This is a genomic window from Kitasatospora sp. NPDC048239, assembly GCF_043202015.1.
In the GTDB taxonomy this organism is placed as follows: domain Bacteria; phylum Actinomycetota; class Actinomycetes; order Streptomycetales; family Streptomycetaceae; genus Kitasatospora.
The window spans coordinates 280,252-329,005 of sequence record NZ_JBICZP010000003.1 but is presented as its reverse complement, the minus strand read 5'-3'; the positions used below and the strand labels follow the sequence as shown (position 1 = coordinate 329,005).

Sequence of the window (48,754 nt, the reverse complement as noted above, 5' to 3'; positions counted from 1 at the left end):
TTTTTTTTTTTGTGGCAGGTGGGGGGATTTTCAACTGATTAGCCGTGTTTTAGTTGACACATACCCACAATTTTTACCGGCCGCGCACGGGGCGGCGGCCCCCCCCCCCGGGCCCCCCGGCCGTTCTGCTGTCCGGGCTGTCCGGGCTGTCCGGATGGCCGGTCAGTGCGGTTTGCGGGGGTCGTGCGGCTTGGGGTGCTCGTCGTCGGAGCCGGGCGTGCCGGGTGCGGGGTCGGGCCCGGGGGCGCCGCCCTGGGCCGAGGCGGCGGCCGAGCCGTTCACCGGGGCGTCCGCGGGGGTGTCGGCGCTCGCGGCGTGCGCGCCGCCGGTCGGGGCCGCCGAAGGGCCGACCGAGCCGCTCGCAGGGGCGTTCTGCGAGCCGTTCTCCGGGTCGAGGGCGGACGACGGCTCGACCAGCCACTCGGGGTCGCCCTGGTGGCGCCACCACTGCCAGATCAGGATGCCGCCGCCGATCGCCAGGGCGCCCGCCACGGCGAGGCCGGTGGCCCAGCCGTTGCGCTGCTCCCTGCGGCGGTTCCTGGCGGCGAGGTCGCCGATCTCCGCGGAGGTGACGTGGCCGTGCAGGGCGGTCAGTGCGGCCGCGCCGCGGATCTGGGCCTCCTGGGCGGCGGGGACGACGGTCGCGCGGGCCCCGTCGACCACGTAGGTGACCCGCGGGCCGACGGTGGCCCGCGCCTGGTCGGCGGCGCGGGCCGCGGAGTGGCGGGCGGCCAGTGCGGCCTCCTGGGTGCGGTGCAGCGCCTTGAGGGCGTTCTCCTGGGCGTCGGGCGGCAGGCTGGCGAAGGCGTGACCGAGCTGCGGGGCGACGCGCCGGTCGTACTGGACGCGCACGCCGTGGGCGGCCTGGGCGGCCTTCGGGCCGATCGAGTCCAGGGCGGGGCCCAGTCGTTGCTTCGCGCCGTCCGCGAGGTGCACCGCGGTGTCCTTGGCGGTGGCGGCGTAGGGCGCGAGGGTGTCCCGGGTCTTTCCGGCCGTCTCACGAGCTGAGTCCAAACGGGTCACGAGTCTCTCCTCCTCGGTGGCGTCCTATATGCACATATCCACCTGAATGCTGATCATGCATCCTGATTCGCCCACCGGCACTCCGGAGTGGGCCACGCGCGGTAGCGGGGCAGGACGGCGGGGAGTCCGCAGGGGAGGACGGCGGCCGGGGTGGGCCACAGGGGGCGTGGGATGATTCCCGCTGTTACTGACGTAGACAGGAAGGCAGTCCAGTGGCCGAGGAACTGTTCGCCACCCTCAAGACCAACAAGGGCGACATCAAGATCAAGCTGTTCCCGAACCACGCCCCGAAGACGGTGGCCAACTTCGTGGAGCTCGCCGAGGGCAGCAAGGAGTGGACCCACCCGGGCACCGGCGCCGTCTCGAAGAGCCCGCTCTACGACGGCACGATCTTCCACCGCGTGATCTCCGGCTTCATGATCCAGGGCGGCGACCCGCTGGGCGTCGGTGTCGGCGGCCCGGGCTACAAGTTCGCCGACGAGTTCCACCCGGAGCTGTCCTTCAACCGCCCGTACCTGCTGGCGATGGCCAACTCGGGCCCGGGCACCAACGGCTCGCAGTTCTTCGTCACCGTGGTGCCGACCGACTGGCTGAACCGCAAGCACAGCATCTTCGGCGAGGTCGCCGACGAGGCCGGCCGCAAGGTCGTGGACGCCATAGCCTCGGCCCCGACCGGCGGCCAGGACCGCCCGCTGGACGAGATCCGGATCGAGTCGGTGGAGATCACCCGCGCCTGATCCGGCCGCAGTACGCTGACGATCCCGGTGGTACTCCGTTCGGCGGGGCGCCGCCGGGATCGCGTACGAGAAGGGGAACCCGCTGATGCTCCCGGACGAGCCCAGGCCTCCGGCCGACCGCCCTCCGCGGGCCGACGGCGGTTCAGGGCTGCCCGGCTGCTACCGGCACCCGGACCAGGAGACCGGCATCGGCTGCAGCCGGTGCGGACGGCCGATCTGCCCGCAGTGCATGGTGAGCGCCTCGGTGGGCTTCCACTGCCCGGAGTGCGTCGCCGGCGGCCACCGCGAGGTGCGGCGGGCGACCACCCGGTTCGGCGGGCAGCTCACCGCCGACGGCGGGCTGGTCACCAGGATCCTGGTCGGGATCAACCTGGTGGTCTTCGTCCTGGCCGCCTACGTGCTCACCCCGTGGCTGGCCGAGGACCTCTCGCTCTTCAGCGTCGGCCCGCAGATCACCGGCTTCCCGTACGGTGTCGCGGCCGGTCCCGACCAGTGGTACCGGCTGCTGACCGCGGCCTTCCTGCACACCGCGCCGTGGCACGTCGCCACCAACATGGTGGTGCTCTGGGTGATGGGCCCGCCGCTGGAGGCGGCCCTCGGGCGGCTGCGCTACCTCGCGCTCTACCTGCTCTCCGGCCTGGCCGGGAGCGCCTTCGCCTTCCTGGTGGCCGGCGGCTTCATGAACTCGCTGGGGGCCTCCGGGGCCGTGTTCGGGGTCTTCGGCGCCACCGCCGTGATGTACCGGCGGACCAGGACGCCACTGGGCCCGGTGGTCGCGCTGCTGGTGTTCAACCTGATCGTCACGTTCTCGGTGCCCGGGATCGACTGGCGTGCGCACATGGGCGGACTGGTCGCCGGGACGCTGACCGCGATCGGGCTGATGTACGCCCCGCGCGAGCACCGGAAGGCCGTCCAGGGGCTGACCCTGCTCGGGATGCTGGCCGTGGTGCTGGTGATGGTGCTGGTCGGAACGGCCCGCTACGGCGGGTGACGCGACCCGCGCGTTTGTCCACAGCGGGTGGGGAGTTGTGCACAGCCGGTGTGCCCGACCCGGTGTGGACGATTGTTCTACGCGTGTCCTGCTGTGCGTATTCGGCATTCGGGGGAGCGCGTGCGGGGATCTGGAAAGCGCGCCCACTCCAAGTTATCCACAGGCTGTGGGGACTTTTCCCCAGTGTGGATAACCATGTGGATAAACGCGATAACGAGATGGGCGGACGATCCGACCGCAGCCGGGTCCACACCCTCACCGCCGTGGAACCCGGGCCCGGACAGCATGGCGCACCGCCCCGGCGGTCGGGCCGGGGCGGTGCGGACGCGCTCGGATGTCCGGTGCGTTCAGGCGCTCGGCGTGCTCGGCGTACTCGACGGCACGGTGCGCTCCGGGGCTGCTGCGCCCGGAGCTACTTCCACTGGGTGGAGACGCCGAACCCCGCGGCGATGAAGCCGAAGCCCACCAGGATGTTCCAGTTCCGCCAGCTCTCGACCGGCCAGCTGCCACTGGTCACGTAATAGGTGACGATCCACACCAGGCCGACCAGGAACAGCGCCAGCATCAGGGGGGCCACCCAGCTGCGGCCCGAGCTGATCTTCACCACGGCCGTCGTCGGCGGGGTGTAGTCGGACTTCTTGCGGAGTCGAGACTTCGGCACGAGGAGCTCTCCTGTCGATGCGCTGTGAGACCGCGCAGGGTGCAGCGGGGGGTGAGGCGGCAGTATTGATGGCTGTGCCGGAAAGCAATGGGGACCGATCCCACACATGCCACCGGCGTCCGTTAGCGTAGTGGCTCGGCGGGTCTGAAGTAGATAAGGGTACGGTGCCTAATTTGTCGATTCCCCCTCAGCCCGCCCGCACCCGTGCCTCCGGCACCCGAATTGTCGGCCGTGCCCTGACCTGCGCCGTCTTCGCGCTGGCCGGACTGCTCTTCTACATCAGCGCGCAGACCGCCCGCGGCACCGACCTGCGCACCGACAACTCCCTGCTGAGCCTCGGCGACGTGATACGCCAGCGCAGCTCGCAGAACCAGCAGGCCCAGGCGCAGCTCGCCGACCTCCAGGCGCACTCCCAGCAGCTCACCGAGCAGCAGGGCCAGAGCCCGGCGGACGCCGCCCGGCTCGACGCCCTCCAGCAGGCCGCGGCGCTGGAGCCGCTGCAGGGACCCGGTCTGACCGTCACCCTGAACGACGCCCCGCCGAACGCGACCGCGCGCATCCCCGGGGTGCCCGAGCCGGGCGTGAACGACCTCGTCATCCACCAGCAGGACATCCAGGCGGTGGTCAACGCGCTCTGGCGGGGCGGCGCCGAGGGCGTCCAGGTGATGGACCAGCGGCTGATCTCCACCAGCGCCGTCCGCTGCGTCGGCAACACCCTGCTGCTGCAGGGCCGGGTCTACTCGCCGCCCTACGTGGTCAAGGCGGTGGGCCGCACGGACGCGCTGCGGGCGGCGGTGGACGGCGACCCGACGATCCGCACCTACCTCAAGTACGTGCAGGCCTACGGGCTGGGCTGGAAGGTCCAGGAGAGCGGCGAGCTGACGGTGCCCGGCTACTCCGGCACGGCGGACCTGCGCTCGGCCGGCGGGCAGTAGCGGCGGCCCGCCGCCCGGGCCCGGATCACGGGTCTACTCTTGACCCCAGTCCGTTACGTCGAGGGAGCACCATGTACGGCTGGATCTGGCGCCATCTTCCGGGGAACTCCCTGGTCCGGGCCGTCATCTCGCTGCTCCTCGTCCTGGGGGTGGTCTACCTCCTGTTCACCTACGTCTTCCCGTGGGCGGAACCGCTACTGCCCTTCGGCGACGTCACAGTGGACGGCGGTGACGGCGCCGCCGGCTGACCCGGCGGCCCTGCTCCTCCTCCCCGTCCCCGCATCCCACGGAGATAGCGTCCGAATGACCACCCAGCTGACCTCGCCGCCCCGCATCCTGGTCGTCGACAACTACGACAGCTTCGTCTTCAACCTGGTCCAGTACCTCTACCAGCTCGGCGCCACCTGCGAGGTGGTGCGCAACGACGAGGTGACGGTCGATCACGCGGTGCGCCGCGACGGCGGGGCCGGCTTCGACGGGGTGCTGCTGTCGCCCGGGCCGGGCGCGCCGGAGGAGGCCGGGGTCTGCATCGAGATGGTGCACCACTGCGCGCGGATCGGGCTGCCGGTGTTCGGCGTCTGCCTCGGCCTGCAGTCGATCGCGGTGGCGTACGGCGCGGTGGTCGGCCGTGCGCCGGAACTGCTGCACGGCAAGACCTCGCTGGTCGAGCACGAGGACGGCGGGGTGTTCGAGGGCCTGCCCTCGCCGCTCACCGCGACCAGGTACCACTCGCTGGCGGTCGAGCCGGCCACCGTGCCGCAGGAGCTGGTGGTCACCGCCCGCACCGAGAGCGGCGTGATCATGGGCCTGCGCCACCGGGAGCTGCTGGTGGAGGGCGTGCAGTTCCACCCGGAGTCGGTGCTCACCGAGGGCGGGCACCGGATGCTCGCCAACTGGCTGGCCGAGTGCGGCGATCCGCACGCGGTGGGCCGTTCGGCGGGGCTCGCCCCGGTGATCGGTCGGGGCTGAGCACGTGACCGCGGTGCGTCCGGAGGGGCGTTACCAGCCGGGGGCGGACCAGTACGGGGGCGATCCGTACGGACGGGGCGGGCAGCCCGCCGCGCCGTACGGCGGGCAGCACTACCAGCCGTACCCGGGGCAGCCGGGCCACTCCGCGGAGAGCGGCACGGCCGAGGACGGCTGGGGCGTCTACGACCCGGCCGCGCCGCCCGGGCCGGCCGACCCGCAGCCGCCCGAGTACCCCTGGCTGGCCGACCAGACGCTTCAGCTGCGCCTGCCGCAGCTGCGCGAGGACGCGCAGCCGACCGGCGGGCGGGCCGAGCGCCGCCGCGCCGCGCAGGGGCGGATGGCGGTGCGCTCCGGCAACGGGCGCCGGCGGGCGGGGGGCCGGGCCGCGGCCGGGGCCGCGGCACGCCCCAAGGAGTCGCTGTTCGTGGTGGCCGCCCGGATGGTCGGCGAGCTGTGCATAACGCTGGGCCTGGTGATGCTGCTCTTCGTCTCGTACCAGCTCTGGTGGACGAACGTGCAGGCCGACGCCGCCGCCGACGGCGCCCGCAACCAGCTTGAGCACCAGTTCGACGCGGCCCAGCCGGCGCCCGCCGCCGCGCCCGGCGCACCCGCTCCCGGCCCGCCCAAGCCGGAGGTGTTCGAGCCGGGCAAGGGCTTCGCGATCATCCATCTGCCGAAGCTCGGCCTGAAGTTCCCGATCGCCGAGGGCACCTCCAAGCCGGCGGTACTCGACAAGGGCCTGGTGGGCCACTACAGCGGCACCGGGATGCCGGCCGACAAGGCGGGCAACTTCGCGCTGGCCGCGCACCGCAACACCCACGGCGAGCCGTTCCGGCACATCAACCAGCTGACCAAGGGCGACAAGATCGTGGTGGAGACGGCGACCGCCTACTACACCTACGAGATCACCGGCGGGATCCCGGAGACCCCGCCGTCGAACGTCAGCGTGATCAAGCCCGTCCCCAGCGGCTCGGGGTACAACCAGGCCGGCCGGTACATCACCCTGACCACCTGCACTCCGGAGTTCAGCTCCAAGGCCCGGCTGATCCTCTTTGGCAAGATGACCGAGGAGCGGCCGCGCAGCCAGGGCAAGCCGCCCGGTCTCACGGTCGGCTAGAACCGGTCCGCGCCTCGGTGCGCGGACCGGGTCGTGGACCCGGCCCGGTCGATCCGTCAAGATCGACCGGACCGGTCCTGGCGACCGGGGACGCCCGCCGTCCGGTGGAGGCGTCCAGGCAGACGGGGAGAACAGGTGACCCAGGTGAGTGGTGCGCAGACCGGCGACCCGGCGGAGGAGGCCTTCCCGCCGCCCCCGCCCGCCCGCCGCCGGGGCCGGGGCCGGGCACTGGTCGCGCTCGGCCTCTTCGGCGAGCTGCTGATCACCCTCGGCCTGGTGCTCGGGCTGTTCGTCGCCTACTCGCTCTGGTGGACGGACGTCCTGGCGGACCGCTCCGCCGCCCAGGCCGCGGACCGCCTGCGCGACGCCTGGGCGGCCGGCCCCAACACCGCTCCGGTCGTTCCCGTCCCGACCCCGATCCCGATCCCGATCCCGGTACCCGCCCCCGCCGCCGGGTCGCCCGCGCCCGCCTCGCCCACCGCGGTGCCCCCGCCCCTCGCGACCGGTGAGGCCGTCGGCTTCCTGCACGTCCCGGCGATGGGCCGGGACTTCCAGGTGCTGATCCGGATGGGCACCGACACCGCCACCCTGGCCGAGGGCGTCGCCGGGGTGTACGAGCAGCCGTACCGTGCCGCGATGCCCTGGGACGCGAGCGGCAACTTCGCGCTGGCCGCCCACCGGGACGGCCACGGGGCGAAGTTCCACGACCTCGACGCCGTCCACAAGGGCGACGCGGTCGTGGTGGAGACCAAGGACACCTGGTACGTCTACCGGGTCGACAGCACCCTGCCGGAGACCTCCAAGTACGACACCGGCATCGTCGCGCCCGTCCCGAAGGGCTCCGGCTACCAGGCCCCCGGGCGGTACATCACCCTGACGACCTGTACGCCGGTCTACACCTCGCGCTACCGGATGGCGGTCTGGGGCAGCCTCGTCCGGGCCGACCCGGTGGACGCCCGGCGGACCCCGCCGTCCGAGCTGCGGCACGGCTGACCTCCCGGGCCCTCCGGGGCCGTCCCCGCCCGCGGGCCCGGGGGAGGGCCGGAAGGCGCCCTGAGCGGCCGTGGAGCGGCTACCGGGGCCCAGGGCCGGGGCGGGGCCGGGGAAAGCCGCGGAGAACGCCCGAGGGGCCCGTCGCAGGCCGGTGTGCACCGGTTGCGACGGGCCCTCGGGTTCACCTCAGAACCAGGGGAACCAGGGCTTAGGGGTGGTCCCCCCCTTTGGTGTTGGAGGGTGTGGGATTGGTGGGGGTATCGGGCCCTTTGGTCGGCTCGGCCGCCTTGGTGATCAGGCTGATCGAGGTGTTCGGGTCGACCTGGGTGCCGGCCCCCGGCATCGAGGACATCACGATGGCGTTCGGGTCCTGCGGGCCCACCATGACGGTGTAGCCCAGACCGAGCGCCTGCAGCTGCTTGATGGCGTCCTTCAGCGGGACGTTCTGCAGCGGCGGGACCTGGGCCTTGTCCGGCGCCTTGAAGATGGTCAGGACGACCTTCGAGTTGGTCGGGGCCTTGCTGTTCGCCGGGAGCGACTGCGAGGCGACGGTGTTGACCTTGGTCGGGTCGGTGGTCGGCGTGGTCTTCGAGGCGTCGACCTGGAAGCCGGCGCCCTCCAGCGCGGCCTGCGCGGCCTCCTTCTGCTGGCCGAGCACGTTGGGGACCGCGACCTTGGCCTTGCCCTGGGAGACGGTCAGCTTGACCGTGGCCGTCGGGTCGCCGGGGGCGCCGCCCGCCGGGTCCTGGGAGATGACCTGCTCCACCGGGACGTTGTCGTCGTCCTTGTACTCGGGGACGACGTTGGTGAAGCCCGCGTCGGCGAGCGCCTTCGTCGCCGCCTCCTTGGTCTTGCCCACCACGTTCGGCACGCTCGTCTTGGCCGGGCCGGAGGAGAGCTGCACCGTGATGGTGGCGGTCTCGGCGATCGGGCCGGCGGCCGCCGGGTTCTGGGTGCAGACCTGGTCCTTCTTGACGGCGGTGTCCGGGCAGGCGATCTTCTCGCCCTCGGTCACCACCAGCTTGGGACCGGCCGCGGCGGCCAGGCTCTTGGCCTCGGCGAGGGTCTTGCCGACCAGGTTGGGCGCGGTGACCTTGGCGGCCTCCTTCTTGCCCTGGTCCTTGCCGCCGAACATCGCCTGGGCCACGAAGAAGGTGCCGACCAGGACCAGCACGGCCGCGACGGCCAGCACGATCCAGGAGGTGTTGCTCTTCTTCGGCGGCTCCTCGCCGCGCCGGCCGCCGCCCCGGCCGTAGCCGTCGTCGTATCCGTCGTTGCCGCCGCCGCCCGGGGCACCCTGGTAGGTCTGGCCGTACCCGTTGTCCGGGTAGCCGGCCTGCTGGCCGTAGCCGGGCTGCGCGGAGGCCTGCGGCAGGACCGTGGTCGGCCCGCCGCCGGGCTGCTGCGGCAGCATGTTGGTCTGGCCGTACGGGTCGTGCTGCGGGTAGCCGTTCTGGTCGTAGCCGTACCCGGCGGCGGCGCCCATGCCGTACGCGGCGGCCTGCTGGGCGGCGGCCACCGGAAGGCCGTCGAGGAAGCGCTCGATGTCGTCGCGCATCTCGTCGGCGCTCTGGTAGCGGTAGTCGCGGTCCTTGGCGAGCGCCTTCAGCACGATCGCGTCGACCTCGGGCCGCACCTCGGGGTCGAAGACGGACGGCGGCTGCGCCTCCTCCCGGACGTGCTGGTAGGCCACCGCGACCGGGGAGTCGCCGACGAACGGCGGCCGGACGGTCAGCAGCTCGTACAGCAGGCAGCCGGTGGAGTAGAGGTCGGAGCGGGCGTCGACCTGCTCGCCCTTGGCCTGCTCCGGCGAGAGGTACTGGGCGGTGCCGATGACGGCGGAGGTCTGCGTCATGGTCATCCCGGCGTCGCCCATCGCGCGGGCGATGCCGAAGTCCATGACCTTGACGTTGCCCTGCCGGGTCAGCATCACGTTCGCGGGCTTGATGTCGCGGTGCACGATGCCGGCCCGGTGCGAGTACTCCAGGGCCTGGAGGATGCCGATGGTCATCTCCAGCGCGCGCTCCGGCAGCAGCCGGCGGCCGGAGTGCAGCAGCTCGCGCAGGGTGGACCCCTCGACGTACTCCATCACGATGTACGGGATGGAGATGCCGTCGATGTAGTCCTCGCCGGTGTCGTACACGGCGACGATGGCGGGGTGGTTCAGCGACGCCGCGGACTGTGCCTCACGGCGGAAGCGGGCCTGGAACGACGGATCCCGGGCCATGTCGGCCCGGAGCGTCTTCACTGCGACGGAACGGCCGAGCCGGGTGTCATGGGCGAGGTACACCTCGGCCATGCCGCCGCGTCCGAGGACGCCGCCGAGCTCGTACCTGCCGCCTAGGCGACGAGGCTCTTCCATAGTTCCGACCCTCTCCCTCACCCGCCGGTGAGGTTGTGACGTAGGTGTCCCCGCACGCTCTGAGTGACGCCGTCCGGGCCCCGGATGGTTCTGCGAACCGGGTCGTGAGGCGCCTCGCGGGCGGCAACGGGTACACCCGCTGCTGCGGATACGCTACCGGTCGCACCACGTCGGACCCGAGTCGACCGTAGGCCGATATCAGACCGGTATCCGGACGGGGGTGCCGATCGTGACATTCCACTCACTCGAGACGGCCGGGCTCCTACTTGCCGAGCGCGGCCTGCATCACCGCCTTGGCGATCGGAGCGGCCAGCCGGCCGCCGCTGATGCCGTCACGGTTGTTGGAGCCGTCCTCGACCACGACCGCCACCGCGACGGACTGGCCGTCGGCGGTCTTGGCCCAGGAGGTGAACCAGGCGAAGGGGAGCCCGGCGTTGTCCTCGCCGTGCTGTGCGGTACCGGTCTTGCCGCCGACCGTCAGGCCCGGGATCTTGGCGTTCTTGCCGGTGCCGTTCTCGACCACCGAGACCATCATCTCCTGCAGCTTCGCCGAGGTGGCCGGGCTCATCGGCTGGGAGAACTGCTTCTCGGTGTGCTTGGAGATGGTGGTCAGCGAGGCGGAGCGCTCCTGGTCGACCAGGTAGGGCTGCATCAGCGAGCCGTTGTTGGCGATGGCGGCGGAGACCATGGCCATCTGCAGCGGGGTGGCCCGGGTGTCGTGCTGGCCGATCGCGTCCATCGCGGTGCCGTCCGGGCTCGAGTTGCTCGGGTAGACGCTCTTCTCGGAGCGGACCGGGGTGTCCACGGCGCTGTTGAAGCCGAACTTCTCGGCCTGCGCCCGCAGCTTGTCCTTGCCCAGGTCGACGCCGATCTTGCCGTAGACCGTGTTGCAGGACTGGTCCATGCCGGACTTGAGCGTGGCGTTCTCGCAGCGCTCGTTGGGGCTCTCGTTCTTCAGCTGCGTCGTGGTGTTCGGCAGGATGTACGGCTCGGGGGTGGTGGTGGCGTCGTCGATGTTCTGGAACAGGCCGTTCTCGAACGCGGCGGTCGCGGTGACCAGCTTGAAGGTCGAGCCGGGCGGGTACGTCTCGCGCAGCGCGCGGTTGAGCATCGGCTTGTTCGGGTCCGCGTTGAGGTCCGTCCAGGCCTTGGAGTCGGCCGAGTCGCCGCCGGCGAAGGTGCCGGGGTCGTAGGACGGGGTGGAGACCAGCGCGAGGATCGCGCCGGTGCGCGGGTCGATCGCGACCGCCGCGCCCTTCTTGTTGCCGAGGCCGTCCCACGCGGCCTTCTGGGCCTTGGCGTTGATCGTGGTGACCACGTCGCCGCCCTTCTTCGGCTCCCCGGTCAGCATGTCCAGGGTGTTGCGGAAGAACAGCCGGTCGTCGCTGCCGGACAGGATGCCGTCCTCCAGCTGCTCCAGCTGGCTGCTGCCGAAGGACTGCGAGGAGTACCCGGTGACCGGCGCGTACATCGGGCCGTCGACCCAGGAGCGCTTGTACTTGTAGCGCAGGCCGTTCACGAAGTCGGACTGGGTGACCGGCTGGCCGCCGACGATGATGTTGCCGCGCGGGTGGGCGTACCGGTCGTACACCTGGCGCTTGTTGTTCTTGTTGTTGGCCCAGGCCTCGCCCTGGACGCCCTGCACCCAGTTGGTGCGCACCATCAGGGCCAGGATCAGGACGAGGCAGAAGATCGAGACCCGGCGGATCGGCTTGTTCACGAGGCTTGTCCCCCCTGGTTCTCGGCGGCGGGAGCGGGTTCCGCCCCCGGGCGGCGGGCACTGTCGCTGATCTTCAGCAGGATCGCGACCAGGGCCCAGTTGGCGACCACCGAGGACCCGCCCTGGGCGAGGAACGGCATGGTCATACCGGTCAGCGGGATCAGGCCGGTGACGCCGCCGGCCACCACGAAGACCTGCAGCGCCATCGCCGAGGAGAGGCCGACGGCGAAGAGCTTGCCGAACGGGTCGCGGGCGGCGACGGCGGTGCGCAGGCCGCGCTGGATCAGCAGGGCGTAGAGCATGAAGATCGCCATCAGGCCGGTGAGGCCCAGCTCCTCGCCGAAGGAGCCGAGGATGAAGTCGCTCTTGGCGGCGAAGTCGATCAGCCAGGAGCGCCCCTGGCCGAGGCCGGAGCCGGTCACCCCGCCGGAGCCCAGCGCCATCAGCGACTGGCCGATCTGCTCGGTCGAGCCCAGCGGTGGCTTGGGCGCGAACGCGGCCATCGGGTCGAGCCAGGCGTTGATCCGGACCTTGACGTGGCTGGCGGTGGAGGCGACCGCGACGGCGCCGCCCACCGACATCAGCAGGCCGAAGACGATCCAGCTGGTGCGCTCGGTGGCGACGTACAGCATCACCACGAAGAGGCCGAAGTACAGGAAGGACGAGCCGAGGTCGTTCTCGAAGATCAGGATCAGCAGGCTGAGCAGCCAGATCACGATGATCGGACCGAGGTCGCGGCCGCGCGGCAGGTACAGGCCCATGAAGCGGCGGCTGGCCAGGGCCAGGGCGTCGCGCTTCACCATCAGGTAGCCGGCGAAGAAGACGGTCAGGATGATCTTGGCGAACTCGCCGGGCTGGATCGAGAAGGCGCCCATCCGGATCCAGATCTTGGCGCCGAGGTCCTCCTTGCGCTCCGGGAAGAAGGCCGGCGCGGCGAGCAGCACCAGGGCCGCCGCCATCGAGATGTACGTGTAGCGCTGGAGGACCCGGTGGTCCTTCAGGAAGACCATCACCACGATGAAGAACGCGACCCCGAGGGCCGACCACATCAACTGGTTGGCGGCCGCCGGGTAGTTGCTGTGCAGGAGCTTCCCGGCCTTGTCGAGCCGCCAGATCATCACCACGCCGAGCCCGTTGAGCAGGGTGGCGATCGGCAGCATCAGCGGGTCCGCGTACGGCGCGAAGCGGCGCATCAGCAGGTGGGCGACCAGGGCGAGCGCCCCCATGCCGAGGCCGTAGCCGAGCATGCCGGCCGGCAGCGTGCCGTCCATGGCGAGGCCCACGTTGGCGTACGCGAGGACCGGCAGCACCACCGCGAAGGCCAGCATGGCCAGCTCGGTGTTGCGCCGGTTCGGCGTGCCCTGCGGGGAGATGGTGGTGTTGCCCCGGCGCCGGGAGGAGGCGCGGTCGGCGGGTACACCGGTGGGCGGTTGGTCGCCGGACCGGCTGTTCGGGCCGCTGCTCAGGTCGAAGGTGCTCACGTGGAGGCCGCTCCCTGACGGCCGGCGGGCCCGCGACGGGCGGCCCTATGTCGGGTCGCGGCCGTCACGGCTTGGGGCAGGAGTCGGCCCGCTGCCGCTCCTCGTCGCTCAGGCCCGGCAGCTCGCCCGGCGAACCGGCGGCCGGGGCGGCGGCGCTCTGGCTGGGCGCGGCCGTGCTCGGCGAGGCGGTCGGGGTCGGAGTCGGGGTGGCCGTCGGCGCGGCCGCGGCCGGGCCCCGGAGGCTCGCGCCCGGGCTGGGCGTGGTGGCGGCGAGGAATCCGACGTGCGTCACCGCACCGGCGGGCGCGACGGTGGGCTGGGTCGCCGGCTGGCCACCCGGCGCCGCCGGGTTGGCCGCGGCCGTCCTGGCGTCGGAGACCTTGCGGCAGAACGTGACCTGCTCGCCGAGCTTCTTCACCTTGTCGTCGGCGTCGCCCAGGCTGCTGGCCGAGATGGTGTTGGTGACGTGGGTGCGCTGGTCCTGCGGCAGGAACTTGAGTTCGACGTCCTTGTACGAGGTGTGCACCGAGGACAGGCTCAGGCCGGCCAGGCTCTGGTTGATGCCCTGGTAGACCGCGACGTGGTCGCCGTCCACGCCCACGTAGTACTGGTCCTGGGTCCACTGGTAGCCGAAGAACCCGGCGCCGCCGAGCAGGCCCAGGGTGACCAGCGCCACCATCGAGAGCTTCAGCGCCTTGCCCTTGCGCTTCGGCCGGTCCTCGTCGTCGAACTCCTCGGTGCCGTACACCGACGGCTCGCCGGCGCCGTAGCCGTCGTAGCCCTCGGCCGGGCCGAAGCCGCCCGGCGCGCCTCCCGGGTAGCCGCCCTCGTAGCCCTCGGGGGGGCCGAAGGCGCCCTGCGGGGCACGTCCGAGGCCGGCCGCCCGGCCGGCCGGGGTGTCGCGGATCGACTGGTCGGCGGCGGCCGAGGACGGCGGGGTCTCGGCGACCGCGCCGACCACCACCGGGACGTCGTTGTACTGGCCGCTCAGGGTGTCCGTGGCACCGACGTCGATGACGTCCGCCACGATGCAGGTGATGTTGTCCGGACCGCCGCCGCGCAGCGCGAGCTGGATCAGCTCCTGCACGGTCTGCTCGGGGGAGTAGTAGCTCCCGAGGGTGTCCTGGAGGGTCTGGTGGCTGACCGGGCCGGAGAGGCCGTCGGAGCAGATCAGATAGCGGTCGCCGGCCCGGACCTCGCGGATCGACAGGTCGGGCTCGACCTGGCCGCGGCCGTCCAGCGCCCGCATCAGCAGCGAGCGCTGCGGGTGGGTCTCGGCCTCCTCGGGCGTGATCCGGCCCTCGTCGACCAGCCGCTGCACCCAGGTGTGGTCCTGGGTGATCTGCACCAGCGCGCCGTCGCGCAGCAGGTACGCACGGGAGTCGCCGACGTGCACCAGGCCCATCCGCTGCCCGGTCCAGAGCATCGCGGTGAGGGTGCAGCCCATGCCCTCCAGCTGCGGGTCCTCCTCGACCATCTGTCGCAGCCGGTCGTTGGCACCCTGGACGGCGTCACCGAGCAGGGTCAGCAGGTCGGCGCCCGGCACGTCCTCGTCCAGGCGGACGATCGAGCCGAGCACCTCGGAGGACGCGACCTCGCCGGCCGCGGCGCCGCCCATGCCGTCGGCCACGGCCAGCAGCCGCGGCCCGGCATAGCCGGAGTCCTCGTTCCCCTCCCGGATCAGTCCCTTGTGGGAGCCGGCGGCGAAGCGCAGCACCAGGGTCATGCGACCTGAGCCCCCCTCTGGGTCATGGACGGGATGCTGTCCCTCATGCGCTACTACTTCCGCAGTTCGATGACGGTCCTGCCGATACGGATCGGCATGCCCGGCTGGAGCGGGGTCGGCGCGGTAAGGCGCTGCCGGTCCAGATAGGTGCCGTTGGTGGAGCCTAGATCCTCGACCGTCCACTGCCCAGTCTGATCCGGATAGATCCTGGCATGCCGGGAGGACGCGTAGTCGTCGTCCAGCACGATGGTGGAGTCGTGCGCGCGGCCCAGGGTGATGGTCTGGCCCTGCAGCGCGACGGTGGTACCGGCCAGTGAACCCTGCACCACGACCAGCTGGGTGGGGGCGCCGCGGCGGCGCCCGCCGCCCTGGGTCTGGGTGGCCGGAGCGCCCTGCGGCTGCGGGGCGCGCCCGGCCGCGGGTGCGGGGGCGGCGGCGGCCGCGGCAGCGCCGCGGCGGGAGGACCGGGGGTTCACCCTGGTCCCGAACAGGTCGCTGCGGATCACCTGGACCGCGACGATGACGAACAGCCACAGCACGGCGAGGAAACCCAGCCGCATGACGGTCAGGGTCAGTTCTGACATGGCCGGCCCGCCCGTGAGTGAGCGAAGCGAGCGAACAAATCGGACACTACCCTTCGACCTGTCGGTAGACGATGGTGGTGGAGCCCACGACGATTCGCGAGCCGTCGCGGAGCGTAGCGCGCTGGGTGTGCTGTCCGTCCACCACGATGCCGTTGGTGGACCCCAGGTCGAGGACCATCGACGGGGTGCCGGGCCGGATCTCGGCGTGCTTGCGGGAGACCCCGGGGTCGTCGATCCGCACGTCCGCCTCGGTGGAGCGGCCGAGCACGCAGGCGTTCCCGGTGATCTGGTGGCGGGCGCCGTTCACCTCGATCCAGCGCCGCATGGAGGTGCCGTGGCCGGCGCCCGGGAAGGGGCGCACGTTGCCGCCGGCGGGGGCGGGCGGACCGGGGGGCACGGCGGGCGGCGCGGCCGGCGGCGGGGGCGCGTAGGGTGCGCCGGCGTTCGGCTGCTGCCACGGTGCGCCGGGGGCCTGGGCGGCCGGCGGGCGGCCGTAACCGCCGCCCTGGGTGGGCTGGTGCGGGGCCGGCGGGGCCTGCTGGGGCGCCTGCTGTTGGGGCTCCTCGGCCGCCAGGGTGCGGCTGCGCACCCGGTACAGACCGGTGTCGAGGTCGTCGGCCTTCTCCAGGTTCACCTGGAGCGGGCCCATGAAGCTGTACCGCTGGGCCTCGGCGTACTCGCGGACCATGCCGGCCAGCTCGCTGCCCAGTTGGCCGGAGTAGGGGCTCAGGCGCTCGTGGTCGTGCGGGCTCAGCTCGACGATGAAGTCGTTGGGCACGACGGTGCGGTCGCGGTTCCAGATGCTCGCGTTGTTGTCGCACTCGCGCTGCAGCGCACCGGCGATCTCCACGGGCTGGACCTCGGATTTGAACACCTTGGCGAAGGTGCCGTTGACGAGACCCTCGAGTCGCTGCTCGAACTTCTTCAGCACTCCCACGGGGCACCCCCTTCCAGGGTTTCGTTCGCCTGCCTGCCGACCGGATCCCGGGGAGCCGGTCGCGCCTACTTGCGGTACTTCCGTACTGATCGTATCCACGCCCGGGCCATCCGTACGGTTCCCGTGGCCGTGTGGTGCCCGGGGTGGGCTCGGACACACAGGGTGACGCATGACCGCGGCAGCATGCCAGGGCTACCCGTCCCCGGGGCCGCTCATCCCTCGCTCGCCTGTTCGTCGGGCAGCCGTTCGGATGCGTTCGGCCTCCCCGGGAAACGGATTCGGAGGTGACCCGCAGGTCGTGCTACTGTTTTCCACGTCGGAAGGGGCACCCGCAAGGGGCCGGATCGAAGAACCGCGAACGCCATATGGTAGCGAGTGGTTCGGTTGATCGGCTGGCATCTACGACAAACACCCATGCGCGGGTGGCGGAATAGGCAGACGCGCTGGATTCAGGTTCCAGTGCCCGAAAGGGCGTGGGGGTTCAACTCCCCCCTCGCGCACAGCGAAACCCCGCAGATCTTCGGATCTGCGGGGTTTTTTGTTGTCCCGGTCCTGGGGTTGCCCTGGTTGCCGGGCCCGGGCCCGCCGGGGGGGCCGTCGGTCGCGGGTCAGTCCCGGGTGGCGGGGAGGTCGGCGATGACCTTGAAGCCGCCGTCCGCGGTGGGGCCCGCGGCCAGGGTGCCGCCGAGCAGCTGGGCGCGCTCGCGCAGGCCGACCAGGCCGTGGCCGCCGCCGGGCAGCGTCTCGGCCGGCACGGTCGGGGGCGCCTCGTTGTGGACCTCCACCTGCAGCCGGCGGCCGGTGGCACGGACCCGGACGTGGACGGCGGCGTCCGGCGCGTACTTGGTGATGTTGGTGAGGGCCTCCTGGACGGTCCGGTAGGCGGCCCGCTCGACGGCCTCCGGCCAGGGGCGGTCGCCGGGGGCCAGTTCGCTGTCGGCGGCCAGGCCGCTCTCCTCGATCAGCCGGGGCAGGTCGGCCAGCCGCGGCTGCGGGGCCAGCGGGGCGTCCGGGCGCAGTCCGGCGGCGCGGAGCACGCCGACCATCTGGCGCAGCTCGTCGAGGGTGCGCACGGACAGCTCGCGGATGGTGCGGGCGGTGGTCGCGGCGGCCGGGTCGGCGGTGCTCACCTGGAGTGCCCCGGCCTGGATGCTGATCAGGCTGACCTGGTGGGAGACCACGTCGTGCATCTCCCGGGCGAGCCGGCCGCGTTCGCTGATCAGCACCCGTTCGGCGAGCAGCCGGCTCTCGCGCTCCTGGCCGCGGGTCAGCTCGTCCAGCCGGGCGGCCAGCTCCCGGCGGGTGCGGGAGAGCAGCCCGGTGGCGGCCGGGCCGGCGGCCAGCATCACCGACTGGATCGCGTACAGCGCGGTGTCGCGGCTCGGTTCGAAGTTCTGCTCGGAGAGCGGCCAGTGGAAGAACTCGACCAGTGCGAACAGGGTCGCGCAGGGCACCACCACCCTGGGGGCGGGGCGCTCGGCGGCGACGGTGTAGACGGCGGTTATCGGGGCGAGCCAGATGTCGTCGATGTAGCTGCCGGGCATGGTCAGCAGCAGCACCGTCACCGGGAAGCGCCGGCGCCAGAGCAGCACCACGGCGGCCGTGACGGAGAGCAGCACCTGCCACCAGGGGGCGTCCCTGGCCACCAGCGCGGCGTCCACCAGGGAGTAGAGGGCCGGTAGCAGCAGCATCAGCCAGGGGGCGGTGGCCCAGGCCGGCAGCCGTCGTGCGGGGGCGAGGTCGGCGCTGGTCATGCCCCGTTGCCGGGCTTGGGCCGGACCAGGCCGGCCCGGTGGGCGACCACGGCGGCCTGCACCCGGTTGGCGGCGCCCAGCTTTCCGAGGATCGCGCTGATGTGGTCCTTGACGGTGCCGGTGCCGAGGAAGAGCCGGTCGGCGATCTCCGCGTTGGACAGGCCCTCGCCGAGCAGGGCGAGCACGTCGAGCTCCCGGCCGGTGAGGGTGCGGGCCAGCGCGGCGGCCTCGGCGTCCGGACCGCCGCCGTCCACGTAGCCGCCGATCACGGTGCGGGTGACGGTGGGGGAGAGGATGTTGCCGCCGGCCGCGAGCACCCGGACGGCGTGCACCAGCTGTTCCGGGGCGGTGTCCTTGAGCAGGAAGCCGGCGGCGCCGGCCCGCAGGGCGGTGCCGATGTACTCGTCGGTGTCGAAGGTGGTGAGCATCGCCACGGCGGGAGGGTCGGGGAGCGCGCGGATCCGGCGCAGCACCGAGATGCCGTCCAGGTCCGGCATCCGGATGTCGAGCAGCACCACGTGCGGGCGCAGACGGTGGACGTGGTCCTCGGCCTGGCCCCCGGAGCAGTCGCCGACCACCTCCAGATCGTGGGCGGAGCCGACGATGAGGCCGAGGCCGGAGCGGACCAGGATCTCGTCGTCGACGATCAACACGCGGGTGCTGGTGATGGTCCCTCCTCGGTTCGAACGGCCGGGTCCGGCCGCTCCACATGGGTGGATTCGAGACTAGGGCCTGTCGTCAAACTCCCGCCTGCGCGGCGCCGCCGGGCCCGGCGGGCAGCGGGTTCGCCAGGCCGAACGGGCGGTCGCCTCAGCACCCCCGCCGTTCGGCGGGGGTCGGAATCGGCTACCGGGTTCACGCAATTCTCACCTGCGGTGGGGAACCATTGATTTGGCTGGCCCTTCGCCGGTTTCCGGCCGTGGCGAGGGTCGCTGGTCAGTCCGTCGGGCCCGTGCGGGCGCCCGGCGCCGGGCCGTGTGCGGATGCGCCCCACCATCTGATCGTTTGGAATTGAGCTGTGTCGTCCACTGTGAAGTCGGAGCCGTCCGCCGCGCCCGCCGGGCCCCGGCCCGTTTCGCCGCTTGAGCGCTGGCGCCCCAGGGCCGCCTCGGCCACCGTCTGGTACCTGCGGCTGCTGGCGCTGCTGAACCTCGCGACGGTGCTGCTGGTGCCGTTCCGGGACCAGGTGCAGACGCACAACGAGGGCGAGTACTTCACCCCGTACCTGATGACGGCCGGCCTCGCCAGCGCGGTGCTGTCGATCTTCCTGGCGATCGCGATGCGGCGGCGCAAGCGGGCCGCGTGGATCTTCAACCTGGCGCTGGCCGGGCTGTTCGCGACGCTCTACCTGATCGCGATGGTGCTGCCCGGCGAGCATTTCAGCCACCACCCGCTGAACTACTTCTCCACCGTGCTGACCTGTCTGTTCGTGCTGGCGCTGCTGGTCGGGCGGAAGGAGTTCACCTCCAAGGGCGACCGCTCCAACCCGAAGACCGCGGCGGCGGCCTTCGTGGCCGGGCTGCTGTTCGGCGGCGGCGTGGGGGCGCTGCTGGTCTGGATGAACAACAGCCTCAAGGGCGCCGACTTCTGGGACCTCTTCCGCTACTCGGTCGGCCGGATGATCACGATCACGCCGTCCGAGCACCTGCGCTCGGTGATCTCGGCGCCGACCTGGGTGAACGCCTTCATCAACGCGATGGGCGCGGTGCTCTTCCTGCTGGTGCTCTACGTGGCGTTCCGCAGCCCGAAGGACAAGGAGCTGCTGACCCCGGAGGACGAGGAGCGGCTGCGCGGGCTGCTGGACAAGCAGGGCGAGCGGGACTCGCTGGGCTACTTCGCGCTGCGCCGGGACAAGGCGGTGGTCTTCTCCCCCAGCGGCAAGGCGGCGGTGACCTACCGGGTGGTCGGCGGTGTCTCGCTGGCCTCGGGCGACCCGATCGGGGACCCGGAGGCCTGGCCGGGGGCGATCGACGCCTGGCTGTCCGAGGCCAGGGAGCACGCCTGGGCGCCGGCCGTGATGGGCGCCTCCGAGGAGGCCGGGGTGATCTACGCCCGGCACGGGCTGGACGCGCTGGAGCTGGGCGACGAGGCGATCGTCGAGCTGGACGAGTTCTCGCTCGACGGCCGGGCGATGCGGGTGGTGCGGCAGGCGTACAACCGGGTCAAGCGGGCCGGGTACACCGTGCGGATCCGGCGGCACCAGGACATCCCCGAGGCCGAGATGGGCGAGCTGGTGGCCAAGGCCGACCAGTGGCGCGACGGTGCCACCGAGCGCGGCTTCTCGATGGCGCTCGGCCGGCTGGGCGACCCGGGGGACGGCCGCTGCGTGATGCTGGAGTGCCATGACGGGGACGGCGAGCTGAAGGCGCTGCTGAGCTTCGTGCCGTGGGGTGCGGACGGGCTCTCGCTCGACCTGATGCGCCGGGCCCGGGACACCGAGAACGGCCTGATGGAGTTCATGGTGATCGAACTCCTGCAGCGTGCGGAGGAGGTCGGCCTGGCCCGGGTCTCCCTGAACTTCGCGATGTTCCGCTCGGTTTTCGAGCGCGGCTCGCGGCTGGGTGCCGGACCGGTGCTGCGGCTGTGGCGCTCCGTGCTCGGCTTCTTCTCGCGCTGGTGGCAGATCGAATCGCTGTACCGGGCCAACGCCAAGTACCGGCCGATCTGGGAGCCGCGGTATCTGCTCTTCGAGAAGAGCAGTGAGATTCCGCGGATCGGCATCGCCAGCGCTCGTGCCGAGGGCTTCATCACCGCGCCGAGCCTGCCCGCCCTGTTCCGTCGCCGACACTCCGGACCCGCCGTCGCGGCGCCCCGGGTGCCGGCGGCGGCACGGGATGGGAAGGGGTAGTTCCTCCGCCGGGGGGCGGAGGACACCGGGGGGTCCGGATGGGGGTGTGTCGGGGTGTTCTCTCCCCCCAGAGGATGACTCCGTTCCACCTTTTATGCCGATGTGGATTCATTAATCGGCTTCTAATGTTGGGGTAGTCGGGAAGGCGTTTCGCGGCTTCGGGGATTTGGAGAGACGGTTGTGATTCACAGGACCCACGCGGGGGGCGTGCGAAAGGGGCCGCTGGCTATTGCCGGAGCGGCCGCTGTCGCCGAGTGGGGGACGCTGTTCGGAACGGTTCGCGAGCAGGTGCTGCGCAAGAGGTTCGCGGCCGTTCCGCTCGCCACCACGGCGACCTGTCTGATTCTGCTGTTCAGCATCGTGCAGCACCTGCCGGGCGGGGAGCGCCTCGTCACCCACATCGGGGTGGTGAAGGCCGCGCTGCCGCTGGACGTGTCGCTGATGCGCACGCCGCTGTCGTTGTACGTGCCGGCGCTGGACCTTCCGGTCTGGGGGGCGCTGGCCCAGGTGTTCGTGGTGTTCGGCCTCGCCGAGATCGTGCTCGGTCGGCGGCTGACCCTGGTGGTCGCCTACGCCTGCACCCTGGCGGGGACGCTGTTCGCCCGGGTCGGGGTGGCGATCGGGCCGGACCACATGTTCGGCTTCCCGAAGTGGGTCGCGTACGTGCGGGACACCGGGCCCTCGGCCGCGGTGGTGGCGCTGGCGATCTGCATCGCGTTCCGCTGCCGGGCCTGGTTCACCGGCGGCCTGGTGGTGGTGCTGATGGTCGGCGAGGCGGTCGTCCTGCCGAACCTGGCGGGTCTGGAGCACGTGGTCGCGGTGATCACCGCGCTGCTGATCGCCGCCTCGGTGGAGGTGTTCGGGGACCTCTGGCCGCGGGTGCTGGCCGGGGTCGTCGCCGCGACCTCGGTGGCCGCCGCGGCCTCGAAGGAGGTCGCGGCGGAGGCCCGGCGCCGGACCTCCGCGGGGGCGGCGATCCCCTGAGCCGCCGCCCGGCGCCTGTGGTCAGGCGCCGGGCGCCTTCGGGGGCAGCGGGAGTTCGAACCAGACCACCTTGCCGACGGCCTTGCGGGCGGTGCCCCAGCGCTCGGCGAGCTTGGTGACCAGGGTCAGGCCCCGGCCGGTCTCGCCGAGCTGCTCGGCGGGCTCCAGGGACGGCAGGTTGTGGTTGTCGTCGCTGACCTCGACCAGCAGCTTGTCCACCCGGATCAGCTGGAGCTGGACCCGGTCCCGGGCGACCCGGACGGCGTTCGTCACCAGCTCGCTGACCAGGAGCTCGGTGGTGTCCGCAAGCGCCTCCAGGTGCCAGCCGGCCAGCTGCTCGCGGACCAGCGCGCGGGCCCGGCGGACCTCGCGGTGGTCGACGGTGAGGTCCCAGGTGGCGACCTCGGTCGGGGCGACCCCGTCGAAGCGGGCCACCAGCAGGGCGACGTCGTCCTTGCGGTCGTCCGAGTGCAGCCGCTCCAGCACCACGTCGCAGGCCTCCTCGGGGCTGCGCTGCGGGTCGATCAGGTTGCCGCAGAGCGCGGCCAGGCCCGCTCCTATGTCACCGCCCCTGACCTCGACCAGGCCGTCGGTGCAGAGCACCAGCATCGAGCCGTCCGAGACGTCGATGGTCTTGGCGACGAACGGCACCCCGCCGACGCCGATCGGCGCGCCGGCCGGGATCTCCAGCAGCTCGCCGGAGCCGTCCGGGTGGACCAGTACCGGCGGGACGTGTCCGGCGCTGGCCAGCTCGCACGTCCGGTTGATCGGGTCGTAGACCGCGTACAGGCAGGTGGCGAGATGGTCGTCGCCGAGCTTGTGGGCCAGGTTGTCCAGGTGGCGCAGCAGCTGCCCGGGCGGGAGGTCCAGCGCGGCGAGGGTCTGCATCGCGGTGCGGAAGCGGCCCATCGCGGCGGCGGAGTGCAGACCGTGGCCCATCACGTCGCCGACCACCAGGGCGACCCGGCTGCCGGGCAGCTGGATCGCGTCGAACCAGTCGCCGCCGACCTCGGCCCTGGAGTCGCCCGGGAGGTAGCGGTGGGCGATCTGCACGCCGGGGATCTGCGGCGGGCGGGTCGGGATCATCGAGCGCTGCAGGGTGGTGGCGACCCGGGCCTCGGCGCGGTGCAGCCGGGCGTTGTCCAGCGAGAGCGCGGCGCGGGCGGCCAGCTCCTTGAGGGTGGCGGCGTCGCCCTCGTCGAAGGGGGTGCGGTCGGGCAGCCGCAGCAGCTTCAGGATGCCGAGCACGGTGCCGCGGGCGGAGAGCGGCACCACCAGCATCGAGCGGCCGGAGACCACGGTGGCGAGCCGGGCGCCGCCGAGGGCGGCGGCGTAGTCGACGGCGACGTCCTCGCTGACCACCGGGACCAGCACCGGCTGGTTCTGCTGCAGGGCCATCCCCGGCGGGGTGCGGCGGGGCATGGCGACCAGGGCGCCCTCGGCGAGCACGTGGTCCCACTCGCCGGCGGACTCGTTGGAGGCCAGCGCGACCCGGCGGAGCATGGTGTCGTCGTCGGGGCGGGCCGCGGGCAGCTCGGAGTCGGAGATCAGGCCGTCCAACAGGTCGACGCAGGCGAAGTCGGCGACCCGGGGGACCAGCACCCGGCAGAGCTCGTGGGCCGTGAAGCCGAGGTCCAGGGTGGTGCCGACCTTGCCGCCGACCTCGTTCAGCAGGGCCAGCTGCTCGCCGGCCTGGCCGTTGGTGACGAACGGGCCGAACCGGCCGCCCTGGGGTGTGCCGCCCTCCCGCCCGAAGGCGGACGGGGTGCCCCCGGGGGCCGGGACGGCGGGCCGGTCGGCCGGCGGGACGGTGCTCGGGGCGGCGTCGGCCCGGCGGGTCTGGTGGCCGTTGGCGGACGGCTCGACGGCGGCCTGCTCGATGGTGGCGCCTCCTCTGGGCGGGGCCGGGACGGACGGACCGGCGCTCGCCGACGCGCCGCTCACGGCGGAGGCGGGCTGCGCCGCCGGGTGGGCGGGCCGGTCCGCCGCCTCGCGCTGGCCGGGCAGCGGGCCCGCCGGGCGGCGGCCGGGGGCGGACTGCTCGGGCTGGGGCGGCGGGCCGAGCCGGGCGGCGCGCTGCTGGGCGGTGGGGTAGCGGCGGCCGAGCCCGGCGGCGGCGTGGGCCGTCCCCGGCTGGGCGTCGACGGGCAGGACGGGCAGCACGGTGCTCGCGTCCAGCCGCAGGGCGGGCAGGCCGCCCCGGTCCAGCCCGCTCAGCAGGGCGGCCCGGTGGCCGGCGCCGGTCGGCAGCAGCCGGGCGAGCGGCTCCGGCACCGGGCGGCCGGGCGGGGTCAGGGCGGCGGAGAGCCGGTGGAAGCCGCCCCGGGCGGCGGGCGCGGCCGCGAACGGCAGCAGGCGCTCGCCCAGGGCGAGCCGGGGGCCGGTGGAGCGCAGCGGGCGGGCGTCGGCGGCCAGCGCCAGCAGGCCGCCGGCCGGGCCGGGCAGCGGGTAGGCCCACCAGAGCACGTCGCGCAGGTGCTCCTCGCGGTCGACCACGGGCATCTGCCCGGCCCAGCCGCCGGTGGCGGCCGTGAGCCCGGCCAGGGTGTCCAGCGCGTCGCAGCGGCGGCGGGCGGCGGCGGCCGGCCCGGGGATGCTCCGCGGCTCGACGGCGGGCAGCAGCCCGGACGCGGGGCGGTCGTGGGCGACCTCGGCGCGGTGCCCGAACAGCTCCTCGGCGGCCCTGCTCCACTGGGCGATCCGCCCTGCACCGTCCACCAGGACGAGGGCGAGCCGCACCAGGGCGACCACGCCTGACGGCTGGTCACCCGGCGCGGGCCCGGCGCCGTACCCCGTCGCGGGGCCGGCTGGAAGCGGTGTGGAGTTGGGCTCGTCCGCCATGGATTCGGTCTGCTCCCGCCTGGCCGCCACGCCTGGAGGCGGCCGTTTCTGTGGAGGAAGGCACGCTGTGCGGATACCAGCGAAGCACGGAGAGGGCTGGGCTTGATAGCGAAACGGGGAGATCCATCCATATCAGTTGCGTGTCACACGGCGTGCGCCGCTGCGCACTCCCCGTCCACCCCGTCGGAGCACCGCGCGCGGGGGTAGGGTGGCAGGCCGGGCCGCCCCGCGGGGCCGGTTCGCAGCAGGGGAACGGCAGGACGAGACAGAGGCGAGAAGTGAGCGCGCAGAGCCCCGTCCGCTGGACGGACCCGGAGCAGCAGGAGCTGGAGGAGCGGGTCGCCGCCGCCGAACTCGCCTGGCTCACGATGGACGTCGACATGCAGACCCTGCGGGTCGAGATCGACAACTTCGCCCTGATCCACCATCAGCTGCTCGGCCCGCTGTACGCCCGGCTGGACGAGCTGGACGCCCTGGTCGCCGAGACGGTGGCCGCCCGGACCGGGCACCCGGAGGACCGCCGGCGGGCCGCCGAGGCACGGCAGCGGGTGGACGAGCTGCCGGACCTGGACGCGCTGTTCGACAGCGTCCAGGAGCAGGACGCCGCCCCGCCGCCGGCCGCGCCCGCCAAGGTCAGGCCCGGCCGGGAGGCCCAGCGGCTCTACCGCGAGCTGGTCCGCCGCGCGCACCCGGACCTGACCACCGACGGGGCCGAGCAGCAGCGCCGGGCCGTCTTCATCGCCCGGGTCAACGAGGCGTACGCGTACGGCGACACCGCCGCGCTGGAGCGGCTGGCCGGCGAGTGGTCCACCGCGCCGGAGGCCGCGCCCGCCGAGGACTCCCCCGACCGGCTCGGCTGGCTGCGCCGTCGGCTGGAGTGGCTCAACGCCAAGATCGCCGAGACCGCCACCGAGCAGGTCCGGCTGGAGAACACCGCGATGGGCCAGCTGTTGGCCCTCGCCCCGCAGGACCCGGACCGCCTGTTGGAGGAGCTGGCCGAACAGCTGCTCGCCAAGGCCGCCGCGCAGCAGGCCGAGCTGGAGCGGCTGCTCGGCGGCGGGCCGGTGGGGGACAATGGCGGAGCCCAGACCGAACCCCAGGAGAACCAGACGATGTTCGCGCAGATCCCCACCACCGACGCCGCCTCCGTGCCCGTCGACGCCGCCCTGCTGGACGTCCGCGAGCAGGACGAATGGGACGCCGGCCACGTGGAGGGCGCCCTGCACATCCCGATCGGCGAGGTCGTCGCGCGGCTGGGCGAGCTGCCCGAGGAGGGCACGCTGTACGTGCTCTGCCGGGTCGGCGGGCGCTCCGCGCAGGTCGTCCAGTACCTGGTCCAGCAGGGCCGGGACGCGGTCAACGTGGACGGTGGCATGTACGCCTGGAAGGACGCGGGCCGTCCGATGGCCGCCAGCGGCGGCCAGGACGCCTTCGTTCTCTGAGGTTCGCCAGGCCGCGGGGCACCCCGGGAACACTGTGCCGGCCCGGCCCCACTGGCGGGGGCCGGTAGGGCAGGATGGGCGCGCGACCGCGCCGGAGCCGGACGGGCGGCGCCCGACTTCGGGGGAGTGCATGGCGGAGAGCACGGACGCGCCGCCGGACGGGCGGACCTGGTCCACGCCCGCGCTGGCCGTGCTCTGCCTGGCCTCTGCCGTCCTGCTCTGCGCCACCGGGCTGTTCCTCGGCGCGGTCTTCCTGCACGTCGCACCGGCCAACTCGCTCTCCCGGGAGTACCGGGACGAGGTCGACGGCCTGGTGTACCCGGAGTTCGAGCAGAACTGGAAGCTGTTCGCGCCCAACCCGCTGCAGCAGAACGTCGCGCTGGACGCCCGGGTGCGGACCGTCGCCGACGGCGGGGCCACCCGCACCCTCGACTGGACCGGCCTCACCGCGCAGGACATCGCCTCGATACGGGGCAACCCGGCGCCCAGCCACGCCGACCAGAACCTGCTGCGGCGGGCCTGGGACTTCTACGACGGCTCGCACAGCGCCCAGGACGAGTCGCTGACCAACGGGCGCGGCAGGCTCGCCGAGCAGTACCTCAAGCGGATCGCGTTGCAGCGGATCGGCCGTACCGCCGAGGGTGAGCGGATCCTGGAGATCCAGTTCCGGGTGACCACCGGTACCGTCCCGCCGCCGGACTGGAGCGGGGAGAGCCCGCCGCCCGCGCCCCGGGTGCGGGAGCTGCCGTGGTGGCCGGTGAACGACGAGGACTACCGGGGGCTCGGGTGAACGAGGTGTCGCCGGCGCCGGACCAGGCGTCCGACCGCGGGTCGGGCTGGTCGTCGGAGCAGTCGTCGGAGCGGCCGCCGGAGCCGGTGCCCGAGCCGGTGCCCGAGGAGGTGTTTGGGCAGCGGCTGCTGGACGGCATCCCCCGGCAGCCGGCTCCGCCCGGACCGGAGCCGGCCCGGGCGGACCGCGGCCCCGGCCCCGGCGAGCTGTTCGCCCGCGGGTTCGCCGCGTTCACCGGGCGGGCGCTCGGCCCCTACCAGGCGGCGGTGGTGCGGATCGGCTTCGGCCTGGTCTGGCTGGCCTACCTGCTGCGCGAGTGGCCCAACCGGCGGCTGCTGTACGGCGACCACTCGCCCTGGTCGCTGGACCTGGCCGAGCAGCTGCTCGCCGACAACGGGGCGCTGACCGTGCTGCCCTGGTTCGGCGGGCGGCTCTGGTTCGAGCTGGTCTACCACCTGGCGGTGCTGGCGGCCCTGGCGGTGCTGCTCGGCTGGCGGACCAGGGCGGCCACGGTGCTGTTCCTGGTCACCGTGCTGTCGGTGCAGAACCGCAACGTCTTCCTCGGCGACGGCGGGGACAACGTCGTCCACCTGATGGCGGTCTACCTGGTCTTCACCCGCTGCGCCGCGGTCTGGTCGCTGGACGCCCGTAGGCCGGGCCCGGGCCGGTCGGGGGTGGCGCTCTGGGCCGGGCTCGGTGCGGTGCTGCTGCTCTGCGGCCTCGGGGACTTCTCCGGCGGGAGCCTGGCCTGGACGGCGACGGCCTTCCCCTACGTCGGCTGGGGGCCGGTGTTCTGGGGCCTGTGGGCGGTGGCCGGGGTCTGGTGGGCGCTCGGGCGGTGGCGGCCGGACGGTGAAGTGCGGGCGGTGCTGGACGCGCTGGCGAACATGGTGCACAACTGCGCGATGCTGGTGATCGCCGCCGAGGTGGTGCTGATCTACGCCACGGCCGGCTGGTACAAGGTGCAGGGCTCGCGCTGGCAGGACGGCACCGCGCTCTACTACCCGCTGCACCTGGACTACTTCACCCCCTGGCCGGGGCTCTCCGCGCTGGTCGGCTCGGCGCTGCTGCCGGTCTTCCTGATCTCCTACGGCACGGTGATCGTGCAGGTGGCGTTCCCGTTCACGCTGATCAGCCGGCGGGTCAAGAACGTCCTGCTGGCGGTGATGATGGCCGAGCACCTGGGGATCGCGGTGCTGCTCGGGCTGCCGGTCTTCTCGCTGGCGATGATCGCGGCGGACGCGGTCTTCCTGCCGACCGCCGCGCTGTGCCGGCTCGGGGCGCGCGTCGGGCGCGTCCGCTCCCGGAGGACGCCGCTCCCCTAAGCTGACCGTTATGTCCTGGTTCGCCGCACTCCGTGACACCGCACGGACCGGACTGACCCTGGACCGGACGCTCACCGACCCCAAGCGGGCCGTCCGCGGGGCCGTCGCCGTCGCGCTGGTGCTCTTCCCGACCCTGGCGCTGGGCGGGCCCGCGCTCGCCACCTCGGCCGCGATGGGCGCCTTCATCGCCGGCACCGCGACCTTCCAGCGCAGCTTCCGGCCTCGGGCCACGCTCGCGGTGGCGGCCGGGATCGGGCTCGGCACCAGCACCTTCCTCGGCTACCTGGCCGTCGGCGTGCCCGGCGGGTTCCCGGTGCTGCTGGCGGCCTGGGCCTTCGGGGCCGGCCTGGCCTGGTCGATCGGGCCGACCGCCGGGGTGGTCGCGGCCAACACCCTCGCGGTGATGCTGATCGTCGTCCAACTGCCCGTCAGCGCCCTCACCGCGCTCGGCCACGGGATGGTCTGCGCGCTCGGCGGCGCCGCCCAGGCGCTGGTCATCACGCTCTGGCCGATCGGCAGCTGGGCCGCCCAGCGCGAGGCCCTCGCCGACACCTACGCCGAACTCGCCGACTACGCGCGGCGGCTGCGCCAGGACCCGACCGCGCACGTCGACCCGGCCCCGTTCATGACGGCCCGCCACGCCGCCGCGCTGACCCCCTGGCAGGACCGCCACCGGCCGGCCGGGCTGCGCGGTCTGCGCGGCATCGCCGAACGCATCCGCCCCACCCTGGCCGCGATCGCCGACCCCAAGGTCGGCGCCCCCGCGGAGGGCCCGGAACGCGACCGCGCCCGGGCGGTGCTGGCCGCCGCCGCCGATGCGATGGACGCCCTGGCGCGGGCCGTGCGCACCGGCGATCCGCTGCGCCTCCCCCGCTCCGCGCCGGCGCTCACCCTGGCCACCCCGCCCGAGGGCCCGCAGCTGCAGGGCGCCGCCCGGCGGTCCACCCGGCGGCTGGCCGGGCTGCTGCGCAAGGCCGCCGACGCCCTGGAGCGCGGCGACGAGGACACCATCAGCACCCCGGTGGTCGGCGCCGGCGGGGCGCTGCACAAGCCGCCGCTGTCCCGGATGCTGCCGGTCGCCGCGCGCGCCGTGCGCCGACAGCTCCAACCGCGCTCGGCGATCTTCCAGCACGCCGTCCGGCTCACCGGCGTGATCACGGTCGCGTACCTCCTGGCCCGGCTGGCCGGCTTCGAGCACGGCTACTGGGCGCCGATGACCGCCGCGATGGTGATGCGCCCGGACTTCGCCCAGACCTACAGCCGCGGGGTGGCCCGGCTGGCCGGGACGATGGTCGGCGTCGCCGTCTCCACGCTGGTGGTGCAGCTCGCCGACCCGGGCGACCAGGTGCTGGCCGCGCTCGCGGTGCTCTGCATCGGCGGGGCCTACCTCACGCTGCGCACCGGCTATGCGCTGATGACGGCCTGCGTCTCCTCGTACGTGGTCTTCCTGCTCGGCCTCCAGGCCGGGAACCCGCTGGTCACCGCGGTGGAGCGGGTCGGGCTGACGCTGCTCGGCGGCTCGGTCGCACTCTTCGTCTACGCGCTGTTCCCGACCTGGCAGACCGCCCGGCTCGGGGAGCGGCTGGCCGAGTGGCTGGCCGCCGCCGGGCGGTACGCGGCCGCCGTGCTCGACGGCTACGGGCACCCGGGGGCGCCGCGCGGGCGGGAGGTGCGCTCGGCGCTGCTGGACTCCCGGGAGGCCCGCTCCGAACTGCTCCAGGCGATGGAGCGGGCGGACGCCGAGCCGGGCCGGCACTCCTCCGGGCTGCCCGGGGTGAGCCGCCGTCAGATCGACCGGGCCCGGGCGGCGGTCGGACACCTCGGGCGGGCCGCCGTGCTGCTGGAGGCGCACCTGCCCGCGGCCGACGCCGAACCCGTCCCCGGCGCCGCCGAGTTCGCCGAGGAGCTGCGGCTGGGCACGGCGCTGGCGGCGGCCGCGCTGCTGACCGGCGGCACGGTGGAGTTCGGCGCGCTCCGCGAGGCGCAGACGGAGCTGGAGCGGCGGCTGGCCGAGGCCCCGGCCGGTGTGCACCGGGACGTCGTGCAGGCCGGCACCCGGCTGCTGCTCCAGGCGCTGAAGGACCTGGAGCGTGCGCTGCGCGGCGGCGGCACGGTCGGCGGGCAGCGCGAACGGGAGGGCGCCCGGTGAGGACGCCCGGTGAGGCCGGTGCCGCGGCCGCCGGGCGGCCCGGGGAGCACGGGGCACGGGGTGGCAGAGTGGGCGGCATGAGTGACGATCAGCTGGTGCGGGCCTGGCGCACGGGTGCCCAGGAGCCCGGGACGGTGCTGCTGGACGGGTTCCACGCGCTGAAGCACGCACTGCGCTTCGGCGGGGACGTCCGGCAGGTGCTGACCACCGACCGGGCCGCGCTGCGGGCGCTCGCGCAGGAGCTGGCCGCGGACGTGGGACCGGCGCTGGACGGCCTGGCGGCCGAGCTGCCCGAGGCGGCGTTGAAGGCGCTGGTGCCCAGGCTGCACCCGACCGGGGTGGCCGCGCTGGCCACCCGGCCGACCGCCGGGGCCAACCGGGCGGCGCTTGCCGGGGCTGCGCGGCAGGCCCCCGTCGTGCTGCTGGAGAACCCGCGCAACCTGGGCAACGTCGGTGCGGTGATCCGGCTGGCGGCCGGCTTCGGCGCCGCCGGGGTGGTGACCACCGGGGACCTCGACCCCTGGCACCCCGCCGTGCTCCGGGGCAGTGCGGGCCTGCACTTCGCCACCGCGGTGGAGCGGCTGGAGCCGTCGGAGCTGCCGGCCGGGCCGCTGTTCGTGCTGGACCCGGAGGGCGAGGACATCCGGACGGTCACCGTGCCGGACGACGCGCTGCTGGCCTTCGGCACCGAGCGGCACGGGGTGTCGGCGGAGCTGAAGGGCCGGGCCGACCGGCTGCTGGCGGTGCCGATGCAGCCCGGGGTGTCCAGCTTCAACCTGGCGACCAGTGTGGCGATGGGGCTGTTCCACTGGATGTCCCGGCGCCCGCCCGGTGCTCCCCTGCCGGGCGGGCGCTGAGTCGGACGGGGCCCTCCTGGGGCCTCCAAGGCCTAGCCGAAGAGGCGTCGCCAGGTGTCCGGGCCGGGGTGGCCGTCGGCCTCGGCGCCGCGCCAGCCCTGGGCCTCCTGGAAGGCCTGGACGGCGCGCCGGTCGCTCTCCGTCCAGCGCGGGCCGGGGCCCTGGGTGTAGGAGCGGCCGAAGCCCTTGCGGACCAGCTGCTCGCCGAGCCGGCGGACGTCGTCGTTGCTCGCGCCGGGCCCGAACCGGTCCCGGCCGGGGAAGGCGGGCACCCCGCCACCCGGGTCGACCGGAGGCGGGGGCGGCGGGGAGGCGGCGGCGATGTTGCGGCCCTTGTTGTGGACCAGGTAGTCCCAGGTGTCCTTGCCGGGGATGCCGTCGGCCTCGGCGCCGCGCCAGCCCTGGGCGAGCTGGAAGGCCTCGGTGGCCTTGCGGTCGGCCTCGCCCCAGCGCGGGCCGGGGCCCTGGCTGTAGAACCGCCCGCCGCCGCGCTGGACCAGCATCCGGCCGAGTTCGGTGACGTGGGCGTTGTCGGCGCCGGGACCGAACTTGTCCGCGCCGGGGAAGGCGGTCGCGGTGGAGCCGTCGCTGCTGGTGCCGCCGCCGGAGAGCGCCTTGTAGCGGTACGGGACGTACGAGGCGGAGTTGTTCCAGTAGGCGTACGGGGTGTCCCGTCTGGTGGTGCTCGGGGCGGTCTGCTCGTAGGCGAGGTAGCGGGTGTGGGCGGCATCCGTCCAGCCGCCGAAGATGGTGACGTGCGAGCCGGCCTGCGGGTTTCCGGGGTTGTTGTAGATCAGCACGTCCCCCGGCTGGAGCTCGGCCCTGGTGATCCGCTCGGCGACGTCCGGCAGCGTCCAGGTGGTCTGGCTGCTGCCCAGGCCCCAGGCCATCGAGACGAAGCCGGAGCAGTCCTGGCGGTAGCCGTCCGACCAGTAGCGGCCCATGCCGTACGGGACCTTCTGGTCGACCCAGCGCTGGGCCCGCTCGATGATCTGGGCCCGGGTGACCGGTGGCGTGGCGGCCCGGGGGGCGGCGAAGCCGCGGGCCCGGTCGCCGTAGAGGCCGCTGACCTCGCCCTGCGGGGTCTTCGGGGGCTGGGTGGCGCTGCTGCCGCCCGGGGTCGGGGCCGGGGCGGCGGCGGCCCCGGAGGCCCCGGCCGCGCCGCCGCCGAGGACGGTGCCCACCGCGGCCATCAGCACGGCGGCCCGGCGGCGGACGCTCCGGGCCGCGGCGTGCCCGCCCTCGTGGACCGGCGCGGCGTGCAGCCGGGCCCGGCGGCGGGCACTGCAGCCCCCGCATATGCAGTCCTCGTCCGGTTCGACCTCGTCGAACTCCAGCAGCGCGGTCGGCTGGTGGGTAGGGGTCATTTCCGCCTCTTTCCTGGTCAGGCCCTGATGGCGCGACAGGACTGACCTTCCCAGCCCGATACCGCGTGTTATCGGGACCAAAGTCCCAAACCGGACGGGGGTGCGGCGCGGTGGGTTGCGCCGGGCGGGTGACGGCCGTTCGGCGGCCCGGGCCTGGCGGGGGCTCCGGGGAGGCGGTAGTGCCGGTGCGGTGGACCTGGCGGCGGGTCAGACCGCGGCGGGCGGATTGGCCGGGGAGAACTCCGGCTCCGTCCAGGTCAGCGGGGTGGCATCGGCGAGCTCGACCACGGCGGTGACGGTGAGCTCGACCACCCGCTCGGCGCCGGGCAGGCCGGCCCGGGCCGGTTCGGACCAGTCGGTCCTGGCCTCGCCGGTGACCAGCAGCGCCCCGCCGGTCTCCCAGTCCGGCAGCAGCAGTCCGGCGCGCGGGTCCAGCTCCAGGTTGCCCAGCGTCATGAACATGCTGTTGCCGGTGTACTCGGGCCAGCGCAGCCGGTCGGGCCGGTCGGCCCGCAGGAAGCCCGGAGCGCCGCCCCGGTGGGAGGCGTCCACGCTGCCGTCCGGTCCGACGGTGGCGATGAAGAAGGTGTCGGCGGTGGCCGCCGCGAGCCGCTGGGCGGTGGACAGCGTCGGGCCGGTGGCCACGGCGCGCGGGGTTCCGGCGCCGGGCCGGCCCAGCGGGCTGCGGCGCTGGATGTACTTGGGGCAGTTGGCGTACACCTCGTCGGCGGCGATCACCAGGCCGCCCCGGCCGTCCGGGGCGGAGCGGCCGTTGAGCCGCATCCGGCGCCGGCCGGCCGGGTCCAGCGCGATGGTGCCCACCTCGGCGGGGCCGGCCAGGGTGGCGGCCAGCGGATCGTCGTCGGCGGGCCGGGCGGCCACCGTGAGGGTGCGCTCGTCGGCCGCCTGGAGGAAGCCGGGCTCGCCGGTGAGCTGGGTGGCCCAGAGCCGCCCCCGGGCGTCGGCGGCGCCGACCACCAGGGTCCGGCGCTCGGCCAGGAACCGGCCGGCCACGGCGGGGATGACCCGGCCGATGGCCCGGCCGGAGTGGTCGGCCCGCTCCAGCCGGCCGGCCCTGGCCTGCACGGCCCGCTCGCCCGGGTGGTAGGGCGTGGTGGTGCTGGTCATGGCGTGCTCCTCCGGTGTCGGTCCGCAGGTGGGGGGTCGAAGGCGGGGGGTCGAAGGCGGGGCCTAGAAGAAACCGCAGGTCGGGGCGGCGGCGGTGGGGGCCTCGGCGCCGGTCTCGTCGACGCCCTTCGGGGTGTAGATCTCCAGCCGGATGCCGTCCGGGTCGGTGAAGAAGATGCCGCCGGAGGCCGCGCCCTCGCCGTGCGGGACGACGCCCTCGTAGGCGAACTCGGCGCCCAGCTCGCGCAGCAGCCGTTCGGCGGCGCGGACCTCGTCCAGGCCGTCGACCTGGAAGGAGAGGTGGTGCAGGCCGGGGGCCGCGGTGGCGAAGGCTCCTTCGCTCTGCTGCCAGAGGGTGATCAGCAGGGTGCCCTCGCGGCCGAGGAAGGCGAAGCGGCGCTCCGGCTCGGTGCCCTCCTTGACCACCTCCAGGCCGAGCACGCTCCGGTAGAAGGCGACGGAGCGGTCGAGGTCGGTGACGTTCAGTCCGATGTGGCCGGTCTGCAGGGTGCTGGCGACTGCGGTGCTGGACATGCCTGGACACTCCCGTGGCTGAGGTGTCCGGAGAGGTTTCTACCTAACCGGTACTCCCGACTTTAAGGGTTAGGTGATGGAGCGTCAACCGGTATCGGGGCGTGAAAGGGTTAGGGCCTGTCCGGCGGATCCCGGCGGTGTGCGGGATCGGGCGGACAGGCCCCAGGGGGTGCGCTGTGCGGGTGGCGGGCGGAGCGGGGCGGGCCGCGGGTGCGGCTACTCCCACTCCCAGCGGATGCCGACGTGGCCCGGCTGCTGGTCGGGCGCGAGGACGTGGGCGCTGGCGGAGGCGCCGATCCAGAGCTGTTCGCGGCGGCGGTCGATGTCCTCGCCGGGAGCGCGGTCGTAGCGCTCGCAGTGGACGGGCACGGCCGCCGGGTCGAAGTGCACCTGGAGGACGTACTCGCGCACCGGGGTGGCGAAGCGGCGGCTGTACTCCATGGTCGGGCCGCCGGGCGGGATCTCCACCTCGTACTCGAAGACCGTGCTGTCGCCGAGCCCGAGCGGGCGGTCCAGCATCAGCTCGCCGACCACCAGTCCGGCGTCCGGGCGGCGGCGGACCCGGCCGAGCCGGCCGTGCCGGACCGAGGTGATCTCGGGGCAGCCGGTGGCCTCCTCGTCCGCCTTGTGCACCACCAGGCAGCGGGTCACCCCGCTGACCGTGGCCCGGACGACCTGGCGCATCCGCAGCAGGTTGCCGCGCCGCTCGGCGTCGACGTAGTACGAGTCGTGGATGCTGAGCCGCTCCAGCTCGCCGGCCGGCGGGGCGTCCAGCTCGGCGAAGACGTCCGCGATCTCCTGCTCGCCCGGCCAGACGTCCTCCAGCCGCAGGTGGGCGATGGTGGCGGCGGCGGCCCAGCGGCCGCGCGGGCGGGGCGGGCCGAGCAGGGCGGAGAGGGTGCTGTGCGGCAGGCCGAGCAGCTCCTCCAGCAGGTGGACGGCGCGCAGCGAGCTGGCCCGCTCGGGCTGGCTGCGGCCGCGGCGCCAGTAGCTGAGGGTGGTGACGCTGACCCTGATCCCGCGCTGGGCCAGGGCGGCCCGGATCCGGTCCAGGCTGAGGCCGCTGGCCTCGATGGCCAGGTGCAGGGTGTCGGCGAAGCCCCCGGCGGGCGCCGGGCGGCCGATGGCGGGCGCGCCGACGGTCGGGGGAATGGGAGAAGCGGGAGGAGCGGGAGGAGCGGAGGGAGCGGGAGCGGAGGCGCCGGGGCGCTGTCCGATCAGCCTGAGCCGTGCCGCGTCCTGGGGGTGCTGTGAGCCCATACGGATACCTTCCCCACCAAGCGAGTTCGGCGGGACCGGTCCGGCGCCGGAGCGCGCCGTCAGCGGCTTCACCGAGCTGTGGGGAACCCTATGCACGGTCGAGAGGCTACGTCATCAGTCGTGCGTATGACAGTGGTCACGAGTGGTGGACCTCAAGGTTAGCGATCTTGAAACAGTGCGGAAACAGAACACCGGGGCGGACCGGTCGCGGCCCGCCCCGGTGAAGGGGGTGATCAGGAGACGTTGAGCGCGGTGTCGTCGATCACGAAGCTGGTCTTGAGCGAGGAGTCCTCGGCGCCGGTGAACTTGATCGTCACCGTCTGCCCGGCGAAGGCCGAGAGGTCGAAGGACTTCTGCACGTAGCCGGTGGCCGCGTTGGCGTTGGACAGGGTGGTGAGGGTGGTGGAGCCGGCCTGGACGGTCAGCTTGTCGTACGCGGTGGAGCCGGTCTCGGCGGTGTCGATGTGCACCCAGAACGAGAAGGTGGCCTTGCAGCCGGCCGGGATGGAGACGGTCTGCGAGACGGTGTCGGTGTGGCTGCTGCCGTAGCCGTCCAGCCAGGCCTTCCAGGAGCCCGCGTGGGCGGCCTCACCGGTGCTGCTGTCGACCACGCCGCTGGAGGCCGTCCACGGGGCGGCGGTGCCGGTCTCGAAGCCCGCGTTGCCGATCAGCTGGGCCGCGGTGCAGCCGCCGGAGGGCGGCGGGGTGGTGCCGCCGAGCAGCGCGGTGTTCAGGGCGTCGGCGATCGGGCTGCCCCAGCCGGTGACCTGGTCGTAGCCGGCCTTGGTGGAGAAGTCCTGGTTCTTGCCGGTGGTGACGTCGTGGAAGGCGGCGGCGTAGCCGCTGCCGTTGGCGACCGCGTACAGCTTGGGGCTCGCCTCGCCGAGGACCGGCTGTCCGGCGGCCTTGGCCTTCTGGTTGAACTGGGCGGCGTAGCCGGACCAGAGCGGCGCGGCCGCGCTGGTGCCGCCGTAGACCTGCCAGCCGCCGGCCGTGTAGATGGCGAAGCCGCTGGCCGGGTCGGCGTTGGAGGAGACGTCCGGGACGGTGCGCATGGTGCCGGTGATGCCGGTACCGGTCTGCCAGGCGGGCTTGGCGAACACGGTGGAGACGCCGCCGCCGGCGGTGCTCCAGGCGCTCTCCGAGGAGTAGGCGCTGCCGGAGACCTTGAGGTTGGTGCCGCCGACACCGGTCTGGTGCGGGCTGGACGCCGGGAAGTCGACCGCCTTGACGCCGGAGCCGCTGGTGGAGCGGGTGCAGTCGCGCGAGCCGTCGTCGCCGGAGGCCGAGAAGATCGAGATGCCCTGGGCGGCGGCCTGCTTGAAGGAGTTGTCGACCGCCGTCATGGAGGAGGCGGTGGTGTCCGGCTCGCAGGAGCCCCAGGAGATGGAGATGACCGAGACCCTGTTGTCCGCGACGATCTTGGCGGCCATGTCGATCTCGCCCTGGTCGCTGTTGGGGGCCTCGTAGACCAGCTGGGTGGCCTTGGGGGCGACACCGCGGACGATCTCGCTGTCCAGCTCGACCTCGCCCTGGCCGTCGCCGGGCTTGGAGTCGTAGTTGGCGCCGTCGACCGACACGGTGCTGACGGCCGGGCCGGTCAGGCCGTACTGGGAGTCGTAGGTCCGCAGGTTGGCGGAGCTGTAGCCGTCGAACTCCCAGAGGGCGACGGTGACCCCGGTGCCGTCCGCGCCGGTCCGGTCGAGGTTGTAGGCGCCGTCGTACTGGGTCGGGCCGAAGCCGCTCGGGGCGGCGTTCGGGGCGGCGGCCGGGGCGGTGCCCGGCTTCACGTTGCGGGTGGTGCGGACGGTGTGGTTGTTGAGGCCGGAGACGCCCTGGACCACCTCGGCCAGGTCGGCCGGGACGGAGGCGGCCGCGTCGTTGGCGAAGAAGGTGCGCTGCTGCTGCGGGTCCAGGTAGGCGCTCTCGTGGGTGCCGAAGGCCTTGGCTATCTGCTCGGCGGTGCCCTGCGCGTTGACCACCTGGCGGTTGTCGCTGACGCCCGAGACGGCCAGGCCCTGGGCGGTCAGGTACGACTTGACCTGCTCGACGGCGGCCTTGGTCGGGCCGAAGCGCTCGGTGAACTGCTGCGGCGTCAGGTAGCGGCCGTACTCGGGGGTCCCGGGGGTGGCGACCGCGGCGAGGAAGCGGTCCAGCTCGGCGGTGTCGCGCAGCTTCAGGCTGACGGCCACCGAGAGCTGCTGGGAGGCGGGGACGTCGCCCTTCTTCTCGGAGCGGGCCACCGCGGGGGTCACGGTGTTCGGCAGCGAGACGCGGGGGGCGGCGGCGTTCGGGGTGGCGGCCTGTGCGGTGGTCACGCCGAGCGAGACGGCGGAGAGCGGCAGGACGGCAAGGGCCGCGACGAGGGCGAGGGAGCGGGGGCGCACGGGGTCCTCCTCTGGCCGGTGTGTGGGGACCGGCAGGGGCTAGGGCGTTCCAGGGTCGAAAACGCTGGCTAGAACATGTCAGAGGCGGTACGGCGATTGGCTTATGGTCAAGCAATTCGTTGCTAAAAAACAGTCAAGTGTGGAGAACCGAATGGAGGGTGTTTCATACAGTGAATGATCGGAATTCCGGAATCGGTCCATACCAATTCAGGCGAGGGCCGGGCATAGAATCGGGCGAGGCCGAGGGAGGACGATGACAGACCGAGCAGCTGACCGTGTGGCAGACAGTGCGGCGGACCCCAGGGACCCCCGCCCGCTGGTCGGCGAGCCGCTCGCGCTCGACCTGCTGAACACCCGGTGGTCGGGCACGCCGGTGAACGACCTGCTGACCGACCGGGAGGGCCACCTGATCTGGCTCTCCTCCGCGGGGCTCGCCGACCGGTGCGGTGAGGGCGGGTCAGGGCTCCCGGAGCTCCGGGAGGCGCGGGAGGCGCTGGCCGCCGCCGTCCTGGACCTGGACGAGCGGGGCGAGCCGGGCGGCGCGGCGCTGGCCGGGCTGGACGCGGTGCTGCGGCACGGGCGGGTCCGGCGGACGGCCGGTGCCGGCGGGCCGGTGGACCACGTCGAGGTGGACGGTCGGCAGTGGCTGGCGGCCTGGCTGGCGGTCGACGATTTCCTGCGGCTGCTGGGGCAGGGCGCGCACCGGATCAAGAAGTGTGCACACGAGGCGTGCATTCTGCATTTCCTCGACACCTCGCAGAACGGGCGCCGGCGGTGGTGCTCGATGGCGGTGTGCGGGAACCGGGCCAAGGCGGCGCGGCACTACGGGAAGGCACGGGGGTAGGTCCTGGCCGGAAACCTCGGCGGGACAGGACCTGGGCGCACCCTCCCGTAGGGCCGACGGGTCAGCCGTTGTCGGGGCTGCCGAGCCAGTGGGCGAGGGCGGCGCGGAGCTCGCCGCGGCCCGGGTCGACGGCCGCCCAGGCGGCGTAGCCGTCGGGGCGGATCAGCAGGACGGTGTCCCGCAGCTTGCCGTGCGGGTCGGCCGGGGCGGCGGTGGTCACCCGGTCCGCCCACGGGTCGGCGGCGGACAGCTCGTCATTGCTCACCAGCACGAACCGCCCGCCGCGCAGCGCCTCGTAGAGCCGGTCGGGCGCGCCCGGCGCGCCGTCGGGGGCCTGCTCCAGACCGGTCAGCCGCAGGTCGGGGACGCGTCGGCCGACCAGCGGGTGGGCGTCCTTGGGGGCGGCGTACCTGATGCCGATGCCGGAGACCTGCCGGGCGCCGCGCTCGGCGACCACGTCGAGGTGCTCGGCCAGGGTGGTGAGCGCGCCGCGCAGCGCCCTGGTCGGGGCGGACTGGGCGAGGGCGAGCCGGATGAGCGCGCCGGAGCTGCGCAGGACGGCCTTGCCGACCGGGTGCCGCTCGCTCTGGTAGGTGTCGAGCAGGGCGTCGGTGGCCCAGCCCTGGACGGCGGCGGCGAGCTTCCAGGAGAGGTTGGCGGCGTCCTGGAGGCCGGTGTTCATGCCCTGGCCGCCGGCCGGGGAGTGGCAGTGCGCGGCGTCGCCGGCCAGGAAGACCCGGCCGGAGCGGTAGTTGGGGACCTGGCGTTCGTCGCTGTGGAAGGTGGAGGTCCACCGGGCGTCGTGCAGGCCGTAGTCCTCGCCGAGGGCGGCCCGGGCGATCGCGGCGATCCGGTCGAGCGAGGGCGGGGTGCCGTCGGGAGCGCGGTCGGTGCGGTCCCAGGCGATCACCCGGTACCAGCCGTCGCCGAAGGGCGCGAGGAAGGCGAAGCCGGCCTCGTTGGCGCCGACGGTGAGCAGTTCCTCGGGGTCGCGCTCGACCCGGACGTCGGCCAGCAGCACGGAGTTGACCACGGACTCGCCGGGGAACGGGATGCCGAGCAGGTCGCGCACGGTGGAGTGGACGCCGTCGGTGCCGACCACGTAGCGGGCGCGGTGGGTGGCGGCGGCGCCGGCCTCCAGGGTCTCGACGGTGACGCCCTCGGCGTCCTGCCGCAGCCCGGTGACCTCGGCGCCGCGCAGGATGGTCGCGCCGGCCTTCGTCGCGCGCTCGTGCAGCAGGCGTTCGACGTTGTACTGCGGGGTGATCAGGACGAACGGGAAGCGGGTCGGGAGCCGGCCGAGGTCGACCCGCAGCCGGTCGAAGAGCCGCAGCTCGCGGAGCGGTCGGCCGGTGGCGATCAGGTCGTCGGCCAGGCCCCGGGCGTCCAGGGTCTCCAGGCTGCGGGCGTGCACGGCGAAGGCCCTGGTGAGGTTGGACTCGGCGCCGCGCTTCTCGAGAACGGTGACCCGGACCCCGGCGGTGGCCAGGTCACCGGCCAGCAGCAGCCCGGTCGGTCCGGCGCCGACGATCAGGACGTCGGGGCCGATCTGCTTCGCGGTCATGTGTCATCTCCCGATGATCGGACGAGGGTTGGGCACGGTTCCCAGCATGCTCCCAGCCTCCCATCATCGCTGGCCCGGGCGGGCCTGTGAATCTCCCGGGCCCCGGCACCAGGCGGTGCCGGGGCCCGGGAGACGCAGGGTCAGGCGTGCCGGCGGACCTCGACGGTGCGGAACCGGTTGGCGACGAACGCGGCGTCGCAGTAGGCCGAGTTGGCGGCCGGGTTGGCCCCGGTGCCGTGCAGGTCGGAGAAGGCGGCGGTCTGGTTGGCGAACACCCCGCCGGTGAGGTTGAGCGAGAGCGAGACGCCGGAGTCCAGCGCGGCCTCGACCAGCGCGGCCTCCACCTCGGGTGCGGTGGTGTAGCCGGCGGCCGTCATCGCGCCCTGGGTCCGGACCGTGGCGCGCAGCAGCTCCACGGCGGCGGCGGTGGACTCGACCGCGACGGCGAAGGAGACCGGGCCGAAGCACTCGCTGCGGAAGACCGCCCGGTCGTCCGGCTTGTCGGCGTCCAGCTTGATCAGCGCGGGCGTGCGGAGCACCGCGGCGGGGAACTCGGGCGAGGTCACCACCCGCGGGGCGAGGGCGAGTTCGCCGTACTCGCCGCCGGCCGCCGCGACGGTGCGCTGCAGCACGCCGGGGTTGACCACCGCGCCGAGGATGGCGGCGGCCCGGGCGTCGTCGGAGAGCAGGCCCTCGATGGCGGCGGCGAGGTCGGCCACCACCTCGTCGTAGGACTTGGCACCCTGGTCGGTGTCGATGCCGGTGCGCGGGATCAGCAGATTCTGCGGGGTGGTGCACATCTGGCCGCTGTAGAGCGAGAGCGAGAAGGCCAGGTTGCCCAGCATGCCCTTGTAGTCGTCGGTGGAGTCGACGACCACGGTGTTGACGCCGGCCTTCTCGGTGTAGACCTGGGCCTGGCGGGCGTTCTCCTCCAGCCAGTCGCCGAAGGTGGTCGAGCCGGTGTAGTCGATCAGCTTGACCTCGGGGCGGACGGCCAGCACCTGGGCGACGGTGCCGCCCTCGTGCTCGGCGGCCAGGCAGACCAGGTCGGGGTCGAAGCCGGCCTCGGCGAGCACCTCGCGGGCGGTGCGCACGGTGAGCGCGAGCGGCAGCATGGCGCGCGGGTGCGGCTTGACCAGCACCGGGTTGCCGGTGGCCAGCGAGGCGAACAGCCCGGGGTAGCCGTTCCAGGTGGGGAAGGTGTTGCAGCCGATCAGCAGCGCGACGCCGCGCGGGACGACGGTGAACTCCTTGGTCATCACCAGCGGGTCGCGCTTGCCCTGGGGCTTGGTCCAGCCGGCGCTGAGCGGCAGCCGGGTCTGCTCGGCGTACGCGTAGGCGACGGCCTCCAGCCCGCGGTCCTGGGCGTGCGGGCCGCCGGCCTGGAAGGCCATGCCGTACGCCTGGCCGGTGGTGTGCATCACCGCGTGCGCGAACTCGTGCGAGCGGGCGTTGATCCGGGCCAGGATCTCCAGGCAGACGGCGGCGCGGACCAGCGGGCCGGCCGCGGCCCAGCCGGGCTGGGCGGCGCGCAGGGCGGCGATCAGCGCGTCCGGCTCGGCGTGCGGGTAGCCGATGCCCAGCTCCACGCCGTACGGCGAGGCCTCGCCGCCGACCAGGTCGCCGTCGGCGGGGTGGCCGTCGAGGGCGAACGGCTTGTTCAGCAGCGCCTCGAAGGCGGCCTTGCCGTCCTCCGCGCCGCTCTCGCCGTACGCCTTGGGGAACTCGGGGTAGGGCGACCAGTAGTCGCGCTTGGCGGCGGCGTCGATCGCGGCGTCCAGGGTGGCCTGGTGGCGTTCGACCAGCTCGGCGATGAGGGGATTGGTGACCGCTGCGGACATCTGTGCGCTCCTCAGAGGGGAGGACGGGACACGTCACAGAGTAACCGAACGATCGGTCGGCTCAAGAGGGCGTACGGGGTCGGATCCGGTGGGGCGGGTGCGGGCGGGGCCGGGTTCGTGCCGCAAACGCCGGGGGCGCGTCCGCATCGGACGCGCCCCCGGGAGTGAACGGGTGCCGGTCTACGGGATGCCCAGCTCGAAGATGAGGTACCCGCCGAACCAGCCGGAGGCGATCGCGCCGCTGCCGAGCACCCCGGCCAGCACCGGCCAGCTGAGCCTGCGCATGGCGATCGCGAGCGCGATGAGCAGCGGGAAGGCCGGCAGCAGGTAGCGCGAGACGTTGCCGAAGATGCCCACGCTGCCGAGCACCGAGACGATGGTGGCCAGCGTGTAGGCGGTGAGCACCAGCGGCGGGCGCAGCCGCACCAGCAGGATGATCAGCACCGGCAGCGAGAACACCACCAGGGTGGAGAAGAGGTCCGGGACGGGGTACGCGAACGCGTAGTCCGTCCGGCCCAGAAGCACCCCGCGGATGGCGTGCCAGGTGCCCTGGCCCCAGTCGAAGTAGTGCAGCCAGGCGTCGTGCTGGAGCTTGAAGTAGGCGCCCCACTCGCCGGTCTGCCAGCCGACCCAGCCCACGTAGCCGAGCAGGCCGAGCGGGGCCAGCAGCATCGCGGCCAGCGGTCGCAGGATCCCGCTCTCCCGGCGGTACAGCTCGACGATCGCGGCCAGGCCGACGGCGCCGATCAGCGCCGCCGAGGTCGGCCGGTTGAGGCCGGCGACCAGGCTGATCACCCCGGCGGCCACCCACTGCCTGGTCATCGTGCAGTAGCAGGCCCAGGCGGCCAGGGCGACGAAGGTGGAGTCCGAGTAGAGCGCCCACTCGGCGCCCGAGCCCGGGGCGATCGCCCAGAGCCCGGCCGCGATCACCCCGGCCCGGGGACCGGCCAGCTTGTCCACCACCGCGTAGATGCCGGCGGCGGCGAGCAGCGAGGCCACCACCGAGACCAGCATCCCCGCGCCGTACAGGCCGAGGCCGGTGGTGTCCGAGACCAGCCGCATCAGCCCGGGGTACAGCGGGAAGAAGGCGGCGGAGTTCTGCTGGATGGTGAATCCGGGGACGCCGTTGGGGACGGCGATCAGCGCGGGGTGGTACCCGAACTCGGCGACCTGCTGGTACCACCAGCCGTCCCAGCTGGCCAGGACGTCCCAGGGCTGGGCGCCGCCGCCGAAACGGGGGTGCTTGCCGAGGTAGTCCCCGGAGAAGGAGAGCAGCTTCATGAACACCGTGAAGCCGATCAGCTTCAGCACGGCGTAGCACCACACGGCCGGTCCGAACCGCAGGACCAGGGCGGCGGCGCGATCGCGCCAACCGCCCTCCGGTACCGCCTCGGGCTCGCCGTTGCGCTGCTCGGGCACGTCGGAGGCGACTGCCGGTATTGCGCTCATCAGTCTGGACCCACCCTGCTGGCCGTGGACGATCGTCCGCCGATTCTAGGGGCTGTCGCCTGGAATTGGTGCGGACCATTGCCGGGGACCCGAGGTCGGCGGCCGGGTGGCCGGACGGCCGGACCCGGCCGCGTCGGGCGCGGCGGGGACGGGGATACTCGGAGGATGGCCGATCACACCACGCGTACCGCCTACACCGTGGAGTCGCTGCTCGCGGTGACCGTCGACGTGTTCAACGAGCGCGGCTACGACGGCACGTCGATGGAGGACCTCTCGCGGGCGGCCGGTATCTCCAAGTCGTCCATCTACCACCACGTGCGCGGCAAGGAGGAGCTGCTGCGGCTCGCCGTGGGCCGGGCGCTGGACGGACTGTTCGCGATCCTGGCCGAGCCGGAGGCGGTCGGCGGGCCGGCCGTGGAGCGGCTGGAGCACGTGGTGCGCCGCACCGCCGAGGTGCTGCTCGACGAGCTGCCGTACGTCACCCTGCTGCTTCGGGTGCGCGGCAACACCGTCACCGAGCAGTGGGCGCTGGAGCGGCGCCGGGACTTCGACCACCAGGTGGCCGAGCTGCTGCGGGCCGCCGTCGCGGACGGCGCGCTGCGGGCGGACGTCGAGCCCCGGCTGGCGACCCGGCTGCTCTTCGGCATGATCAACTCGATCGTCGAGTGGTACCGGCCGGGCCTCAAGGCGGCCGACGGTGTCGCCGACGCGGTGGTCCACCTGGCCTTCGACGGCCTGCGGGCCCGGTAGCCGGGCCTCAGTCGGGCGGCACCTGGTCGGTCTCCTCGAAGACCAGCATGGTCTGGGTGCCGAGCACCTGCGGGATGGACTGGATGCGGTTCAGCACCAGCTCCCGCAGGGCGTGGTTGTCGGCGGTGTGCACCAGCAGCAGGACGTCGAAGTCACCGCCGACCAGCGCGATGTGCGCGACCCCCGGCAGCGCCAGCAGCTGCTCGCGCACCGTCCGCCAGGAGTTCTGCACGATCTTCAGGGTGATGTAGGCGGAGGTGCCCTGACCTGCCTTCTCGTGGTCGACGCGGGCGGTGAAGCCGCGGATCACGCCGTCCTCGACCATCCTGGATATCCGGGCGTACGCATTGGCCCGGGACACGTGCACCCGCTCGGCCACCGAGCGGATCGAGGCGCGACCGTCCTGCTGCAGCAGCCGCAGGATCGACCGGTCGACCCGATCGAGTCTGGACATCTGTTCAGCCGACATGACCCCCACTCTCCCCTGATTGGACGTACTGCCACCAGTCGACCGCCCCCCGGGCCGATTGTCCACCACCTTGTCACGCTTCTGGTCAAGATGAACAGACGACCGAACAATCGGTAGGGAGCCCCCGCCACCCCTGGAGGTGCCCGAGATGACCGTTCTCGACCACAGACACCACACGGCGGTGCCCGGCTGGCTGCCCGGGGCGACCGCCCCGCGCAGCGAACCGGCCCCGCTGCTCCCGGACGACGCTCCCGTCCGCCTGCTCGGCACCCCCGCGCTGGAGAAGTACGACCCCGTGCTGCTGCGCGAGCTGTACCGCCGCCTGGTGGTCGGCCGCCGCTACAACCAGCAGGCCACCACCCTGACCAAGCAGGGCCGGCTGGCCGTCTACCCGGCCTCCACCGGCCAGGAGGCCTGCCAGGTCGCCGCCGCGCTGGCGCTCGGCGAGCGCGACTGGCTCTTCCCCAGCTACCGCGACACCCTCGCCGTGGTCTCCCGGGGGGTCGACCCGCTGGAGGCGCTGACGCTGCTGCGCGGCAACGCCCACACCGGCTACGACCCGATCGCCACCCGCACCGCCCCGCTCTGCACCCCGCTCGCCACCCAGGCCCCGCACGCCGTCGGCCTCGCCCATGCGGCGCGGCTGAACGGCGCGCCGGTGGTCGCGCTGGCGCTGCTCGGCGACGGCGGCACCAGCGAGGGCGACTTCCACGAGGCGCTGAACTTCGCCGCGGTGCTCCGGGCCCCGGTCGTCTTCCTGGTGCAGAACAACGGGTACGCGATCTCCGTCCCGCTCACCGCGCAGTCCGCCGCGCCGACGCTCGCCCACAAGGCGGTCGGCTACGGCATGCCGGGCCGGCTGGTGGACGGCAACGACGCGCCCGCCGTGCACAGCGTGCTGGCCGAGGCGGTCGAGCGGGCCCGGACGGGCGGCGGCCCGACCCTGGTCGAGGCGCTCACCTACCGCGTCGAGGCGCACACCAACGCCGACGACGCCACCCGCTACCGGGACGACACCGAGGTCGCGGCCTGGCGCGAGCACGACCCGATCCTGCTGATGGAGCGCCATCTGCGCGAGCTCGGGCTGCTGGACGACGCCCTGGTGCAGGAGGCCGCCGACGAGGCGGAGGCGCTGGCGGCCCGGATGCGGGCCGAGTTCCACGCCGACGCCGAGCTGGACCCGATGTCGCTGTTCGCCCACGTCTTCGCCGAGCCCACCCCGCAGCTGCTGGAGCAGGCCGCCCAGCTGTCCGCCGAGCTGGCCGCCGAGGCCGAGGTGCACGACCGATGAACCAGACCGCCCACCCGTCGCCCGCCCCCGCCCGCGGCCGAGCCGCCGGGCGGCCCACCGTCGAGGGCGTACGCACGTCGACCATGGCGCAGGCGCTCAACTCGGCGCTGCGGGACACCCTGCGCGAGGACCCGACCGTGCACGTGCTCGGCGAGGACGTCGGCGCCCTCGGCGGGGTCTTCCGGATCACCGACGGGCTGACCGCCGAGTTCGGCCCGGACCGCTGCATGGACACCCCGCTGGCCGAGGCCGGCATCCTCGGCACCGCGATCGGCATGGCGATGTACGGGCTGCGCCCGGTGGTGGAGATGCAGTTCGACGCCTTCGCCTACCCGGCGCTGGAGCAGCTGTTCTCGCACGTGGCCAAGATGCGCAACCGCACGGCCGGCCGGCTGCCGCTGCCGATCACCGTCCGGATCCCGTACGGCGGCGGCATCGGCGGGGTGGAGCACCACAGCGACGCCTCCGAGGCGTACTACACCAGCACCCCTGGCCTGCACGTGGTCACCCCGGCGACGGTCGCCGACGCCTACGGGCTGCTGCGCGCCTCGATCGCCTCCGACGACCCGGTGGTCTTCCTGGAGCCCAAGCGGCTCTACTGGGGCAAGGCCGACTTCGACCCGGCCGCGCCGGTCGAGCCGATCGGCCGGGCTGTGCTGCGGCGCACCGGGACCTCGGCGGTGCTGATCACCTACGGGCCCTCGCTGCCGGTCTGCCTGGAGGCGGCCGAGGCGGCGAAGGCCGAGGGCTGGGACCTCGCGGTGCTGGACCTGCGCACCCTGGTGCCGTTCGACGACGAGACGGTCTGCCGGGTGGTGCGCTCGCTGGGCCGGGCGGTGGTCGTGCACGAGGCGACCGGCTTCGGCGGCACCGGCGCGGAGATCGCCGCCCGGGTCACCGAGCGCTGCTTCCACCACCTGGCGGCGCCCGTGCTGCGGGTCACCGGATTCGACATCCCGTACCCGCCGCCGATGCTTGAGCACCACCACCTCCCCGGGGTGGACCGGATCCTGGACGCGGTCGCCCGGCTGCAGTGGGAGGACTGAGGATGATGCCCGTCGTGCGCGAGTTCACCCTGCCCGACCTCGGTGAGGGGCTCACCGGGGCGGAGGTGGTGCGCTGGATGGTCGAGGTCGGCGAGGTGATCGCGGTCGACCAGCCGGTGGTGGAGGTGGAGACCGCCAAGGCCGTGGTGGAGGTGCCCTGTCCGTACGGCGGGGTGGTCACCGCCCGGTACGGCGAGCCGGGCGAGGAGGTCGCGGTCGGCGCTCCGCTGGTGACGGTCGCGGTGTCGCCGGCGGTCGGGTCGGAGCCGGTGGACGGGGAGGGCCTCCCGGCCGGGGTCGAGCGTCCGCTGGTCGGGTACGGCGTGGCCGAGCCCGACCGGGGCGGACGGCGGCGCCGGGTCGGTGCCGCGACGGCGGCGCCGCCGGTGGCAGTGGCGGTGGCTGCGGCGGTGCCCGCGGCGGTGGCTGTTCCGGTGGCTGCTCCGGCGGCTGCTCCGGCGGCGGTGAAGGCCTCGGCGGTGGTCCCGGTGATCTCGCCGCTGGTGCGGCGCACGGCCCGTGAGCACGGCATCGACCTGGCGCTGCTGACCGGTACCGGGCGGGACGGGCTGATCCTGCGGGCGGACGTGGACCGGGCGGTGGCGGCGCTGGACCGGCCGGCCCCGGTCGGCGCGGCTGCGGCCGCCACGGCTGCGGTGACCGTCTCCGCCTCGGCCGCCGCCGAGGTAGTCCCGCTGCGCGGGCTGCGCCGGGCGGTGGCCGAGAAGCTCACCCGCAGCCACCGCGAGATCCCCGCAGCGACCTGCTGGGTGGACGCCGACGCCACCGAACTGATGGCGTTGCGGCGGCAGTTGAATGCAGCGTCCGGTCCGAAGGTCAGCGTGCTGGCGCTGCTGGCGCGGATCTGCACGGTGGCGCTGGCCCGCTTCCCCGAGCTCAACTCCAGTGTGACGGAGGATGGTTCGGGCATCATCCGGCACCAGGCGGTGCACCTGGGCTTCGCGGCGCAGGGCGAGCGCGGACTGGTCGTCCCGGTGGTGCGAGCCGCCCAGGCGCTGAACACCGAGCAACTGGGCGCCGAGCTGGGCCGGTTGACCGAGTCGGCCCGGTCGGGTTCGCTCACCCCGGCCGAACTGACCGGTGGCACCTTCACCTTGAACAACTACGGGGTGTTCGGGGTGGACGGCTCCACCCCGATCCTCAACCACCCGGAGGCGGCGATGCTCGGGGTCGGTCGGATCGTTGCCAAACCCTGGGTCCACCAGGGGGAGTTGGCGGTGCGCGAGGTGACCCAGCTGTCGTTCACCTTCGACCACCGGGTCTGTGACGGCGGTACCGCGGGCGGGTTCCTGCGGTTCGTCGCGGACTGCGTCGAGCAACCGGGGATGCTGCTGCGGCAGCTGTGAACCGGCGTGGTCGCCTTGCGTGGTGGAGCCACCACGCAAGGCGACCGCAGATCGAGGGAGAGTAGCGCGTGCCGGGGGCGGGTGTCCGGGCTTCGCGTGATTTGTCGGATGAGCAGTTCGGGCGTGCCACGCTACCGAGACGTCAACAGGGACAAGCCAGGTGGTGGCGCAGGCCGGCCGGAGGCGAAACGATTCTCTTGGGTACTCGAAACGTTGCGGTGAAGTCACGCA

General features: G+C 73.4%; 40 protein-coding genes and 1 tRNA gene (1 of these 41 cut by a window edge). 21 read left to right on the top strand and 20 right to left on the bottom strand.

The annotated features are described in order from the left end of the window. Positions 1-162 precede the first annotated feature (162 nt). Positions 163-1,023 (bottom strand): DUF5324 family protein, encoded by an 861-nt coding sequence (locus tag ACGFZP_RS09275; RefSeq protein ID WP_392930266.1) that lies wholly within the window; start codon positions 1,021-1,023, stop codon positions 163-165. Between the two features lie 212 nt (positions 1,024-1,235). On the opposite strand from ACGFZP_RS09275, the gene ACGFZP_RS09270 reads away from it, so the two are divergent. After that, positions 1,236-1,760, top strand: coding sequence for a peptidylprolyl isomerase (locus ACGFZP_RS09270; RefSeq protein WP_392930265.1), 525 nt, complete (start codon positions 1,236-1,238; stop codon positions 1,758-1,760). Between the two features lie 85 nt (positions 1,761-1,845). Continuing rightward, positions 1,846-2,751, top strand: coding sequence for a rhomboid family intramembrane serine protease (locus tag ACGFZP_RS09265; RefSeq protein ID WP_392930262.1), 906 nt, complete (start codon positions 1,846-1,848; stop codon positions 2,749-2,751). Between the two features lie 412 nt (positions 2,752-3,163). Here ACGFZP_RS09265 and crgA read toward each other — a convergent pair whose 3' ends face one another. Then, on the bottom strand, positions 3,164-3,412 hold the full coding sequence (gene crgA, locus ACGFZP_RS09260; RefSeq protein WP_392930261.1) for a cell division protein CrgA: 249 nt from the start codon (positions 3,410-3,412) through the stop codon (positions 3,164-3,166). A gap of 173 nt (positions 3,413-3,585) precedes the next feature. Here crgA and ACGFZP_RS09255 point away from each other — a divergent pair, with 173 nt between their 5' ends. The 5 genes from ACGFZP_RS09255 to ACGFZP_RS09235 all read left to right on the top strand — a co-directional run bounded on the left by ACGFZP_RS09255 (position 3,586) and on the right by ACGFZP_RS09235 (position 7,426). Continuing rightward, entirely contained in the window at positions 3,586-4,347 is a 762-nt protein-coding gene (locus ACGFZP_RS09255) for a DUF881 domain-containing protein (RefSeq protein ID WP_392930260.1), read from the top strand. 71 nt (positions 4,348-4,418) lie between these two features. After that, positions 4,419-4,595, top strand: coding sequence for a hypothetical protein (locus tag ACGFZP_RS09250; protein ID WP_392930258.1), 177 nt, complete (start codon positions 4,419-4,421; stop codon positions 4,593-4,595). Positions 4,596-4,650: 55 nt separating this feature from the next. Further along, positions 4,651-5,316, top strand: coding sequence for an aminodeoxychorismate/anthranilate synthase component II (locus ACGFZP_RS09245; protein WP_392930256.1), 666 nt, complete (start codon positions 4,651-4,653; stop codon positions 5,314-5,316). Between the two features lie 4 nt (positions 5,317-5,320). Beyond that, positions 5,321-6,433, top strand: coding sequence for a class E sortase (locus ACGFZP_RS09240; protein ID WP_392930253.1), 1,113 nt, complete (start codon positions 5,321-5,323; stop codon positions 6,431-6,433). A 135-nt stretch (positions 6,434-6,568) separates the two neighbouring features. Beyond that, positions 6,569-7,426, top strand: a complete 858-nt coding sequence (locus tag ACGFZP_RS09235) for a class E sortase (protein ID WP_392930251.1) — start codon at positions 6,569-6,571, stop codon at positions 7,424-7,426. A 208-nt stretch (positions 7,427-7,634) separates the two neighbouring features. On the opposite strand, the gene pknB is transcribed toward ACGFZP_RS09235, so the two are convergent. The 6 genes from pknB to ACGFZP_RS09205 all read right to left on the bottom strand — a co-directional run bounded on the left by pknB (position 7,635) and on the right by ACGFZP_RS09205 (position 16,236). Then, a complete protein-coding gene (pknB, locus tag ACGFZP_RS09230; protein ID WP_392930248.1) occupies positions 7,635-9,788 on the bottom strand; it encodes a Stk1 family PASTA domain-containing Ser/Thr kinase in 2,154 nt (717 codons plus the stop codon). Positions 9,789-10,050: 262 nt separating this feature from the next. Continuing rightward, a complete protein-coding gene (locus ACGFZP_RS09225) occupies positions 10,051-11,508 on the bottom strand; it encodes a peptidoglycan D,D-transpeptidase FtsI family protein (RefSeq protein WP_392930245.1) in 1,458 nt (485 codons plus the stop codon). Next, the gene (locus tag ACGFZP_RS09220; protein ID WP_392931015.1) at positions 11,505-12,881 is read right to left on the bottom strand and encodes an FtsW/RodA/SpoVE family cell cycle protein; all 1,377 of its coding nucleotides are present in this window, start codon (positions 12,879-12,881) and stop codon (positions 11,505-11,507) included. Before ACGFZP_RS09220 ends, ACGFZP_RS09225 begins: the two co-directional genes overlap by 4 nt. Positions 12,882-13,053: 172 nt before the next feature. Beyond that, positions 13,054-14,715, bottom strand: coding sequence for a PP2C family protein-serine/threonine phosphatase (locus ACGFZP_RS09215; protein ID WP_392930242.1), 1,662 nt, complete (start codon positions 14,713-14,715; stop codon positions 13,054-13,056). Positions 14,716-14,768: 53 nt separating this feature from the next. Next, positions 14,769-15,299 carry an FHA domain-containing protein gene (locus ACGFZP_RS09210; protein ID WP_392930240.1) on the bottom strand — a complete coding sequence of 177 codons (531 nt, stop codon included), beginning with the start codon at positions 15,297-15,299 and terminating at the stop codon, positions 14,769-14,771. Positions 15,300-15,345: 46 nt separating this feature from the next. Continuing rightward, a complete protein-coding gene (locus ACGFZP_RS09205; RefSeq protein WP_392930237.1) occupies positions 15,346-16,236 on the bottom strand; it encodes an FhaA domain-containing protein in 891 nt (296 codons plus the stop codon). 416 nt (positions 16,237-16,652) lie between these two features. Here ACGFZP_RS09205 and ACGFZP_RS09200 point away from each other — a divergent pair. Beyond that, positions 16,653-16,736 (top strand) — tRNA-Leu (locus ACGFZP_RS09200). A gap of 108 nt (positions 16,737-16,844) precedes the next feature. On the opposite strand, the gene ACGFZP_RS09195 is transcribed toward ACGFZP_RS09200, so the two are convergent. Both ACGFZP_RS09195 and ACGFZP_RS09190 read right to left on the bottom strand, forming a co-directional pair. Continuing rightward, positions 16,845-17,990, bottom strand: coding sequence for a sensor histidine kinase (locus ACGFZP_RS09195; protein WP_392930234.1), 1,146 nt, complete (start codon positions 17,988-17,990; stop codon positions 16,845-16,847). Continuing rightward, positions 17,987-18,640, bottom strand: coding sequence for a response regulator (locus ACGFZP_RS09190; RefSeq protein ID WP_392931013.1), 654 nt, complete (start codon positions 18,638-18,640; stop codon positions 17,987-17,989). Before ACGFZP_RS09190 ends, ACGFZP_RS09195 begins: the two co-directional genes overlap by 4 nt. Positions 18,641-19,008: 368 nt before the next feature. Between ACGFZP_RS09190 and ACGFZP_RS09185 the strand changes: the two genes are divergently transcribed. Then, positions 19,009-20,838 carry a phosphatidylglycerol lysyltransferase domain-containing protein gene (locus ACGFZP_RS09185; protein WP_392930231.1) on the top strand — a complete coding sequence of 610 codons (1,830 nt, stop codon included), beginning with the start codon at positions 19,009-19,011 and terminating at the stop codon, positions 20,836-20,838. 207 nt (positions 20,839-21,045) lie between these two features. Continuing rightward, positions 21,046-21,822, top strand: coding sequence for a hypothetical protein (locus tag ACGFZP_RS09180; protein WP_392930228.1), 777 nt, complete (start codon positions 21,046-21,048; stop codon positions 21,820-21,822). A 21-nt stretch (positions 21,823-21,843) separates the two neighbouring features. Here the strand turns inward: ACGFZP_RS09180 and ACGFZP_RS09175 are convergent, their stop codons facing one another. Then, positions 21,844-24,663, bottom strand: a complete 2,820-nt coding sequence (locus ACGFZP_RS09175; RefSeq protein ID WP_392930225.1) for a SpoIIE family protein phosphatase — start codon at positions 24,661-24,663, stop codon at positions 21,844-21,846. A 278-nt stretch (positions 24,664-24,941) separates the two neighbouring features. Between ACGFZP_RS09175 and ACGFZP_RS09170 the strand changes: the two genes are divergently transcribed. From ACGFZP_RS09170 to ACGFZP_RS09150, 5 genes are all read left to right on the top strand, one after another. Next, positions 24,942-26,105, top strand: coding sequence for a rhodanese-like domain-containing protein (locus ACGFZP_RS09170; protein ID WP_392930222.1), 1,164 nt, complete (start codon positions 24,942-24,944; stop codon positions 26,103-26,105). Positions 26,106-26,235: 130 nt separating this feature from the next. After that, positions 26,236-26,895, top strand: coding sequence for a DUF5819 family protein (locus ACGFZP_RS09165; RefSeq protein WP_392930219.1), 660 nt, complete (start codon positions 26,236-26,238; stop codon positions 26,893-26,895). Between the two features lie 206 nt (positions 26,896-27,101). Next, a complete protein-coding gene (locus tag ACGFZP_RS09160; RefSeq protein WP_392931011.1) occupies positions 27,102-28,220 on the top strand; it encodes an HTTM domain-containing protein in 1,119 nt (372 codons plus the stop codon). Between the two features lie 10 nt (positions 28,221-28,230). Beyond that, complete coding sequence (locus tag ACGFZP_RS09155; protein ID WP_392930217.1) at positions 28,231-30,369, top strand: FUSC family protein; 2,139 nt, start codon at positions 28,231-28,233, stop codon at positions 30,367-30,369. A 77-nt stretch (positions 30,370-30,446) separates the two neighbouring features. Next, the gene (locus ACGFZP_RS09150) at positions 30,447-31,226 is read left to right on the top strand and encodes a TrmH family RNA methyltransferase (protein WP_392930215.1); all 780 of its coding nucleotides are present in this window, start codon (positions 30,447-30,449) and stop codon (positions 31,224-31,226) included. Between the two features lie 32 nt (positions 31,227-31,258). Here ACGFZP_RS09150 and ACGFZP_RS09145 read toward each other — a convergent pair whose 3' ends face one another. The 5 genes from ACGFZP_RS09145 to ACGFZP_RS09125 all read right to left on the bottom strand — a co-directional run bounded on the left by ACGFZP_RS09145 (position 31,259) and on the right by ACGFZP_RS09125 (position 37,902). Then, on the bottom strand, positions 31,259-32,593 hold the full coding sequence (locus ACGFZP_RS09145) for a peptidoglycan-binding protein (RefSeq protein ID WP_392930212.1): 1,335 nt from the start codon (positions 32,591-32,593) through the stop codon (positions 31,259-31,261). A gap of 207 nt (positions 32,594-32,800) precedes the next feature. Continuing rightward, positions 32,801-33,721 carry a pyridoxamine 5'-phosphate oxidase family protein gene (locus ACGFZP_RS09140; protein ID WP_392930210.1) on the bottom strand — a complete coding sequence of 307 codons (921 nt, stop codon included), beginning with the start codon at positions 33,719-33,721 and terminating at the stop codon, positions 32,801-32,803. A 63-nt stretch (positions 33,722-33,784) separates the two neighbouring features. Further along, complete coding sequence (locus tag ACGFZP_RS09135) at positions 33,785-34,255, bottom strand: VOC family protein (protein WP_392930209.1); 471 nt, start codon at positions 34,253-34,255, stop codon at positions 33,785-33,787. Between the two features lie 216 nt (positions 34,256-34,471). Further along, positions 34,472-35,515 carry an XRE family transcriptional regulator gene (locus ACGFZP_RS09130; RefSeq protein WP_392930207.1) on the bottom strand — a complete coding sequence of 348 codons (1,044 nt, stop codon included), beginning with the start codon at positions 35,513-35,515 and terminating at the stop codon, positions 34,472-34,474. 233 nt (positions 35,516-35,748) lie between these two features. Further along, positions 35,749-37,902, bottom strand: a complete 2,154-nt coding sequence (locus ACGFZP_RS09125; protein ID WP_392930205.1) for a protease pro-enzyme activation domain-containing protein — start codon at positions 37,900-37,902, stop codon at positions 35,749-35,751. 253 nt (positions 37,903-38,155) lie between these two features. Between ACGFZP_RS09125 and ACGFZP_RS09120 the strand changes: the two genes are divergently transcribed. Then, positions 38,156-38,746 (top strand): CGNR zinc finger domain-containing protein, encoded by a 591-nt coding sequence (locus ACGFZP_RS09120; protein WP_392930203.1) that lies wholly within the window; start codon positions 38,156-38,158, stop codon positions 38,744-38,746. Positions 38,747-38,807: 61 nt separating this feature from the next. Here the strand turns inward: ACGFZP_RS09120 and ACGFZP_RS09115 are convergent, their stop codons facing one another. The 3 genes from ACGFZP_RS09115 to ACGFZP_RS09105 form a co-directional block, all read right to left on the bottom strand. Next, positions 38,808-40,310, bottom strand: a complete 1,503-nt coding sequence (locus ACGFZP_RS09115) for an FAD-dependent monooxygenase (protein ID WP_392930201.1) — start codon at positions 40,308-40,310, stop codon at positions 38,808-38,810. 140 nt (positions 40,311-40,450) lie between these two features. Then, a complete protein-coding gene (gene paaN, locus ACGFZP_RS09110) occupies positions 40,451-42,151 on the bottom strand; it encodes a phenylacetic acid degradation protein PaaN (RefSeq protein WP_392930199.1) in 1,701 nt (566 codons plus the stop codon). 180 nt (positions 42,152-42,331) lie between these two features. Continuing rightward, entirely contained in the window at positions 42,332-43,600 is a 1,269-nt protein-coding gene (locus tag ACGFZP_RS09105) for a glycosyltransferase family 39 protein (protein ID WP_392930197.1), read from the bottom strand. A gap of 165 nt (positions 43,601-43,765) precedes the next feature. On the opposite strand from ACGFZP_RS09105, the gene ACGFZP_RS09100 reads away from it, so the two are divergent. After that, positions 43,766-44,350, top strand: a complete 585-nt coding sequence (locus ACGFZP_RS09100) for a TetR/AcrR family transcriptional regulator (protein WP_392930195.1) — start codon at positions 43,766-43,768, stop codon at positions 44,348-44,350. A gap of 7 nt (positions 44,351-44,357) precedes the next feature. Here ACGFZP_RS09100 and ACGFZP_RS09095 read toward each other — a convergent pair whose 3' ends face one another. Next, complete coding sequence (locus ACGFZP_RS09095; protein WP_387941220.1) at positions 44,358-44,804, bottom strand: Lrp/AsnC family transcriptional regulator; 447 nt, start codon at positions 44,802-44,804, stop codon at positions 44,358-44,360. A gap of 163 nt (positions 44,805-44,967) precedes the next feature. On the opposite strand from ACGFZP_RS09095, the gene ACGFZP_RS09090 reads away from it, so the two are divergent. The 4 genes from ACGFZP_RS09090 to ACGFZP_RS09075 form a co-directional block, all read left to right on the top strand. Next, positions 44,968-46,110 (top strand): thiamine pyrophosphate-dependent dehydrogenase E1 component subunit alpha, encoded by a 1,143-nt coding sequence (locus ACGFZP_RS09090; protein WP_392930192.1) that lies wholly within the window; start codon positions 44,968-44,970, stop codon positions 46,108-46,110. 83 nt (positions 46,111-46,193) lie between these two features. Beyond that, positions 46,194-47,156 carry an alpha-ketoacid dehydrogenase subunit beta gene (locus tag ACGFZP_RS09085; RefSeq protein ID WP_392931009.1) on the top strand — a complete coding sequence of 321 codons (963 nt, stop codon included), beginning with the start codon at positions 46,194-46,196 and terminating at the stop codon, positions 47,154-47,156. Between the two features lie 5 nt (positions 47,157-47,161). Next, positions 47,162-48,523 carry a dihydrolipoamide acetyltransferase family protein gene (locus ACGFZP_RS09080; protein ID WP_392931007.1) on the top strand — a complete coding sequence of 454 codons (1,362 nt, stop codon included), beginning with the start codon at positions 47,162-47,164 and terminating at the stop codon, positions 48,521-48,523. 218 nt (positions 48,524-48,741) lie between these two features. Beyond that, a protein-coding gene (locus ACGFZP_RS09075; protein ID WP_392930190.1) for a globin domain-containing protein crosses the window boundary here: on the top strand, positions 48,742-48,754 show its 5' end (the start). It continues 1,574 nt past the right edge of the window; 13 of the gene's 1,587 nt are visible here — the first part of the coding sequence; it begins with the start codon at positions 48,742-48,744; the stop codon falls past the right edge of the window.

What these genes read in the sequence shown, in the direction of transcription:
- ACGFZP_RS09120 (WP_392930203.1), top strand. Translation starts at nt 38,156, where the DNA reads ATGACAGACCGAGCAGCTGACCGTGTGGCAGACAGTGCGGCGGACCCC.
- ACGFZP_RS09165 (WP_392930219.1), top strand. Translation starts at nt 26,236, where the DNA reads ATGGCGGAGAGCACGGACGCGCCGCCGGACGGGCGGACCTGGTCCACG.
- ACGFZP_RS09140 (WP_392930210.1), bottom strand. Translation starts at nt 33,721, where the DNA reads ATGACCAGCACCACCACGCCCTACCACCCGGGCGAGCGGGCCGTGCAG.
- paaN (WP_392930199.1), bottom strand. Translation starts at nt 42,151, where the DNA reads ATGTCCGCAGCGGTCACCAATCCCCTCATCGCCGAGCTGGTCGAACGC.
- ACGFZP_RS09100 (WP_392930195.1), top strand. Translation starts at nt 43,766, where the DNA reads ATGGCCGATCACACCACGCGTACCGCCTACACCGTGGAGTCGCTGCTC.
- ACGFZP_RS09085 (WP_392931009.1), top strand. Translation starts at nt 46,194, where the DNA reads ATGGCGCAGGCGCTCAACTCGGCGCTGCGGGACACCCTGCGCGAGGAC.
- ACGFZP_RS09150 (WP_392930215.1), top strand. Translation starts at nt 30,447, where the DNA reads ATGAGTGACGATCAGCTGGTGCGGGCCTGGCGCACGGGTGCCCAGGAG.
- ACGFZP_RS09105 (WP_392930197.1), bottom strand. Translation starts at nt 43,600, where the DNA reads ATGAGCGCAATACCGGCAGTCGCCTCCGACGTGCCCGAGCAGCGCAAC.
- ACGFZP_RS09080 (WP_392931007.1), top strand. Translation starts at nt 47,162, where the DNA reads ATGCCCGTCGTGCGCGAGTTCACCCTGCCCGACCTCGGTGAGGGGCTC.
- ACGFZP_RS09245 (WP_392930256.1), top strand. Translation starts at nt 4,651, where the DNA reads ATGACCACCCAGCTGACCTCGCCGCCCCGCATCCTGGTCGTCGACAAC.
- ACGFZP_RS09250 (WP_392930258.1), top strand. Translation starts at nt 4,419, where the DNA reads ATGTACGGCTGGATCTGGCGCCATCTTCCGGGGAACTCCCTGGTCCGG.
- ACGFZP_RS09135 (WP_392930209.1), bottom strand. Translation starts at nt 34,255, where the DNA reads ATGTCCAGCACCGCAGTCGCCAGCACCCTGCAGACCGGCCACATCGGA.
- ACGFZP_RS09095 (WP_387941220.1), bottom strand. Translation starts at nt 44,804, where the DNA reads ATGTCCAGACTCGATCGGGTCGACCGGTCGATCCTGCGGCTGCTGCAG.
- ACGFZP_RS09115 (WP_392930201.1), bottom strand. Translation starts at nt 40,310, where the DNA reads ATGACCGCGAAGCAGATCGGCCCCGACGTCCTGATCGTCGGCGCCGGA.
- ACGFZP_RS09215 (WP_392930242.1), bottom strand. Translation starts at nt 14,715, where the DNA reads ATGACCCTGGTGCTGCGCTTCGCCGCCGGCTCCCACAAGGGACTGATC.
- ACGFZP_RS09265 (WP_392930262.1), top strand. Translation starts at nt 1,846, where the DNA reads ATGCTCCCGGACGAGCCCAGGCCTCCGGCCGACCGCCCTCCGCGGGCC.
- ACGFZP_RS09195 (WP_392930234.1), bottom strand. Translation starts at nt 17,990, where the DNA reads ATGACCAGCGCCGACCTCGCCCCCGCACGACGGCTGCCGGCCTGGGCC.
- ACGFZP_RS09090 (WP_392930192.1), top strand. Translation starts at nt 44,968, where the DNA reads ATGACCGTTCTCGACCACAGACACCACACGGCGGTGCCCGGCTGGCTG.
- ACGFZP_RS09145 (WP_392930212.1), bottom strand. Translation starts at nt 32,593, where the DNA reads ATGACCCCTACCCACCAGCCGACCGCGCTGCTGGAGTTCGACGAGGTC.
- pknB (WP_392930248.1), bottom strand. Translation starts at nt 9,788, where the DNA reads ATGGAAGAGCCTCGTCGCCTAGGCGGCAGGTACGAGCTCGGCGGCGTC.
- ACGFZP_RS09175 (WP_392930225.1), bottom strand. Translation starts at nt 24,663, where the DNA reads ATGGCGGACGAGCCCAACTCCACACCGCTTCCAGCCGGCCCCGCGACG.
- ACGFZP_RS09130 (WP_392930207.1), bottom strand. Translation starts at nt 35,515, where the DNA reads ATGGGCTCACAGCACCCCCAGGACGCGGCACGGCTCAGGCTGATCGGA.
- ACGFZP_RS09210 (WP_392930240.1), bottom strand. Translation starts at nt 15,299, where the DNA reads ATGTCAGAACTGACCCTGACCGTCATGCGGCTGGGTTTCCTCGCCGTG.
- ACGFZP_RS09155 (WP_392930217.1), top strand. Translation starts at nt 28,231, where the DNA reads ATGTCCTGGTTCGCCGCACTCCGTGACACCGCACGGACCGGACTGACC.